Origin of the sequence: Novosphingobium sp. (assembly GCF_040079535.1) — a bacterium.
GTDB lineage: Bacteria > Pseudomonadota > Alphaproteobacteria > Sphingomonadales > Sphingomonadaceae > Novosphingobium.
On sequence record NZ_JBEBKB010000001.1, the window covers coordinates 55,760 to 113,430 of the forward strand.

Below are 57,671 nucleotides of genomic sequence, written 5' to 3' on the forward strand. Positions count from 1 at the left end.
TATTGGGTTGCGCAAGATTGAGCGGGGAAATTGCCGGCATGCCACCCGAAGGCACTAAGGGTGCGACTGTATTCCTGAGTTATTCACGCGAAGACCAGAAGCGCGCGCTTCCGGTGATCAAGGCGCTTGAGGCTGGCGGACTGCAGGTTTGGTGGGACGGTCTGCTGGAAGGCGGGGATTCGTTTCTGCCCACCACTGAAGCCGCGCTTGAAAGCGCCGATGCCGTGGTGGTCTTGTGGTCGAACACATCAGTCAATTCGCACTGGGTGCGTGATGAAGCCCAGCGCGGGCGCGAGCGTGGGTGTCTTGTTCCGCTCAGGATCGATGATGCCAAACCGCCGCTGGGTTTTCGCCAATTTCAGGTCATCGATATTTCCCATTGGAACGGAAAGCCCAGCGCCCCCCAATTTGAACGGGTGATCCGCGCGATCAATGGCTTTGCAGGCCAAGCTCCGACCGAACCGATGCCGCAGCCGCACCAACCGCCGGTTTCACGCCGGGCCATCCTTGGCGGCGGGGTGGCTGTGCTGGCTGGCGGATCGGCGCTGGCGTTGTGGCAATTCTGGCCCGGCCGGGCAGAAGCTGCACCGGGTAACAGCGTGGCGGTACTTCCGTTCGGCAACCTCAGCGGTGATGCCGATCAGGACTATTTCGCCGAAGGGATCGCCGAACAGATCCGTCTTACCTTGTCGCGCAATTCGAATTTGCTGGTGCTGGCCCCGGCTTCGATTTCAGCGGTGACCAAGGACGGCATAGCCGATCTCAAATCGATCGCAGCCAAATTGGGTGTAGCCTATGTGCTTGATGGCAAGGTGCGGCGGTCGGGTGACTTGCTGCGGATTTCGGCCACGCTAACCAACGGCAAAAGCGGCTTCCCGGATTGGACCAACGAGTTCGACGAACAGCTCAAGGATGTGTTTACCGTCCAGGACGGCATTGCCCAGGAAGTGGCCAAAGTGATGGCGGCGCAGACGGTCAGCGCTGGTACAGTCGCAACCAAGGGTCCGGGCGGCACCACCGATATCAAGGCCTACGATGCCTATTTGCGCGGCAATGCCTATTATGAATTGCGCTCTGGAGAGGCGGCCTATCGCTCGGCCCTGGCGCAATACGATATCGCGATTGCCCAGGATTCGAAATTCGGTTCGGCCCACGCTGCGCGCGCCAGGCTGATCGTTGTCATCACCAATGCTGGCAGCAAAGCGAACGAATTCAAGGCGGCCTATGAAGATGCCCTGGCATCAGCGCGCAAGGCGGTTGAACTGGCGCCAGAGCTGGCCTCTGCGCATGCCACGCTGGGCTTTGTTCTGGCGCAAGGTAAGCTTGATTTGCGCGCGGCGGTTGAACCGTATGAACAGGCCCGCAAACTGGGCGACGGCGATGCCGGGGTGCTTTCACTCTACAGCGCATTTTCTGCCCAGACCGGCCGCAAGGCCGCGGCAGAGAGCGCTGCGACCCGCGCCATCAGGCTGGATCCGCTAAACCCGGGAGTTCAGCGCCTGGCGGCCTTTGTGGCCTATTGTGCGCGTGATTGGGCCACAACGATCGAACGCAGCCGCAAAGCCCTGGCGCTTAATCCGAAGGTTGAGCATGCGCACGCCTTTATCGGCGATGCGCTGTACCAAAAAGGCCAGGTAGCAGAGGCAAAAGCTGAATTTACGCTGGAACCAGATGGCCTCGCCCGGCCGACCGGTCTCGCAATCGTGGCCTACCGGCTGGGCGATACTGGTGCGGCCAAACAGGCGGTTGATGGCTTGACGGCGAAGTTTGGTGATGCCGCAAGTTACCAATTTGCCCAGATATATTCGCAAGCAGGTGAGATCGACCAGGCATTGTCGACCTTGCGCCACGCGCGCGAGATTGGCGATGTCGGGCTGGCGCAGGCCTATACCGATCCGATGCTCGATCCGCTTCGCAGCAGGCCCGAATTTTCCCGGTTGCTTATGGAGCTTGGATTCGGTTAGCTTGCAGGTCTTGCAACGAAGGGGAATGACATGAAGAAAATCGCATTGATCGCGCTTGCTGGCTCAGCCTTGATGCTTGCTGGCTGCGGGCAAAAAGAAGAAGCCGCCACTGCCGAAGCGACCCCGGTAGCTGAAACCAGCGCCGAAGCAGTCAGCAGCGATGCGGCTACTGCAACCGATGCAGCGCAGGTCAACGAAACCACCAATGGCGGGACTGTCAAACCTTGATTCAGCCTAGCCCGCCTGAGGAGCTGGCGTAAGCTAGTTCCTCAGGTAGGTAACAGCCCTGGCTCTGGCGCTGGCGCTTGCTTCGGTCGCCATGGCGTTTCTGATCCACCGGGTGAAAGCTCCGATCCGGGTGTAAACCCCTGGATAAGTTGGCTGCCCGCAGCTGTCCTTTCTGGTCCACGATACGATCGCCAGCAGCATTGGCTTGCCGTTGGTCAGCACCACTGGCCCGCCGCTATCGCCTACGCAGGCCTTGCTCAGGCTGTCCCCGCCGCAGATTACGCTGCTATCGATGGGATCAACTTCCATCCCCAGTTCGGGAACAAGCTGCCGCCCATAGCCAGGACGCTGGCTGCACTTGATTTGCCCGATAAGGTTCACATCGGCGCGGTAGAGTTCTGACGATACATTACTGCCCTGGGTCTTGCCCCAACCAAGGGTGGAAATCGCCGTACCTGCTGCGGGGGCCGTACCAGTGAAAAGTTCTATCGGCTTGTACCGGCTGGCGGAACCAAGCCGGGAATCCGGCGCAAGATGCAAAAGTGCAATATCGTTTCGGTAGATATTGTCCTTGTTGTAATCACCGTGGATGATGATCCGATCAATCTTGAACGCCGCTCCCCCGGTGCCCGTGATATCATCGGCACCAAGCAGAACCTCAAGTTTGCGATTGAAGTGCCGTTCGGTCGCACAGTGCGCCGCTGTGATAACCCAATCGGCATCAATCAGCGCGCCGCCACAAATGTGCCGCCGTTCCCACGATGGCAAGTTTCCGGAAATTCTGGCGCGTCCGCTGGAAAGCCAGTCGGGCCATTCGCTTGGATCGCTGCGATAGCGAACCTGCGCCTGAAAGCTGACCTGTCCGTCGCGGACCTGAAAGGCTGTGGGCCGACGTCTGACCAGCGTTCCAGCCAATATTCCGCCAAAGCTGATACTTCCGGGTGTCTCACGCGCTGAGCTGCCAACTTCGCTCTCGCCGCCGCCGCCGCTTAGCCGAACCTTTGCCAAGCGGTCCTGAAACAGCCAATTATCGTTCTCATCGTCACCTGCGCCGTCGAACTCTCCGTCTTCGCCGGTTTCGTCGAACGAAACTTCCCAATCGTCATCGACAAATTCGATTCCATCGCCTTTGCCATCATCGCCAAAATCGACATCGATTGCATCGTCTTCCACGTTGCCATCAACAAGTTCGAATTCCTCAAACTCCTCCTCGGACACTACAGTGCCGGCGTCATCTTCATCTTCATCTTGCGCAATCAAGGGGGTTTGCGATGCCAGGGCGATTGCCGCCGCAGCAGCGAGAGCCAGTCGAACACGGTTCATGGATTATTCTCCCACCCGCGACCGGGGGTTACTAAACGCTCGCAACCCGGGCCTGTCAATCGCGCTGTTCACGCGGATGTGCATTGCGATAAACATCAAGCAACACGGCGGCATCGACCTTGGTATAGATCTGGGTTGAGCCCAGGCTGGCATGGCCCAGCAGCTCCTGAAGGCTGCGCAGATCAGCGCCCGCGCCCAGCAAGTGCGTGGCGAAGGAATGGCGTAGCGCATGCGGGGTGGCGCTGGTTGGCAATCCCAATGTAATGCGCGCGCGGGCCATCGCCTTTTGCACCATGCCCTGGCTAAGCGGTCCACCTTTTGCGCCGCGAAACAATGGCCCTGCTTTTTCAATCGGCCACGGGCATTTCACGGCATAATCCGCCACAGCCTGCGCCACGATAGGGAGAATTGGCACCACGCGTTGCTTGTTGCCCTTGCCGGTAACAACCAATGTCTCGGCCAGCGGCAAGGCGGCGCCGCTTAGGGATAGCGCCTCGGCAATTCGCATTCCGGCGCCATACAGCAGCAGCAGCACCGCCCGGTCCCGCGCGCCGATCCATGCTTGGTGGGCGTCATCGTTTACAGTGGCAGCCAGATTGACAGCTTCATCAGGCGTAACCGGACGCGGCAGACCTTTCTTGATCCTCGGTCCGCGCATCCGGGGCGGGGCGGGATCGGCGTAACCCGCCTGATCGCGGGCGAACGCTATGAACGCCTTCAGGGCCGATAGTTCGCGCGCGGCGCTGGCGTTGCCCAGCCCTTCAGCCCTCCGCCGGGCGAGCTGCGCCCGCAAAGCCGCGCTATCGATCCGGGCGAGATCGAGCCAGGTGCCCGGTTCCATCGCATCCAGCAACCTGGCTGCCGTAGCCAGATAGGCCCGAACAGTATGTGCGCTGCGCCGCCGCCCGTGTATCAGATAAGCCTGCCAAGCTTCGAGAAAATCGGCACGGGTCATGCCTTGATCAGGCTTTCTGGAACCAGTTCAGCCAACAGCGCATCAAGCAGCGGCATGCCGTTTTCGCTCACTCCGATCCGCCGTGCCGATTGCCAGGTAAGGCCTTGCCCGATGTAAAACGCCAGTTTGGCGGGATTGCACAGAGCATCCCGGCCAAGAGCAAACCTTGCGGACAGCGCCGCCAGATCCACCCCTTCACGCAGGCGCAGCCCCATCAGCATCGCTTCACTGGCTTGCTCGCGCTGATCCAGCGCACGTTCCTCGGCAATACCATTGGCTTTGCCTGCCACCGCTGCCAGCCAATTTTCGGGCTTTCTGTGGCGCACTGTGGCGACACCGCCGCGCCGCCCATGCGCGCCGGGGCCAATTCCGGAATAGTCCTGATAGCGCCAATAGGTCAGATTGTGGCGGCTCTCTTCACCAGCGCGCGCGTGATTGCTGATCTCGTATGCAGGAAGCCCGGCTGCGGCTGTGATCTCGCGGGTCAAGGCATACAGATCCGCCGCTGCATCATCATCAAGCGGGGCAAATTCGCCCTGCCTGACCATGGTGGCAAATTTCGTGCCGGGCTCGATAGTCAGTTGGTAAAGTGACAGATGCCCTGTGCCAAAGCCCAGCGCGCGGGTCAGCTCAGCCTGCCAATCAGCCGCAGATTGGCCGGGCCGGGCATAGATCAGATCAAAGGAAACTCGCCCAAAATGCTGCTGGGCAATCTCCAGCGCTTTCAGTCCTTCATCTGCATCATGCAATCGGCCCAGGAACTGAAGGGTTGAATTATCGAGCGCCTGCAGCCCCAGCGAGGCCCGGTTGATCCCGGCCTTGGCCAGATCGGAATAACTGGTCGCCTCGACCGAACTGGGATTGCCTTCAAGGGTAATTTCGATACCCGGCGCAAAACCCCACAGCTTCTCCGCCTCATCCAGCAGCGCGGCAACCAGTGCAGGGGGCATCAGGCTGGGCGTGCCGCCGCCAAAGAACACGCTATCCAGCGGTTCACCGCCAGCAGCTTGCGCTTCGTGGCGCATGTCGGCCAGCAGGGCTTGCTGCCAGACAGAAAAGTCCACACTATCGCGGACATGGCTGTTGAAATCGCAATAGGGACACTTTGCGAGGCAGAACGGCCAATGGATATAGAGCGCGCGGGCCATTGCCGTTTCAGGCTCGTTAATCGCCGCGCTGTCAAGGAGGCGGAATGAAGAAGATTGTTGCCATTGCATTGCTTGCCGGTTTGCTGGCCGCGCCGATTGCGGCGTTGGTGCCGTTTAACGGGGTTGATGGGCCAAGCTCTGATCTGACCCGCAAAAAGAAAAAGCGCGCTGCGCCTTTGGCCAAGCCGAGCCCGACACCTGCGCCAACGGTAGCCGTGCCAGTGGTGGATCCGCAATCGTTCAATGGCCGGGTGCTGGGCAGCCACAATTCTGAGCGCAAACGAATGGGCATCGCGCCGCTGATCTGGAATGCTGCGCTTGCGTCCCAGGCGGGCAGCTGGGCTCAGAGCCTGGCCGCAAAAGGGATTTTCGAACACTCGAGAGGCCGCGGTAATGTTGGCGAGAATCTGTGGATGGGAACCAGCGGCTACTATGCGCCCGAAGCAATGATTGGCGCGTTCGTCGATGAAAAACAGTATTTCCGTCCCGGCAAGTTTCCTGATGTCTCAAGCACCGGAAAATGGGCGGATGTCGGCCACTATACCCAGCTGATCTGGCCTGGCACCCGCGAGGTTGGTTGCGCCAAGGCGACCGGGAATGGCCGGGATGTGCTGGTTTGCCGTTATGCCCCGGCCGGAAATGTCATCGGGCAGCAGGTGCCTTAAGCGCCGAACTGTTCGGCCACCAGCCTGGCAAAGGCGGCGGCGCGGTGGCTGATCCGATGCTTCTCTTCTGGGTCATGCTCGGCAAAAGTACGGGTATCGCCATTGGGAACGAACACCGGATCATAGCCAAAGCCCATCTTGCCATGCGGCGGCCAGGTTAGCGAACCCAGAACGCGGCCTTCGTAAACGGCACTATCCCCATCGGGCCAAGCAATCGCCAGAACGCAGGCGAAATGGCAACCGCGATCGGCTTCGGCGCCCAGTTCTGCCAGAAAGCCTTCCACCTTGCCCATGGCCATAAACCAATCACGTCCGGGCGGACCTTCAAACCATTGCCGCTGGGCCCAATCTGCGGTGTAAACCCCGGGTCGCCCACCCAACGCATCGACGCACAGGCCTGAATCATCGGCCAGCGACGGCAGGCCCGAGCTTTCCGCTGCGGCCCGTGCCTTGATCAGGGCGTTTTCAGCGAAGGTCTTGCCGGTCTCAGCCGGTTCCGGCAGCCCCAGCGATCCGGCCGAAATGCAGTTCATCCCATAGGGGGCGAGCAAGGCCCCGATTTCCTTGAGCTTGCCCGCGTTGTGCGTGGCAATCACCAAAGTTTCGGAGCCGAGTTTGCGCATGGCTTTCCTCTTTTCTCAATCCCGTCGTCATCCCCGCGAAGGCGGGGACCTAGTGCTGGCCAACTCTGGGTCCCCGCCTACGCGGGGATGACGAAGAGTGGTGGGCGCATTTTAGCTCGCGACCGCATCACCTTGCGCCGTGAAGATCCTGTCACACCCGATCCGGGCGAGCCGCAGCAAGCGCAACAGCGCTTCCTCGTCATAGGTCGCCCCTTCGGCGGTGGCCTGGACTTCGGCAATCTGTCCGCCCTCGATCAGCACGAAGTTGGCATCGGCATCGGCAGAGCTATCTTCATCGTAATCAAGATCGAGCACCGGGTTGCCCTTGAAGATGCCGCAGCTGACTGCCGCAACCTTGCGGGTCAACGGATCCTCGGTGATCGCGCCCGAAGCCATCAATTTGTCCACCGCGATCCGCAGCGCCACCCAGGCACCTGAAATTGCTGCGGTGCGGGTTCCGCCATCGGCCTGGATAACATCGCAATCGAGCGTGATCTGGCGTTCACCCAGCTTCTTGAGGTCAGTCACGGCGCGCAAGCTGCGCCCGATCAGGCGCTGGATTTCCTGCGTCCGGCCAGATTGCTTGCCCTTCGCTGCTTCGCGCTGGCCCCGGGTATGCGTGGCACGGGGAAGCATTGAATATTCTGCCGTCACCCAGCCTTCACCTTTGCCGCGCAGCCATGGCGGCAGGCGTTCTTCGACGCTGGCTGTGCAGATAACCTTGGTATGGCCAAATGAAATCAGCACCGATCCCTCAGCATGTTTGGTAAAGTGCGGTTCAAAAGCGATAACGCGCATCTCGTCGGGCGCGCGGCCGGAAGGTCGCATGGGGTTTCCTTTGATAAGTTATGCCAAGGGCTTTGGCGCAACGGGCTTGAGCCTGCAAGAGCGAGCACTACATTGTCACCCCGATGACCTCGCTTCCGATCTCTGAACTGAACGCCCGAACCCGCGAAATCTTTCGCCTGGTGGTGGAAGGCTATCTTGGCAACGGTCAGCCTGTCGGCTCCAAAACGTTGGCCGGGGCAGGGGGGTTAAGCCTTTCGTCCGCATCGATCCGTTCGGTCCTGCATGAGCTTGAGGGGCTGGGCCTGCTGGCCGCGCCGCATACCAGCGCGGGAAGATTGCCGACTGAACAGGGTCTGCGGTTGTTCGTCGACGGAATGATGCAGGTGGCTGAGCCAACGTTGGAAGAACGCACGGCGATTGAAAGCCGCCTTGGCCAGCCCGGTCCGATCGAGGCGGCGCTGACCGCAACCAGCGCGCTGCTTTCCGAGCTTAGCGCCGCCGCCGGGGTGGTAATGGTTCCCCAGCGCGAACCGCGCCTGGCACAGATGCAGTTGGTGTCGCTGGGAGATGGGCAGGCGCTGGCCGTGCTGGTGGGCGCAGACGGATCGATCGAGAACCGGGTGGTCGCGGTCCCGCAAGGTTTGCCGTCTGGCACTCTGGAACAAGCCTCGAATTTCCTCTCAGCGCACCTGGGCGGGCGCACACTTACCGAAGCAGTTCGGGCTATTCGAATTGAAATTGCCTCTGGCCATTCAGCACTGGACGGCGCCAGCCGCGATCTGGTTGAACGGGGCCTGGCGGTGTGGAGTGAAGACGCATTGCGCCGCCCGGTGCTGATCGTGCGCGGCGCATCAAACCTGCTCGATGAAGCAGCGCTGAGTGATCTTGAGCGGATCCGGATGCTGTTGGATGATCTGGAAAACAAGCAATCGGTTGCCGAGCTGCTCGACGCGGCCCGCGCGGCTGAAGCAACGCGGATATTCATCGGTGCGGAAAATCGCCTGTTCGCGCTCTCAGGCTCGTCGGTCATTGCCTCACCCTATCGTGATCGTGATGGCCGGGTGGTTGGCGTCGTTGGCGTTATCGGCCCGACACGGTTGAATTATGCCCGGCTAGTCCCCATGGTTGATTTCACGGCCCAATCGTTGGGCAAGTTGATCGGTTAGAACAGGTTTTTGAACACAATGAGCGATGAAAAGAAGCCGCAGGGCGATCCGGCGGTGGATGCCGAACTGGCGGGCGTACCCGAAGATTTGATCGACCTTGAACAGGCGGACCATGCGCTTAGCGATGCCTTGGCGCACCTCAAGAACGATCTGGAAGCCGCGCGGCAGGAAATCCTGTATGCCAAGGCTGAAACGCAGAATGTGCGTCGCCGCCTGGAAAAGGACGTGGCCGATGCCAAGGCCTATGCCGCAACCGGCTTTGCCCGCGATATGCTGAGCGTGGCTGACAATCTCTCCCGCGCATTGGATGCCATTCCGCAAGAGCTGCGTGAAGATGAACGGTTGAATGCGCTCGTCGCCGGGATTGAGGCAACCTCGCGCGAGCTTGACAAGGTATTCGGTCTGAACGGCATCACCCGCATCGCGGCGACCGGAATGCCGCTTGATCCCAACCAGCATCAGGCCATGCTTGAAGTGCCCAGCAATGATGCGGCGCCGGGCACGATCGTGCAAGAATTGCAGGCTGGCTACATGATCAAGGACCGCCTGTTGCGGCCCGCCATGGTAGCGGTGGCGAAGAAGCCGGATTGAGCGGATGAAAGCGGCTTTCACTTTGCTGATTGCGGCCGGCGTCTCGGGCCTGCTTGGCTCGGCTCCGGCTGATAGTCGGCGTGCCGCTGGGCCGCCCATTCCGGCAGGCTGGAAAATCGATGCATCAGCTGACGGTGATCTGAACGGTGATGGGGTAACCGATGCCGCCGTGGTGATCCGGCAGGTGAATGCCGGGCTGATTGTGCAGAATGCGGGATTGGGCGCGCAAGAGCTTGATACAAATCCGCGCCATCTGCTGGTTTTCGCAAAGACCGCGCAGGGCTTCAGGCAGATTGCCGCCGCAGCAAAGCTGATCCCGCCGGCAGGCAGCGATGGCAATCCATGCCTTGCCGATCCATTGGAAGAGGGCGGAATTTCGATTGCCAAACAAGTCTTGTCGGTAAAACTGCATTACTGGCAATCTTGCGGCAGCTGGGGCGTCACATCCAACACCTATCGCTTCAAACTTCAGACCGGCCGCTTTCGGCTGATCGGATACGATCGCATGGAATTCATGCGCAATTCGGGTGAGGGCGAAGAGCTTAGCGTAAACTTTTTGACCCGCAAAAAGAGCACCGCACCCTTCGCAATCGACGATTCAGTTCCCAAGCGTCCGCGCTGGACCCGGATCAAGCCGCAGCGGTTCTATCTGGATACGTTGGATCTTGATGCTTGCCCCAAAATCGATGCCAGCACCTATTTGTGCTGATCCGCAGTCTTGAAGGGCAGCAGCGCTTCAAGTTCCAACAGTGAAGCGGTGCGTTTGGTCATTTTCCAGCCGCGACGCAGTATAAATGCATGCGCCACAATCTCGGCCTGTTGCTCAATATTATAGGCCCGGAACGGCTTCCCGGGCTTGAGCTTGTAGGAATATTTGCGCTGGAACGGGCCGACCAGCAGCAGATACCACCAACCGCGCGTCTGGGCCTGCCAGACGTGGGTCATTTCGTGGATAAAATGGCCCTGAAGCGCCGGCGTGGCGGCAGAAAAATCGTCGCAATAGCTGGTTGAGCCAGGGTGAAAATGCAGGTGGCCGCATGGAGCCATCGTAATCTTGCGCGGCTGAAACCACCACCAGCGGCGGCGGCGCAGCAAAACCTTCGAGCAATCAATGGCCGGGCCGAAGACAGATTCAACCAAGGCGATTTCGCCAACACCAAGCGGCCGCTCGCCGCCGGCCGGGCAGGTGAACGGCGCTGCGGTCAGTGATCGTGCCCTTCGCTCATCCCGCCCATCGCCGCTTCACCGGCGGCCTGAACCTTGGCCTGAACCGACAGCTTGTCGCCATCGGCGAAAGTTACCGTCAATTCCACCTCATCACCGGCACTCATATCGCCCGAAAAATCAAACAGCATGACGTGAAGCTTGCCTGGCGCAAAATCGAGATGCGTGCGGGCACTGGCATCGGCGCGATCAACCTTTTTCATCGCGTCGCCTTCGGTAACGTGCATTTCGGTGCGGCCAACCCCGGCAACAGCGACTGCCGCGATCGAGACGTTATCCTTGCTTTGATTGTCGAGGCTGAAATAGGCTGCGCCGGGATTGCCCGGAACGCCCGGTAACACGACCCGCGCGCCATTAATCTTGATATCCGGCTTGGCTTCCGGCGCGGCGCTGGCCGCAGCTTCGGTTTGATCGCCTTCCCCCTTGCAGGCAGACAGCGAGAGCACGGCCAACGACGCAATCAACGGCAAGGCAATACGGCTAGCAAAGGTCACGTTGGAAAGTCCTTTCCGGGTTGGCCAAAATTCGCGCTCTTGCTAGTCGGCTGCGGCCCTTGTGCCAAGCAAAACCGCACCTATATGCCCCTTTGATAGAGCTGCCCGGCCACCTTGCTGCAGATGCGGGAGGTGCATTGGCGGTGTCGTGCAAAACCAAGGATGGGGTTCAAATGGCTAAAGTAATCGGTATCGATCTGGGCACTACAAACTCTTGCGTCGCTGTGATGGACGGTGGCAAGCCCAAGGTTATCGAGAATTCGGAAGGCGCGCGTACCACGCCTTCGATCGTTGCATTCACCAAAGAAGGTGAGCGCTTGATCGGTCAGCCGGCCAAGCGCCAGGCAGTGACCAACGGTGACAACACGATTTTCGCGGTAAAGCGCCTGATCGGCCGCCGCTTTGATGATCCGGTGACCAAGAAGGACACCGAATTGGTCCCCTATACCATCGTTAAGGGCAAGAATGGCGATGCCTGGGTTGGGGCCGGCGGCGAAGACTATTCGCCCAGCCAAATCAGTGCCTTTATCCTCCAGAAGATGAAGGAAACCGCCGAGGCCTATCTTGGTGAAACCGTTACGCAGGCGGTAATTACCGTGCCGGCATATTTCAATGACGCACAGCGCCAGGCGACCAAGGACGCCGGCCAGATCGCAGGCCTTGAAGTGCTACGGATCATCAACGAGCCGACTGCTGCTGCGTTGGCCTATGGCCTTGAAAAGAACGACGGCAAGACCATCGCGGTTTACGACCTTGGCGGCGGCACGTTTGACGTCTCGATCCTTGAGATCGGTGACGGTGTGTTCGAAGTGAAAAGCACCAACGGCGATACTTTCCTGGGCGGCGAAGATTTCGACACCCAGGTGGTCGAATGGCTGGCTGAGCAGTTCAAGAAGAAGGAAGGCATGGACCTTCGCACCGACAAGCTTGCGCTCCAGCGGCTAAAGGAAGCGTCCGAAAAGGCAAAGATCGAACTTTCCAGCACCGCTTCAACCGAAATCAACCTGCCGTTTATTACGGCCCGGATGGAGGGCGGCACCACCACACCGCTCCATCTGGTCGAAACGATCACCCGCGCCGATCTGGAAAAGATGGTCGCGAACCTGATCGAGCGCACCAAGGAGCCGATGAAAAAGGCGCTGGCCGATGCCGGGCTTAAGGCCTCTGACATCGATGACGTTGTGATGGTTGGCGGGATGACCCGCATGCCGCGCGTACGCGAGGTTGTGAAGGAATTCTTCGGCAAGGAACCGCACATCGGGGTTAACCCTGATGAAGTCGTCGCCATGGGCGCAGCAATCCAGGCTGGCGTTTTGCAGGGTGATGTCAAGGACGTGCTGCTGCTTGACGTGACCCCGCTTTCGCTGGGGATCGAAACGCTGGGCGGCGTGTTCACCCGGATGATTGACCGCAACACCACAATCCCGACCAAGAAAAGCCAGGTCTATTCGACTGCTGAAGACAACCAGCAGGCGGTGACGATCCGCGTGTTCCAGGGTGAGCGTGAGATGGCCGCCGATAACAAGATGCTGGGCCAGTTTGATCTGGTTGGCATTCCGGCTGCGCGCCGCGGGGTTCCTCAGATCGAGGTTACTTTCGATATCGACGCCAACGGCATCGTCAATGTCCACGCCAAGGACAAGGGCACCGGCAAAGAGCAACAGATCAAGATCCAGGCATCGGGCGGTCTTTCCGATACGGACATCGATGCGATGGTAAAGGACGCGGAGAAATTCGCTGAGGAAGACAAGAAGCGGCGCGGCGCGGCCGAGGCCAAGAACAATGCCGATAGCCTGGTCCACGCGACCGAGCAGCAGTTGGCCGAACATGGTGACAAGCTTGATGCCGATCTCAAATCGGAGATTGAAGCGGCCATCGCCGAAGCCAAGACCGCGATCGAAAGCGGCGATGCCGATGAAATGACCGCCAAGACCCAGACCCTGACCGACAAGGCCATGAAGATGGGTCAGGTGATCTATGAGAAGGAGCAAGCCGCAGCTGCTTCGCCGGGCGCAGAAGGCCCGGCCGAAGGCAGCGAAGAAGTGGTCGATGCGGAATTCTCCGAAGTCGACGAAGACAACAAGGGCTGATGCAGGCTGTCAAACAGGCCGTCGCCGCGCCAGAAAGTGCGGTGGCGGTCTTGTTTTTGAGGTGGGGCGATGGCCGTAGAAGCTGACTACTACGAATTGCTGGAAATTCAGCGCAGCGCAGATGATGCGGTGATCAAATCATCTTACCGAAAGCTGGCGATGCGCTGGCACCCGGACAAAAACCCTGGTGATGGGGATGCTGAGGCCCGCTTCAAGGCGATCAGCGAAGCTTATGACTGCCTGAAAGACCCGCAAAAACGCGCAGCCTATGACCGGTTTGGGCATGAAGCCTTCAAACAGGGAATGTCTGGCGGCGGCGGCGGCGGGCAAGGCGGCGCGGGATTTTCTGATCTGGGTGATATTTTCGAAACGATTTTCGGCAGCGCCTTTGGCGGCGGTGGGCGCGGGCAGGCCAGGCGCGGGGCGGATTTGCGCTACGATATGGAAGTTAGCCTTGAAGAGGCGTTCCACGGCAAACAGGCCGAAATCGAGATCGAGGTTTCAGCCCAGTGCGAGCCATGCGAGGGCAAGGGGTCCGAACCGGGAACCGGCACACGTCGCTGCAATCTGTGCGGTGGGCATGGCAAGGTCCGCGCGCAGCAGGGCTTCTTCATGGTCGAGCGGGCCTGTCCGACGTGCCACGGCCGCGGCGAAGTTATTGAGAAACCGTGCCGCAAATGCCGCGGCGAAGGCCGGATCGATCAACCCCAGAAGCTTGAAGTCAACGTTCCGCCCGGCGTTGATACCGGCACCCGGATCAGGCTTGGCGGCAAGGGTGAGGCCGGGCCGTTCGGATCACCCCCGGGCGATCTCTACATCTTCATCCACACCCGCCGCCACGGCGTTTTCGAACGCGAAGGCACCAATCTTGTAACCCGCGTACCAATCCCCTTCACGCGGGCGGCTTTGGGCGGTGAAATCGAAATTCCGGGCCTTGATGGCGAACGCATCAGCATCGATATTCCTGCCGGAATACAATCGGGCAAACAGCTGCGCAAACGCGGTGCTGGCATGCCGGTATTGCAGGGGCGGGGCCGCGGCGATCTGGTGATCGAGATCATGGTTGAAACCCCGACCAAGCTCAGCGCCCGCCAAAAGGAACTCTTGCGTGAGTTGCAGGAAACCGAAACCGGGGATGAAACGCCGCAATCAAAGGGCTTCTTTGACCGCATCAAGGATGCTCTGGGGGGATAACGGTGCACTCGGCCGCGGGGCACTGGCTACTTTATTTCGGCCCGCACCCGTTCGACTAACCCGGGATCCGCCTTCAATCGCCCATCTTCTTCGGCCAGTACCGCCAGGAACGCCGCGCGCTTGAACCGGACCAGTTCGGCCGGCTCAACCACCATGCCTTTGGGCATTGCCGATGCAACCAGATCGATCATCCGCTCGGCCCCGTGGAGCCGCCCCCACAGGTAGTCGTTCTCGCGGTAGGCCCGGCTGAAGAACGCGCCGAAATTGTAGAATTCGGTCCCACGCAGCACCTTTTCGGCTGCGCCATGGCGGATCGCATTGCAATCTACCGGGCTGATCCGGTCAACCTTGGCCGGCTCGAATTCAGTACTACCTTCGCCGCGCAGCAAGGGCAAGGTGACGGTGTCATAGAACGGAAAGCCCAGATAGGTCAGCAAAACCTGGCGCTTCAACTCTTTGGGCATACCCTGCAGCGCTTCGACCAGCACGGCATCGACCACCAGATCGGTTGCGGGCAATTGGCGGCGCTTGGCCATTTCAGCCAGAACAGTGCCGGGATCGGCATCCAATTGGCACGCCACCGCGCCGAAATCAGGCCCCAAAGCGCCATGCGCCTCGCGATCAAAATACAGCGACAGGGCATAGTAGACTGCTGCCCGCGCCCGTTCGCGGGCTTCGGGATTGGCGGCATCGATATCCGCCCAGTCTTCGGACAGGCGCCGGGCCAGCAGGCGCAAACGCCGGATCCGAAAGCCCAGATCGTGTTCGCGAAAAAAGGCAATCGCTTGATCGCTTGCCCCGCCGCGCATTGCCGCCAGATGATCGAGGCCATGCTGCGAAAGCCAGCCAGCCAGCCGGTCTGCCACGCTATCATCGCGGGCGCGATTCAGATCGGGAGCGGCGGCTTCAATCTTGCCTGCCAGTTCGGCCAGGACTTGCGCGAATTTGACGTGCCCATAGGATTGAAACGCATAGCCAGCCTGCACCGCAGCAGCCTGTTGCGCCTTCGCCCGCCATCCCACCAGCCGGCGCACCGATGGCCGATCAAGGAACAGCGTGCGCCCGAACAGCTTCTCAACCTGCTCTTCAACCTCTGGTCGAAGCGCATCTACGATCCCTTTGAGTTCAGCTGATTGGCGCGATGCGGCGGCGATGGCATCAAGGTTATCGCGGATCGGTTGCTCGCGCGGGATCGACGATAGCGAACCGAAGATAACCGAAAAGAACCCCGGTGCGCGCGGATCGCTGTGGCGAATCCCGCCAACCTCATCCGGATGCGGATCGATATAGACGAAGCGCCGGTCAACTTCGCGCTGGGCAGGGCGGTCACGCAGCACGGCCATGGCTTCGGAAAATGGCGCGTTGACCAGCACCGACCCATCAATCAGCGCGACACTATCGACGTCGCCAGAGTGGGAATGTTCAGGCATCACCCGTTCGACAAAGGCCGCGCGGCTGTTCCAACGCTCGCCGCGTTCCGCAGCCAATGCATCAATTTCGGCCAATTGGAGCGGCGGGAAGGCACCGGGGAAGCTGGCTGTTGAACGCGCTGCCAGCACCAGTTCAAGTTCGGCAGCCAGGTTCGCGCCGCTTTCAGCGGGCGTAACCCCGCGAAATCCGATCGAAAGCCGGTGTTCGCTCTCCTCAATCTGTGCCGGGCTGTTCAGAGTGATCCGTTCGGGATGGCCGCGAAAATCGGTAGCGGTTACGAACAGGTCGATCGGATGGTCCTTGGGGAGCAATGGGGCTTCGGGCGGGCTTGCCTTCATCGCGCCAAAAGCTTCGGCCAGCAGCCGTGAAAAGCCCAGGCCGCCAAACGGCGGTTCGAACCAGCGAGAGCGGATCAGCCGCGATAGTTTGGTGCGCACTTCGGCCCGCGTCTCAGGCGCAACGCTATCCGAAATGACATTGCCGGGCCGGCGCAGCAGCCACCAGACGATCGGCAGTGCCCAGAATTTGGCGATCCGCGACCACGGCCGGGCATCTGGATCCAGCAGCACATCAACATCCGCGCGTTCAAGCCACAGCTCGGTCAGCGGCTCAAGGCTTTGCCCCGAATGGATCGCCTGGGCCAAAAACACCCCGTTTATCCCGCCCGCACTGGCACCGGCGACAATATCGGTCATCACCCGCAGCCGCAGCTCAAACCGCTTTTCGATGTGTTCCAGCAGTGCAAGATAGACTGCATCGCTGCCGGTCTCTGCCCCGCCGCCTCCATGATGTGCGCGGCTGGCGCGGGCCAGCTTCCACAGCTCCTTTGTGACGCCGTGCATATAGACCGCCAAGCTTACCCCGCCATAGCAGACCAGCGCGATCCGAAGTTCCTTTTGCCGCATAATGCCAGGCAGCATGGCAGATTATGCTGAACAGGGCCAATAGCTTGAGCGCGGAAAAATACGCATCGCAACACTTGCGTTCCGCTTTCGTTCCAGTTATCGGATCAATATGGCCAAACCAAAACGCCGTTACATCTGCCAGGCCTGCGGCAGCGTCAGCCATCGCTGGCAGGGGCAATGTGCCGATTGCAGTGAATGGAATACCCTGGCGGAAGAAGCCCCGGCAACCGTATTTTCAGCCAAGCATGATCTTTCATCCGGCGGCCGCCCCATTTCATTCGAAGCGCTGGATACACCCGGCGAAGTGCTGGTGCGGCGCAGCACCGGGCTGGCCGAATTCGATCGTGCGTTGGGCGGCGGACTGGTCCCGGGTAGCGCGGTGTTGATGGGCGGTGATCCGGGGATCGGGAAAAGCACCCTACTGCTTCAGGCAGCGGCGGCAATTGCCCGCACGGGTGCCAGCGCGGTTTACATCAGCGGAGAGGAAGCCGCCGCGCAGGTGCGGATGCGGGGCAGCCGGCTTGGCCTTGGCGATGCTCCGATCCTGTTGGCGGCAGCAACTTCGGTGCGCGATATTCTGACGACCCTGGCGGGCATGGCACCGCCGGCCCTGGTGGTGATAGATTCCATCCAAACCATGCATTCCGATCAGATTGAGGGTGCACCCGGAACGGTCAGCCAGGTTCGTGCCGCCGCGTTTGAACTGATCCGCTACGCCAAGGAAAACGGTGTTGCGCTGGTACTGGTTGGGCACGTCACCAAGGATGGCAGCATCGCCGGGCCGCGGGTGCTTGAACACATGGTCGATGTGGTGATGAGTTTTGAGGGAGAGCGCAGCCACCAATACCGGATTCTTCGCGGCATCAAGAACCGCTTTGGCCCGGTTGACGAGATCGGGGTTTTTGCAATGGAAGGGGCCGGGCTGACCGAAGTGGGCAACCCATCGCTGCTGTTCCTTTCCGGACGCGAACAATCGGTGACCGGCAGCGCAGTGTTCCCCGCGATAGAAGGCACCCGTCCGGTGCTGGTCGAAGTACAGGCGCTGATTGTCAGGCTGGCCAGTGGTGCGACACCGCGCCGGGCCGTTGTGGGTTGGGATAGCGGCCGGATGGCCATGCTGCTCGCCGTGCTAGAAGCGCGCTGTGGGCTGAGTTTTTCGTCAGCAGAGGTCTATCTCAATGTCGCGGGTGGTTATCGGTTGACCGATCCGGCGGCCGATCTTGCGGTGGCTGCTGCGCTGGTATCGGCGCTGGCCGATAAGCCACTGGCCAGCGATGCGGTGTGGTTTGGCGAGGTTTCGCTTGCCGGAGAGATCCGCCCGGTCGCCCACGCCGGGGTGCGGCTGCGCGAAGCCACCAAATTGGGGTTTTCGCGCGCGTTTGGTCCCGCCGATTGTACCGGGTCTGGGGAAGCAACCAGGTTCACCGGGTTGTCGCTGTTACCAAACCTTGTTGACCGCGTGATGGGCGGGGCATAAACCCCGCTTATTATGACCGGATTTGATATCGCAGTTCTGATCCTGATCGCACTTGGCGCGATTACTGGATTCATGCGCGGGTTTGTGCAGGAAGTGTTTGCACTGGCTGCGTGGGTATTGGCCATGGTGGCCATCCGGATGCTCCACACACCGCTCAGCGATGGGCTTGCGCCCTATATCAAGAATACCAGCGGGGCTTCGGTGCTGGCTTTTGCGCTGCTGCTGCTGGTGCCCTATGCGATTGTCAAACTGTTATCGGACCGGCTCGGTTCGGCCAGCCGCAATTCGGTGATCGGCCCGATTGACCGGGTGATCGGCTTTGGGTTTGGCGGGATCAAGGGCGCAGTGATCGTGGTAATGGGCTTTTCAGTTCTGGCGCTGGGCTATGATACTCTTTGGGGCGCGGGTGGGCGGCCGCAGTGGATCACCCAGGCCCGAACCTATCCCTTCGTCAACGCCGGCAGCGAAGCACTGGTCAAGTTGATCGGTGAACGCCGGAAAGAAGCAGCAGAAGCAGCAACGCGGGATGCCGCCGCTGACGCTGTATCCGAAAAGTTGAAGCGCCAGCCCAAGTGAGCGCTGCCACAGCGCTTTACACGCGTGAGGTTCTTGCCCTGGCAACTTCGCTGGCCCGCTGGCCGTATGACGATGCCTTGCCCTTGCAAGGAAGCGCGCGCGCGCCAACCTGCGGCAGCACTGTCGATTTAAACATTGCGATCGATGAAGCGGGCCGGATAACTCAGCTGGGCCTGCGTGCGCGGGCCTGCGCGATCGGTCAGGCTGCTACTGCAATTTTTGCTGAAAACGCGCCGGGAATGGATGCGGCGCAGCTGGAAGCCGCCTACACCGAGATCGCGCAGTGGCTGGCCGAAGGAAACCTGCCTGGCTGGCCAGGCTTTGCCGCAATTGCCAGGGCTCGTGAATATCCAGCCCGCCACGGCGCGATCCTGTTGCCGTGGCGCGCTGCGCTTGTCGCCATGGATCAGCCCCGCTAGGGAAGCGCCACGACCAACGGGGAGAGTACCAAATGACCGAGCCGATCCGGCATCCCGGGATTGCACCCAAGCCATCCGATATTCGCCTGGTGATCGGCGCATCATCGGCTGGAACGGTGTTCGAATGGTACGATTTCTTCATCTACGGCACGCTGGCTTCGATCATCGGCAAGGCTTTTGTCCCCAGCGATAATGAACTGGTCCGCCAGTTGGTGGTCTGGGCCGGTTTTGCTGTCGGCTTTGGCTTTCGCCCGCTTGGGGCCATCCTGTTCGGCTATCTGGGTGACAAGCTGGGCCGCAAATACACCTTCCTGGTCACAGTTACCTTGATGGGGATTGCCACAGCCGGGGTCGGGATGGTTCCATCGGTCGAATCGATTGGCATGGCCGCCCCTGCGATCATCATTTTCCTGCGTGTGCTGCAAGGCTTGGCGCTGGGCGGTGAATACGGCGGCGCGGCAATCTATGTTTCGGAACACAGCCCGCCCAACAAGCGCGGCTTCTACACCGGCTTCATCCAGGCCAGCGTGGTTGGCGGGTTTATCCTCAGCCTTGCCGTGGTGCTCTGCTGCAAGATGATGTTCGATGCTCAGACCTGGGCTGAATGGGGCTGGCGTGTGCCATTCCTGCTTTCAATCGCGCTGCTTGCGGTTTCCTTGTGGATGCGGGTCAAGCTTTCCGAAAGCCCGGTTTATCGGGCGATGAAGGAGGAAGGCGAAATATCTGGCAATCCATTTGTTGAGAGCTTCACATATCCCGGCAACAAGCGCCGGATCTTTGTGGCGCTATTCGGTGTAGCGGTTGGCCTGACGGTGATCTGGTACACCGCAACCTTTTCCAGTCTCGCGTTTCTAACCGGCCCCATGCAGGTTGAGGAAGGCGTGGCCCAGTTGATCGTCGCCGGTTCGGCGCTGGTGGGGCTGGTATTTTTCGTCGGATCGGGCGCCTTGTCTGATCGGGTTGGCCGCAAGGCGCCGATTGTCTGGGGCTATGTCGCCACGCTGATTTTGCTGTTCCCCAGTTTCTGGGCGCTTGAATGGGCGCTTCAATCGGCGCGCGCTGCTACCCCGGAAGGCGTGAAGGTGGTTCCCGATGCCTTGGCCATTGCCAAAATTGTGCTCGCACTGACTGTTCTCAATGCCTTGTCAGGCTTCACCTATGGCCCGGTTGCCGCCCTGCTTTCAGAAATGTTCCCGGCCCGGATCCGGTATTCATCGATGTCGATCCCCTATCACTTTGGAACCGGCTGGTTTGGCGGGGTTGTGCCGTTGATCGGTACGTGGGTCGTCGCCAAGACCGGCGATATCTATGCCGGGCTATGGTATCCATGGTCGATGGTCTTGCTCGCCCTGGTGGTTGCCGCCTGGGGATTGCCCGGCGGACCGCCCCGCGATTTTGGTGACGATGCCACCTGAGGCCCCACTTAGGATCACCCTGGATTGCGCAGCGCTGGCCGCCAATTGGTCCGCGTTGGATGCGCTGTCTGGGTCAGCCAGCGCCGGGGCCGCGCTAAAGGCCGACGCCTATGGCCTTGGCGCGCGGCGGATTGCGCCGGTGTTGCTGGATGCCGGATGCCGCGATTTCTTCGTTGCGCACTGGGCTGAGGCTGCGGAGCTGATCGGCTTGATCGCACCACAGCAAATCGCCGTGCTGCACGGTCCGCAAAGCCCTGCCGATGCGGGCTTTGCCCGTGATGCAGGGCTGCGTCCGGTGATCAATTCGCTGCACCAGGCACGGATCTGGCAAGAAGCTGATGGCGGCCTGTGCGATTTGATGATCGATACCGGAATAAACCGGCTGGGCCTGCCGATGGCAGATATGGGCGATCCGATCATCGCCGGGCTGCAAATCGAAGTGCTGATGTCACACCTTGCCTCGGCCGATGAAAATTCACCCCAGAACGAACTACAGCGGCAGCGCTGGCAGCAGGCCCGCGTGCATCTGCCGCATCGCCGGGCCAGCCTGGCCAACAGCGCCGGGATTGCCCTCGGTGCTGCGTATCACGGTGATCTGACCCGGCCCGGCCTGGCGCTGTATGGCGGGGTGCCGCGCGACGATCTTGGCGCGAAGATCCGCCAGGTCGCCTATCCAGAGGCACAGATAATCCAGGTTCGCGAACTGCAAGCCGGTGACAGCGTTGGCTATAACGCGACCTTCACGGCGAGCGGCCCGATGCGGATAGGCGTTGTCAATCTGGGCTATGCCGATGGCTACCTTCGCTGTTGGTCAGGCAAGGGCGCGATGCAAGGCGAAGGCCAGACCTTGCCGGTTCTGGGCCGGGTTTCGATGGACATGACCGTAATCGATCTGACCGCTGCACCTGCGCTGGGGGAGGGTGAATGGGTGGAGCTGGCCTATGCCCTGCCAGAGGCTTCACGGATCAGCGGACTGTCCCAATATGAGCTGCTTACCGCGCTGGGCCGCCGTTTTCCTAGGTAATGCTGCAGCTATGCTGCGCAGCATCGATATGTTGCGCTGCACCTACTGCAAGTGCTAACATTCGCACTTGGGATGCAACCCGCACGGGAATACGAACATGAGTGATGCCAAGGGCGAAACCGTCGTCATCAAGAAATACGCTAACCGGCGGCTCTATAATACAAAAAGCTCCAGCTACATCACGCTCGATCATCTGGCCAAGATGACCCGCGAAGGAGTCGATTTCAAAGTTCTTGATGCCAAGACCGGGGTCGATATCACGCACCAGATCCTGACCCAGATCATCATGGAGGAAGAAACTGTCGGCGGCGAACAGATGCTGCCGGTGAATTTTCTGCGCCAGCTGATCGGGATGTACGGCAATTCCATGCAAAGCCTGGTGCCGCATTACCTTGAGGCCAGCATGGATCAGTTCCGCGCCAACCAAAGCAAATTGCGCGAAGCATTTGAAGTGAGCATCGGGGCCAACCCACTGGCCAAACTGGCCCAGCAAAATCTGGCCATGTTCAAAGCCGCCGCATCAGCTTTTGTGCCAAGTCTGACCGATGAAAAGCCCGCAAAGAGCAAAGACGAAAGCGGTGAACTGGCAGCGCTGCGCGCACAGATGGCTGAAATGCAGGCCAAGCTTGATAAATTGGGTAAGGGCTGAAGCTAGCCAGCGGTTTTCGCTGCGAGCAATCGCACGCCCGGCTTTTCAAACTTGCGGCCTTTGCCCACTTGCCATTCAACCGGATCAAGCCCGCTTGGGAAGGTCAGCTGACCGAATTTCAGCACGGCGGCAAGCCGGCACAGACCGCCGCCGATCTGCACGACATAACCCTTTTCCATCCCCACTTCGACCGCTTCAAATTCAGCCTTCAGCGTAAGCGTGAACTGGATTGGTGAGGCGCTGATCCCAAAGCCGGAAATGCCCAGGATCGGATAGAGATCGAGATCCTGCTCCAGTTTCCCCAGACGGATAAAGCGCGGCTCGCCAGTGGTTTCGCTGGCTTGTGCTTCCGCTTCAATTTCAGGCGATTTGCCCCAGCCCTGGATGAACAGCGGCATCAGATCCAGTTGGCCAAGTTTGGCCTGCATCGCTGCCGCAATCCGCGGACCGGCAACGCTGGTCATCGCTCGCTGAAGACGGCCTCCACCGGCCTGTGCCACTTCATCGCGGGCCTGGGCTGAAGCTTCGTCAAACGCTTCTGGCGGGATGAGTGCGGCCAGTTCGATCTGCCCTGGCTCAATCATGCGTCATCTCCTTGCACCAGGATCGGCCGGCCGATCGGGGCGCTTGCCTCGCCAAACTCTATGCGAATATCAAAACTGGCATCGGGCCTGCCCAGTGCCGGGCTGGATACTGCGGTAAGGCTGCTAGGCCCGGCAGCAATTTCACAGCTAACCGCAGCCTTGGGCCAAAACCAGCGCCTGGCGGTTTCACCCAGACCAAGGGCAGCCAAAGCCGCCGCGATCCAAGGCCAAACCGGATTTTCCCGCTCTGGCGCGGGCGGCAACGGCTCTGGCGCAGCCGATGCCACTGCCACTTCGCTTGGTGGTGGATCGGCGGCTTCGGGTAGGGCTGGTGGCGGCTCTGCTGGCACCGGCGCAGCAACTGTAGCGGGTGCCTGCGTGGACGAGGATACAGGCTGCGGCCGCGGCGATGGTGTTGCCACCGGACTGGCCGTTGGCCGGGGATAGGGCGCAGCAGTAGCGATCGCTGTGGGAGTTGGGGCAGGTGGCGGGACAGGAGTAGGAGTAGGGGTGGGGGATGGTTGCGGCTTGGGTTTGAGCAGCCCTCTGACAACCCCGATAACCTGTTCGGGTGTGATCGTGGTTGCAGGCTTGGGTTCCGTTGTACGCGGAGGCAATCCATTGGTAGTCGTGGGGGCGCCAGTCTGGGCCGCCAGCGGCGCGGCTAGCAGCAAACCGGCCGCAACGACTGATCCGGCAAGGCGTGACGTCATTCCAGTTTCCCCCCTTGGTTTCAATACTACCATGAAGCCGCGCAGGCACAACCTTGCCCCGCCAGCGTCAAGCGGCTATCGCGCCGCACCATGAAACACGCACTTTCCGTAACCCGCCAACAAGACTTCGCCGCCTGGTACCAGGAGGTAATCGCCGAGGCCGAAATGGCTGAGGAAAGCGGGGTGCGCGGCTGCATGGTAATCAAGCCGTGGGGCTATGGCATCTGGGAGCGCATTCAAAAACTGATGGACGCGCGGATCAAGGCCGCTGGGGTCGATAACTGCTATTTCCCGCTGTTCATTCCGCTGAGCTATTTCGCCAAGGAAGCCGAGCACGTTGATGGCTTTGCAAAGGAAATGGCAGTCGTCACCCACCATCGCCTGATCCAGGATGGCAAGGGCGGGCTGGTGCCCGATCCAGAGGCCAAGCTGGAAGAACCACTGATCGTGCGGCCTACATCCGAAACCGTAATCGGCCAGGCCATGGCGCGCTGGATCCAATCGTGGCGCGATTTGCCGCTGCTGACCAACCAGTGGGCCAATGTGGTGCGCTGGGAAATGCGGACCCGGATGTTCCTGCGGACCAGCGAATTCCTATGGCAGGAAGGCCACACCGCCCATGCCGACAAGGCTGACGCGATGGCTGAGACATTGCGCGCGCTTGAAATGTACCGGGCCTGCGCGGAAGACGAATTGGCCATGCCGGTGGTGACTGGGGAGAAGCCCGAAAATGAGCGTTTCCCCGGCGCGGTCGCAACCTATTCAATCGAAGCCATGATGCAGGATGGCAAGGCACTGCAGGCCGGAACCAGCCACTATCTGGGCACCGGCTTCGCCGAATCCGCTGGAATTCGCTATCAGGACAAGGAAGGCCAGCAGGCGCTGTGCCACACCACCAGTTGGGGTGTGTCCACCCGGCTGATCGGCGGGGTGATCATGACCCACGGCGATGACGATGGCCTGCGCGTGCCGCCCGCGATTGCCCCGCACCAGATCGTGATCCTGCCGATGTTGCGTGATGATGATGGTGATGCAGCATTGCTGGCCTATTGCGAAGATCTGCGCAAAGCGCTGGCCGGGCAGATCGCTCTGGGCGAGCCAATCCGCGTTCTGCTCGACAAGCGATCAGGCAAGGCTACCCAAAAGCGGTGGGGCTGGGTCAAAAAGGGCGTGCCCTTGATCCTCGAGATTGGCGGGCGTGATGCCGCTGGCGGCCAGGTATCGGTTGTCCGGCGTGATCGGCTCTACCATGAAGGCGGCAAAGTGGGCTTTGTCGGGCAAGCCCGGGAGGCGTTTCTGGCCCAGGCCGCGGTTGAACTCGAAGATATCCAGCGCTCACTTTATGCTGAAGCACGTGCCCGCCATGATGCCAATCTGCGCCGCGACATCACGGATATGGCTGGGTTGGAGGCGCATTTTGCTGATGGCAATCGCTATCCCGGCTGGGTCGAGCTTGGCTGGTCGCGCCCCACCGGCGATGCACTGGATGTGGTCGTGCAAAAGCTCAAGGCGCTCAAGCTGACAATCCGCAACACCCCGATGGACGCAGCGCCGGTTTCAGGCCTATGTCTGCTTACCGGGCAGCCTGCGGTTGAACGGATTTACGTCGCCCGAGCCTATTGACCGGGCCGCAATTTTGGGAGCGCGCTATGCTGGGAGCTATCAAACACGCCTTGGCCAATCTGGCCAATGGCAATGGCCGCGATGCGCGCCAGGCCTTCTGGTTCTGGGTGTTGTTTGTGGTGATCCTGCGGTTCCTGGGCGGATTGGCAATTTCAATCCCGTTGACCGCAAAAATTGCTTCGGCGGCAATTGATGCGGCAAACAGCGGCGCAGGCAAGGATCCCGCCCTCATCCAAGCCATGATGACCGAACTGGTTACGCAAGATCTGCCGCGGATGGTCTGGCTTGGCATGGGTATCGCCATCGTTTCCATGCTGTTGCTGTGCACCAGCCTGATCCGCCGCCTGCATGATAGCGATCTCAGCGGCTGGCTGGTTCTGATCCCCGGCGCAATATCCGCTTTTGTAATCGCCCGGATGCCGGCCCAAATCGAAGTGGCCACCACATTGATGAAAGGGCTGAAACCTGGAGCCCAGCTTGATCCCGGAGCGATCATGCAGGCGCAAAGCAGCATGGCCTTGTTGGCCTGGGTACCTGTGGTCCTTGTAATCTGGTTTGGCCTGCGCAAATCGAGCGAGGGTCCCAATCGCTTTGGGGATGCGCCGGTCAGGTTCTGATGTCTGCCCGCCAGCCCAAACCGCAGCCGGGCCTTCCTTCGCGCCAGCAAATCCTCGATTTCATCGCCCAGAGTGTCGACCCGGCCGGCAAGCGCGAAATTTCGCGCGCGTTCGGGCTCAAAGGGCAAGAAAAGATCGCACTTAAAGCCTTGCTCAAGGACATGGCTGAGGAAGGCCTGATCGACGGAAACCGAAGCGCATTCCACCGGATGGGCGGGGTGCCCAAGGTTACAGTGCTGCGCGTTGTAGAGATTGACGAGGGTGAGGCTATCGCCGTGCCCGATGCCTGGTCACCCGATGATGCCGTGCCGCCGCCGCGGATCCGGATGCGTGAGAAGAAGGGTAAAGGTTCGGCCCTGCGCAAAGGCGATCGGGTTCTGGCGCGTACCGAAGAGACCGGCGGCAGTTGGATCGGCCACCCGATGAAGGTCCTGCCTGCCAGCGCCGATCAGATTATGGGCGTGGTTGAGATTGACAAGAGCGGGAAGGGTTGGCTCGCCCCCATCGATAAGCGTGAGCGCCACAGCGCGATGATCGCCGATCTGGGCGGAGCAGAAGAGGGCCAACTTGTGCTGGCCGAACCGGTAGGCCGCAGTCCGCGTTCAGGCGTCAAGGTAACAACCATACTTGGCGATCCTTTGGCCCCCAGGGCATTCAGCCTGATTGCGATCCACAAACACGGAATCCCGTTTGCATTTGCACCCGAAGCCATTGCTGAAGCGGAGTTATCGGCAAAGCTGCCGGTCAACGCTGAAACCCGCGAGGATTTGCGGGCGCTGCCGATTGTGGCGATCGATCCGGCGGATGCCCGCGATCACGATGATGCGATCTGGGCAGAACCCGATGGGGCAGGCGGCTTTCGGGCACTGGTGGCGATTGCTGATGTCAGCTTTTACGTCCGTCCCGGCGGCGCAATTGATAGCGATGCCAGAAGGCGCGGAAACTCGGTCTATTTCCCCGACCGGGTGGTGCCGATGCTGCCCGAAGTGCTCAGCGCAGATGTCTGCTCACTTAGGGCGGGTGAGACTCGCGCGGCGATGGCCTGTCATCTCGAAATAAGCGCCGAGGGCAAAGTGACGTCATGGCGCTTTAGCCGAGCAATCGTGAAAATTCATGAAGTTATCGCCTATGAGGAAGCGCAGCGGCGGATCGATAGCGGTGAAGACCACGCCCATTTGACGCACCTTTGGGCCTGTTGGCGGTTGCTTGAGCAAGCACGCAAGGCCCGCGAACCTCTGGAGTTGGAACTGCCTGAGCGCAGGGTGGTGCTTGGCGATGATGGCAAGATTGCAGAAATCGCCCTGCGCGAGCGGCTTGATGCCCACCGCGTGGTAGAGGATTTCATGATTGCCGCCAATGTCGCGGCGGCAAAGGCGCTTGAAGCCAAGGTTGCGCCGGTGGTTTATCGCCTGCACGAGCCACCCAGCCGAGAAAAGCTGGTCGCGCTCAAGGACTATCTGGCCACTTTCGACAAGAAGCTTGTCCTGGGCCAGGTCGTTACTCCTGGGCTATTCAACCGGATGCTTAAGGATGTCGCGGATGAGTCTGAAAAGGCCTTGATTATGGAAGCCGTTCTGCGCAGCCAGACCCAGGCCTATTATGGACCCGGCAATATGGGCCATTTTGGGCTCTCGTTGGCCAGCTATGCGCATTTCACGTCACCGATCCGGCGCTATTCGGATCTGTTGGTCCACCGTGCGCTGGTCGATGCCTATGGGCTTGAACAGCCCAAGCCGAAAGCCGATCTGCCCGCGCTATCGGGCCTTGCAGACCGCGACCGGGCCGATCTGGGCCGGATCTCCGAAGCAATCAGCGGGGCTGAACGGCGCGCCATGGCGGCCGAACGCGAAACGACGGACCGCTATGTCGCGGCCTGGCTTTCGGCCCGGGTTGGCGAGGTTTTCGAATGTCGAGTGACCGGCGTGCAGCGCTTTGGCCTGTTCGCCACAATCATCGGCCTGGGCGGCGATGGATTGGTGCCGATTTCGATCCTGGGGGACGAGCGCTTCTTCCACGATGAAAAGGCACAGGTTCTTGAAGGTGAACGCAGCGGAATCCGGTATGGCTTGGGCCACCGGATGCGGCTGCGTCTGGCCGAGGCAAATCCGCTTATCGGCGCGCTGAAATTTGAGCCTGAAGATAGCTCTGGCGGAAAAATAGAACCGCGCGGCAAGCCACTGTCATTGAACAAAAAAGGTAAGCATTTCGCTGGCCAACGCGGGCGTCCCGGCAATATCCGGCATCAAGGCCGCAAGCGCTAGCTCAGCCGCTCAATCTCAACCGCGCTCAGCGCGCCGGGGATCACATAGAGCGGGCAGGGGAGCTGGCCTGCCACCGAAGCGAAGTGCGAAACCAGCGGCCCTGGGGCACCGCTGCTTGCCGCGCCCAACACCAATGCAGAGGTTTCGGGGTGCTGCAAAAGATACTCGCGGATTACCGCGACACCTTCCCCCTGCTTGACCGCAATAACCGGAGCCAAGCCGCCTTCGCCCATCAGACTGCCGGCGGCAGAGGTAACCAGCGCTTCGGCGCGGGCCCGTGCCTCCTCTTCAATTGTTGCCTGAATTCCGCCAAAAGCAACGAATTGCTGGCGCGGAACCAGCGCCAGCAAGTGCACCTGGCCCTTTGTTCGCAGTGCCCGACTGGCCGCAAACCGCAGCGCGGTCGCAGCTTCCTCGGTCTCGTCCATGATCACCAGATAGACGCGCATTGCGGCTTTCCCCCTGCCAGCAAATATCTGCTACAAACCTATTCAGCGCAAGCGTCTTGCCCAATCGCGACATTTTGGCCAGAGACGTAGCGTCAGTTCGCCTTTCAGCAGGGACCAGCCGCCAATCATGCCGATCGCCATCAAGATGCCCGCTCTTTCGCCAACCATGGAGGAAGGCACCCTGGCCAAGTGGCTGGTAAAAGTGGGCGACAAGGTTTCATCGGGCGACATCATGGCCGAGATTGAGACCGACAAGGCGACGATGGAATTCGAAGCGGTTGATGAAGGCGTAATCACCGCGATTGAAGTGGCCGAAGGCAGCGAAGGCGTGAAAGTTGGCACAGTCATCGCGCTGATTTCCGGCGAAGATGATGAAGGTGGCCCTGCACCAACTCCAAAACCGGTTGCTGCGCCCACACCAAAGGCTGAAGCTCCCCCCGTAGTTTCGGCACCTGCTGCGGCTCCGGTTGCAGCGCAAGCTCCTGCACTGGCCGCCAAAGGCGAGCGCCTCGTGGCGTCACCGCTGGCCAAGCGGATTGCCGGACTGAACGGCGTTGATCTGAAAGCGATTCAAGGAACCGGGCCCGGTGGGCGGATTGTCAAAGCCGATGTTGAGGCAGTGAAAGTCGGTGTTGCAGCGCCCATCGCTGCGGCCACTCCCGTCGCGGCGCCGGCGCTGCCTGATTTCGGGATCCCCTTTCAGGCAGAAAAGCTCAATAATGTTCGCAAGACTATTGCCCGCCGCCTGACCGAGGCAAAGCAAACCATTCCGCACATCTACCTGACGCTGGACATCAGGCTTGATGCGCTGCTCAAGCTGCGCGGAGAGCTTAACAAGGCGCTTGAAGCTGATGGCGTAAAGCTCTCAGTAAATGATCTTTTGATCAAGGCCTTGGCCAAGGCCCTGATCCGCGTTCCCAAATGCAACGTGTCTTTCGCTGGGGAAGAACTGCGCAAGTATGCCCGTGCCGATATCTCGGTTGCAGTCGCTGCACCTTCTGGCCTGATTACACCGATCATAGCCGATGCGGCGGCAAAGGGCGTGGCCCAGATCAGCACCGAGATGAAAGTGCTGGCCGACAAGGCCCGTGAAGGCAAGCTGATGCCGCATGAGTATCAAGGGGGCACTGCCAGCCTTTCAAACCTTGGGATGTTCGGGATCAAGCAGTTTGATGCCGTGATTAACCCGCCCCAGGCGATGATCATGGCAGTAGGGGCCGGCGAAGCCCGGCCCTATGTGGTCGATGGGGCACTTAGTGTTGCCAGTGTGATGAGCGCCACCGGCAGCTTTGATCACCGCGCGATCGATGGTGCTGATGGTGCGCAACTGATGCAGGCGTTTAAAGATCTTATTGAAAACCCGCTTGGCTTGCTGGCCTGATTCAGATGCCCATGGCGTTGCTCAAAAACAACACCAGGCGGCGTTTTTGTGTTTATGGTCAGAGAGATGGCCCGATAAATTGTTGTCAAAATCGATTTTGCGAATAGGCTGCCCGCATCGCCAAGGATGGCGTTATTTTGGAGGGATCATGCGTAAAATTCTTTTTGCAGCGCTCGTTCTGGGTGCAGCGCCGGCCTATGCACAGGATAGCGAAGCAGCTGATGGCAAAATCGGCGGCGCACGGATCGAAGTGCGCGCCGGGATGGAGCGGCCAAACCTTAGCGATACGCAAAGCGGCACGACCTATGTCGCCAGCCTTGGCACTGGCCTCGTCTATGGCGGTGAAATTGGCTATGATATCCCGGTTGGCAACAACCTAACCGTTGGGCCCTATGTCGGAATTGACGGCGGCGGCGCTGACAAGTGCGAAACCTACACCGATCCGGGGGTTAACGGGACGGCCTGCTTCAAGGGCAATTCCAATATCTCGGGCGGCGTTCGCCTCGCATTTGCCAGCCCGAAGACCGAACTTTACGTCGGATTGGGCTATAGCAGCTACAACCTTGATTTCACCCTTCGCGAAACCGCTGTTGTCGGCGGGGCCACGGTGTTCAGCTATGACAGCCTTGGATCACGCGGCGGTCTGGATGTAGCGCTGGGCGCCAATTTCAATGTCGGTCGCCACACCTATGTGGGCGTCGGCATGAAAGTCGGCGAATATGGCGATTTTGAGGGTTCGGGCTTTAGCCTGCAGCGTTTCCAGGGCCATGTCGCCTTGGGCCTGCGCTTCTGATATCTTGGCCCCTCGCGGCGCAATTGCGCGGCGAGGGGCCCTTTAACACCTGAGAGCACCATGGCTGAGTACGATGTGATTGTCCTTGGATCGGGGCCCGGCGGCTATGTCTCAGCAATCCGCTGTGCGCAACTTGGCCTTAAGACCGCGATTGTTGAGCGGGAGAACCTGGGCGGAATTTGCCTCAACTGGGGCTGTATCCCAACCAAGGCGCTACTGCGATCGGCAGAGGTGCTGCACAATATGAAGCATGCCGCCGATTATGGGCTGGCTGCGGACAATATCCGTGCCGATCTGGATGCCGTGGTAAAGCGCAGCCGCGGGGTGGCAAAGCAGCTCAATCAGGGCGTCACGCACCTGATGAAAAAGAACAAGATCACCGTTCACATGGGCCAGGGCACGCTGAAAGGCGGCGGCAAAATCGAAGTGAAAGGTGAGAAAACCACCGAAACCCTCAGCGCCAAGCATATCATCGTCGCAACCGGCGCCCGCGCGCGCGACCTTCCGTTTGCTCCGGCCGACGGCAAGCGCGTTTGGACTTATCGCCATGCAATGGTTCCGGCAGAACTGCCCAGCAAGCTGCTGGTCATCGGATCTGGCGCGATTGGCATAGAATTCGCTAGCTTTTATAACGATATGGGCAGCGAAGTTACCGTTGTTGAAATGATGGACCGGATGGTTCCGGTTGAAGATGCCGACGTTTCGGCCTTCCTTGAAAAAGCGCTCAAAAAACAAGGGATGACGATCCTGACCGGGGCCGGGGTAGAGGCTATCGAAGTATCGGCCACGGGCATCACAGCGAAGATCAAAAGCAAGGACGGCAAGGTCAGCGAGGGCCAGTTCAGCCATGTAATCGTGGCAATCGGAATTGTTCCAAACACTGAGAATATCGGCCTTGAAGCGATTGGAGTTAAATCGGAAAAAGGAATCATTGCAATCGATGCGCTAGGCCATACCAATGTGGCGGGAATCTGGGCAATCGGTGATGTGACCGCCGGGCCATGGCTGGCCCACAAAGCCAGCCACGAAGGCGTAATTGCCGCCGAAGCCATTGCCCAGGCATTAGGCAACAAGGACGTTCATCCCCATGGTATGGATAAGGCCAACATTCCAGGCTGCACCTATTGCCACCCCCAGATCGCCTCTGTCGGATTGACCGAAGCCAAGGCCAGGGAAGCGGGCTACACGATCAAGGTCGGCACATTTCCGTTCATTGGAAACGGCAAGGCGATTGCGCTGGGCGAGCCGGAAGGGTTCATCAAGACCGTGTTCGATGCCAAGACCGGTGAGCTCCTGGGTGCCCATATGGTCGGTGCCGAGGTTACCGAGCTGATCCAGGGCTATGTTATTGGCAAGACGCTGGAAACCACCGAAGCCGAGCTGATGGCAACGGTATTTCCGCACCCAACGCTTTCGGAAATGATGCACGAAAGCGTGCTGGCCGCCTACGGCCGAGCGGTGCATGTCTAGAGATTTGTGAAATTCTCGATATGGTCCCTAGTCTTAATGGCCAGTTTACCATTCCGTCCTAGTGCAAACCCGTATGGGATCGCACACCGAATCGAAACCAGGGCAGATCGGCCCGATGCTGCTGCGGCTTGTCTGGCTGGCGCTGGCCGTGGTGCTTGTAGTTTTCAGTGGCCAGGCTGCACAGGCACAGACCGTCACGCAATATTCCAATTCCAGCGATAGCGCGAACGGCGGGATCAACGATACTTCGGCCCCTTGCACAGCACGTTTCACACGGACATTCTCGGTTGGCTCCAGTTTTACCGTCAGCGATGTCAACATTGCGGTTTTGATGAGCCATACTTGGCGTAGCGACATCAGGATGTATCTGGTTTCGCCGGCTGGTACACGGATCCAGTTGACCAACGAGCAGGGCGCCGATGCTGACAATTTCAACCTTACGTTCGATGACGAGGCTTCGAACGCCATTGCGAACTATGTAACCAATTCGGTCGCCACATCGACGACTACGGTCCCGCCATACGCCACAAGTTATCGTCCAAGCAGCCCACTTTCGGGTTTCGATGGCCAGAATTCATCGGGAACCTGGATCCTTGAGATCTGCGATGCGGTGGCTCAGGATTTTGGCACGTTCTATCAAGCAGATCTATATCTGACATCGGCCCCAGCCAACTATGCCGATCTTTCGTTGACCAAGACCGTCAATAACAGCGCCCCCGCTTTCAATGGCAGCATTACCTATACCCTCACTGTCACCAATTCGGCAGCATCCAATTTGACGTCGATCGGGGTTACAGTACGCGACCTGCTGCCTTCAGGTATCAATTTCTCAAGCTATTTGGGCACCGGAACATATAACAGCACGACCGGCGACTGGTCGGTTGGAACGCTCGCCCCTGGGCAAAGCAGCAGTCTGACAATCACGGCAACTGTCGCTGCTGGAGGGGGCGCAACTGTGGTCAACGGCGCCGAAATCACCACATCCTCGGTCTTGGATCTTGATTCCGCGCCGGGCAACGGCCTGAGCGGAGAAGACGACTATGCCAGCGCATCGATCACCGTTTCGGGCACGAACACCGCCGGAACACCGCCAGCCTTGACCTGCGCGGCGGGAAGCAGCCTGGTTAACTGGGATGTCAACACCTGGTCCGCTGGCTTGCGCAGCAATAGCTATGCAATCTCGGGGCTGGGCACAGTTGCATTCGCGGTTACAACCTCAGGCAGCGGCGATCCGACGCTTGCTGGTGTGCCGGTAACTTCAACCTCGCTGACCGGCGGCGCTGCCACGCCACAAAACAACCTTTATCTGGGTTATGACTTCTTCACCCAATCGCAGGAAGCGACCGTAAAGATCACGCTTCCATCGGCGGTGCCTGGTGCCCAGTTCCGGATTTTCGATGTCGATTATGGCGCAAATAGCTGGGCCGACCATATTACAATCACTGGTACGATCAACGGGGCCAGCGTTTTGCCGACACTTACCAATGGTATTTCCAATTGGATCTCGGGCAATGAAGCCTTCGGCATATCGGGATCGAGCAACACACAGTCTAACGGCAACCTGACGGTGACCTTCAACTCACCCGTTGACACGATCTACGTCAGCTATGGCAATCATTCAGCCGCCCCGTCTAACCCACAGGGGCAGGTAATAGGTATCGACGACATCACGCTGTGCAAACCTGTTGCCAGCATAAGCGTGACGAAGGTCAGCTTGATTATCAGCGATCCTGTAAACGGCACCAGCTTTCCCAAGGCAATTCCCGGTGCGTTAGTAGAATACTGCATTCTGGTTTCAAATACTGGCACAGCTACGCTGGCCAATATCGCGGCGAATGATACCTTGCCGGCCAATTTCAATTACGCAGCCGGAACAATGTCCTCTGGTAATACCTGTGCCACGGCCAACACTCCCGAGGATGATGACGGCTCTGGCGTTGACGAGACTGACCCATTTGGCGCGGCCATCGTAAGCAGCTCGCTCAGCGCGACCGCTTCCTCGCTCTCTGCCTCAACATCCTTTGCGCTGAAGTTCCGCGGGACTCTCAATTAGAGTCGACCACAAGTATTTTGCGTATCCTCATGATATTTGGATATTTATCAGATAGGATAGCTTTGCTGCTCTGAGCGTCCACCGGACCTGACGAAACGCAATCTATGAATAAGCTCTTATTGATAAGTAAGCCCTTTTTCATCCAATATTTTGCCGTTTGTTAACCCAGAAGCGTTACCACGCGGGTATGAAAAACCAACTCGCCATGCGCGCCGCTATCGGCAGCTTCGCCTTTGTCTCGATCTGCACTGCGGTGTTGCCCGGCACCGCCCATGCTGGCGGCGTTGCCGCAGGGACGATGATCCAGAACACCGCTTCGGCCACCTACACCTCTGGCACCGCCAGTGGCACCGTCAGTTCAAACACGGTCAGCGTCCGGGTCGATGAGCTGCTCGATGTGGCAGTATCCGGCCTAACCAGCACGCCCGCCGTTGCTGGGGCAACCGATGTCGTTCTGGAATGGTCGGTAACCAATACCGGAAACGGGCCCGAAGCCTTCAACATCGCGGTAAACCCGGCGGTTGCCGGCAATGGTTTTGACGCAACGGTTCAGCAGATCGTGGTCGATGACGGCGATGGGGTTTATGAACCCGGGATCGATCAGGTTATCGCAAACGGCGCGGCCACCCCCGCGATTGCGGCCGACGGTTCAGTCAAGATCTTCGTGATCGTCACGCTGCCCGGAACGGCTACCGATGGCCAGACTAGCCAGGTTGATCTGACAGCCACAGCGGCAACCGGTTCGGGCACCCCGGGCACCGTCTTCGCCACACAAGGCGATGGCGGCGGTGATGCGGTGGTCGGTTCGTCCACGGCAACCCAGACAGACAACGATTCGCTGATTGCCAGCCTGGCCAGTGTCGCACTGACCAAGGATGGCAATACAATCGTGGATCCATTTGGCGGCAACCAGGCGGTCCCCGGTGCGGTCATCACCTATACGTTGACCGCCACTGTAAGTGGCACCGGCCAGGCTGATAGCCTCCATATCACCGATGCGATCCCCGCAGGCACTACTTACCAGCCAGGCACCCTCACGCTTGATGCCGCACCGCTTAGCGATGCCGCCGATGCCGATGTCGGCCAGGCCTCGGCCAGCGGGATCGACGTGAACCTTGGCACGGTAGCCGGGGGTACCACCAAAATCGTCAAATTCGACGTCAAGATCAATTGAGGAGCATTGCTATGAACCGCTTCATGATCGCCGCCCTGGGTGCCGCACTGGCCAGCCTGGCCCCGGCTGCCGCACTGGCCCAAGTATCGCCTATCGAGCTTAAAGGCGATGTCAAAGTCGATACAGTAGTTGTTGAAAATGGGAAAGAAACCCACGTTTTGGTTGAACCGAAACTGGTTGTTCCCGGTGATGATCTGGTCTTTTCGACCAGCTATCGCAACAACGGCGCCACCCCGGTCAAGGACTTTGTGGTCACCAATCCGCTGCCCACGGCCGTAATGCTGGCCCCGGAAGGTGCCGACAAGCTGGTGGTCTCGGTTGACGGCGGCAAGACGTTCGGAGCGCTTTCGGCGCTAAGCGTGGCAGGCACCGAAGGCAAAGCCCGCCCGGCTGTTGCCGCTGACGTAACCCATATTCGCTGGATCCTGCCAGTGCTTGCCCCTGGCAGCACCGGCAAGCTCACATATCACGCCATTGTCCGCTGATACCCGCTGACATTTGGATTGAACCGCCAAGACACGCAGGCGGACTTTTTTGCGGGTCGCACAAGAAGACAGGAACTTGCAATGAACAGGATTAGCAGACTGCTTGGGACGGTCGGTGCTGCTGCACTGACCGTTGTCAGCGCCAGTCCCGCTTTTGCTAGCGGGACGGCGTCGGGGACATCGATCACCAATACAGTGACGGTGCAATATCAGGTTGGCGGCGTTTCGCAGACCGCAACCGGCGCTTCGGATACCTTCAAGGTTGATCGCAAGATCAACGTTACGGTTGCCGAAGTCGGCAGCACGGCGACAGACGTTTCGCCCGGCGCAACGGCCCAGGTGACGACTTTCACGGTTACCAACAATTCCAACGCAGCGCTCGATTTTGCGTTGGTTGCGGCGCAGCAGACCGGCGGGGCGGCTGCCTTTGCAGGTACGGACAGCTTCGATGCCACCAACGTCAAGATCTATGTCGATACCAATACGAACGGCGTTTACGATCCGGGCACCGATCTGGAAGTTGCCTACCTTGATGAGCTTGCTGCTGATGCCAGCAAGACCGTTTTCGTGGTCGCTGACATCCCGCTTAGCCTTGGTTCAACCGATGTGGCTACTGTTTCGCTTCAGGCCACTGGCCGCGAAGGCGGAACCGCCGCTTCGATGGGCGGCGCGCTTAGCCAGACCAACACCAGCGCGGCCAACGAAGTTGATCCGATGTTCGTTGACACCGTGTTTGCCGACGTTGCAGGCGCAGTCGATGGGGCACGCGATGGGGCCCATTCGGCCAAGGACGATTTCAAGGTCCTGGCCGCAGCGCTATCGATCAGCAAGCTGAGCCGGGTCGTTTCCGATCCGTTCAACGGCACCAGCAATCCCAAGGCCATTCCGGGCGCAACGATCGAATATTGCATTGTTGTAGAGAATGCCACGGGCAGCGCGACTGCCAGCAGCGTGGCCATCTCTGATCCGCTGCCGGGCACAGTCACTTATGACGGCGGCGGCGTGTTCCTTGATGGCACCGTCACCTCTGGTGCCTGCAACGCTGATGGCACCAACACAGGTGCTCATGCCGCAGGTGTCGTCACGGGGACGCTTTCAAGTGTTGCCGCCGGCGAAACCAAAACGCTGCGCTTCCGCGCGACGATAAACTAACCAGGCAGGGGACGGCGCGCTTGGTGGCGCGCCGTCCCCAGTCGCAGCTCCCAAGGGTCGATGGGCGTTTTCCGGCAAATAGCAGCACTGATGGCAGCGCTTACCGCGCTGCTTTTGTGCGTGCCAGTTGCCCAGGCGCAGACCATCACCAATACCGCCGGGGCCCAATGGACCCAGGGCGGACAGGCGTTTTCAACCAATTCGAATACGGTTTCGATCACGCTGTCCACACCGCAGACGGTGCTGGTCACTTACAAGAATTCGGCCGGCGGCCAGAACTATGGATATACCGCAGCAACTTGCGGCGGCAGCGCAATCGTGCTGCCCGGCGGAAGTGCCAGCGGGACTTCGATCGCCACATTGGCCCAAACCAACACGATCCGCGTAGGCGAAGCGCTCTATTTCAGCCTTTCTGCTCCCAGCGCCAATCTGAATCCAAATGGCCTGGACAGCCTGGTCGCCACAATCACCAATCAGAGCGGTGATCGCGAAGTCCTTACCGTGCATGAAACCGCAGTTAACAGCGGCGTGTTCATGGGCGCGATCACAACCAAGCCGATCCCGCCACAGCCAGTTCAGGGCGATTGCCGTCTGAGTCTGCGCCAGGGTGATGAAATCACCATTGGCGTAGCTGAGGCCAGCGGCGGAACGGCCATTGCCACGGCGCAGGTTGATGTACTGGCCGATCCATACGGTATCGTTTTCGATAGCGAAGATGGCCGCCCGGTAAACGGCGCGCGCGTAATGCTGGTCGATGCAATTACCGGGGCACCAGCCAGGGTCTATGCCGATGACGGCGTGACACCATGGCCCTCCAGCGTCATTTCGGGCCAACCAATTACCGATGGGGCCGGCAATATCTATCCGATGGCGCCGGGCGAGTATCGCTTTCCGCTGGTCGCACTGGGCCGATATCGCCTGGTGATTGTGCCGCCGGCGCCATACACCGCGCCATCAGCTGCTACCCCGGCGCAGATTGCCCCGCTGCTGCGTCCTGATGGCAATCCTTTCGCGATCATCGATGCTTCTTATGGCGGGGTTCTGCAGCTTTCTGATGTGACTGCGGTGCGGGTTGATATCCCGCTGGATCATCCACCGCTGGGCGTAGCCGTAACCAAAACGGCCTCGCGCGCTTCCGCATTGCCGGGTGATGTAGTGTTCTACACCCTGTCAATCTCCAATCCCGATAGCATCAGCGCCAAACGCGCGGTTACGCTGGTAGATCGGCCAAGCGCGAATTTGCGGCTGCGGCCGGATTCTGTGCGGATCGATGGTGTCGCTGCGCCGGGCGCGGTTTCTGCATCGGCTGATGGCCGGACACTCACCCTGTTGCTGGGCGATGTTGCCCCAGGCGATAAACGCACCATCACCTATGCCATGACAATCCGCCCCGATGCCTCGGCTGGAACCGCGATCAACCAGGCCACGGTTACCGATCTGGCCGGACGTAGCGCTTCAGCCGGCGCTACGGTTCGGATTGAGCGCCAGGATCTGGCAGCGCGGGTTACGATTATCGGGCGCATTACCGATGGCGGTTGCTCGGTCGATGGCCGCCATAACCCGGTAGCGGGCGTGCGGGTGGTGCTGGAAGACGGCAGCTTTGCGATTACCGATGCCGATGGGCGCTATCACTTTGAAGGCGTCGTTCCTGGAACCCACGTTGTTCAGGCCCAGGTTTCTACCCTGCCTGAAGGCGGCGAATTTGCCGATTGCACCCGATCCACCCGCAGCGCCGGTAGCGCCAGCTCGCGGTTTGTAATGGCTCGCGGCGGGATGTTGGTGGTTGCTGATTTTTCTGCGAATATACCTGATAATAACGGTGTAACATATTCTAATTCATCACCAAAAATAGCCTACGAATCATTTGATGGCTTGCCGATGGCTCGCCCGGCAACTGCAGCTCCGGCTGCTGCATCTGCGCCGGCCAAAGGCAAGCCGGATGCACCCGATGCGGAACGCCAGCAGCGCCTTGCCGCTGGCGCTGAAACCGATTGGTTCGGCAAGGGTGATGGACCTACGGAATTTCTGTTCCCAGCGATCGATCATAACCCCCGCGCACCAGCCATCCGGATTGTCATCCGCCACCGGGCTGGGCAAAAGGTTGATCTGACCATCAATGGCACCCCGGTAGACAAGCTGGCCTTCGAAGGCGCGCGCATTGCACCGGGCGGCGGCTATGCCATCAGCGTATGGCGCGGCATTCCGCTGGGCGGCGAGCAGACCCGGCTGGTGGCCGTGGTGCGCGATCCCAGTGGCACCGAAGTGTCGCGCCTGACCCGCACTGTGCATTATGCCGCAACCCCGGCCCGGATCGAGCTGCTTCCCAGCCAGACCCATCTGGTTGCCGATGGCAAGACCCGTCCGGTGCTGGCTCTGCGCATTCTCGATCACACCGGCCGCCCGGTTCATGCCGGCCTGTCGGGGGAATTCTCGCTTTCAGCACCCTATGAGAGCGCCGAGGCAATTGATCTGTTGCAACAGCGTCAATTGGCTGGGGCAGGCCGGCAATCGCCGCGCTGGACCGTCAAAGGTGATGACGGGATTGCTTATGTCGAACTTGCGCCCACTATGGCCAGCGGCAAATTGCGGATGGAATTCAATTTTTCAGACGGCCAGCAAAAGCGCCGGCAAGAGCTGGAAGCCTGGATCGCACCGGGCGATCAGCCCTGGACCGTGGTTGGCCTGATCGAAGGCACGGTTGGCCAACAGACCATTGCCGGTCAGATGGAGCATACCGGCAATTTTGACAGCGATTTGGGTGAACGCGCCCGCACCGCCTTCTACCTGAAGGGCCCGGTAGGCGAGGGCTTTGTGGTGACCGGAAGCTATGACAGCGCCAAGCAACGCGAAGATCAAGTCTTGCTCGGCACGATCGATCCCAGGGCTTACTACACCGTTTTTGCCGATGGTTCGGACCGCCGCTTTGATGCTGCGAGCCGCGACAAGGTTTATCTGCGGGTCGAAAACCGCGGTTTCTATGCACTGTATGGCGATACCACGAGCGGGCTCGACCAGACCCAGCTGGGCCGATATCTGCGCACCGCAACTGGCATCAAGACCGAATTTGAAAGCGGCGGGATCCACCTTCAGGGATTTGCGGCCAAGCTTGCCACCACGCACCGCCGGGACGAATTTCAAGGCGGCGGGATATCCGGACCCTATCGCTTGTCGAGCCGCGCAATCATGCCCGGCAGCGAAGTGGTGACCATCGAAGTACGCGACCGTTTCCGCAGCGAAGTGATCGTATCACGCCGCACGCTGGTTCGGTTCGTGGACTATGATCTGGATCTGCTTTCAGGAACGATCACCTTCAAGGAACCGATCCTCAGCCGCGACGATGGGCTCAATCCGCAATTCATCGTGATCGACTATGAAATCGACGGAAACAGCCCCGGCGGTGCATGGAATGGCGGCGTGCGGGCTGATGTCACCATGATCGGCGGAGCGCTGCGAATCGGGGCAACCGCAATCAGCGATACCGGCGCCAATGGCGATACTGGCGAACGCACCAATCTGATCGCACTCGATCTGCGTGCCCGCCTGGGCCAGAACACCGAACTGCGCGGCGAAGCAGCCCGCAGCTTCAATCAAGGCCAGCAGGCCGATGCCTGGTTAGTCGAAGTAGAACATCATTCTGGCCGGGTTGATGTGCTGGCCTATATGCGCCAGGCTTCGCGTGAATTTGGCCTGGGCCAGACGGCCGGAGCTGAACTTGGCCGCCGCAAGATTGGCGCCGATGCCCGGATCCGGATTACACCTGATCTTTCGGTCGTTACCAGCGGTTGGGTGGATGACAGCCTGACCGACGGATCGCGCCGGGTTGCGGTACAAACCGGACTTTCGTGGCACACCAAAGAAGGGGATGCCCGGATCGGATACGCCCATTTTGACGATCGCCTGGCTGATGGCACCACCGGCAGCTCTGATGTGATCGAAGCTTCGGTTTCGCGCCGCTTTTTCGATAACAAGCTTGAACTGAGCGCAGCCACCAGCTTTGCCATTGGCGGCAGCGACGGCGATTCCATTGATCAGCCGGAACGCCACCGTTTTTCGGCTCGCTATGCGATCACGCCCACTATCAAGCTGGCCGGCACTTATGAAATCGCGTTTGGCGATAATATCGATGCCCGGACCGGCCGGATCGGGATCGAAGCGACCCCGTGGGATGGCGGGCGTGTGGTTACGATGGTGGGCCAGCAGGATATCACCGAACTGGGCAAGCGCAGCTTCGCCAACTTTGGCCTGGCGCAATCAATCCCGGTCACGGCCAACCTCACGCTTGATGCGACGCTTGATGCCAGCCGGACAATCGGCGGGTTTGATCCAGCCTATCTTGTCAATCCAGATCACCCAGCATCCAGCGGCGGCAATATCGGCGAAAACGGCACCATCGCGGAAGATTTTACCGCAGTTACGCTGGGCGGCTCGTGGCGCTCTGGCTTGTGGAATGCCTCGGCTCGCGGTGAATGGCGCGAGGGCGATCTGGCTACTCGCAAGGGCGCATCGGTGGGCGCGCTTCGCCAGTTGGGCGAAGGCTCAATGCTGGGCGGCGGTTTTACCTGGACCCGCGCCGATGCCAGCGCCGGGCTTTCAAGCCAGGTCATGGAAGGCACGCTGGCTATCGCACACCGCCCGGCCGATGCTGAATTCGCGTTCCTGACCAAGTTGCAGTATCGCTCGGATATCCTTCACGGCGCGATTGCCGGTGAAGCAGGCCCGGCCGGACGTGGTGCGCTGACGGTTGATGGTGATGCGCGCTCAGACCGGGTCCTGGTCAGCTTCTCTGGCGATTGGACCCCGCGCAGCAAGGTTGACGGGCAATGGGTCCAGCGTGACCATCTGGGTTTCTTCATCGCTGCTCGGCACAATTTCGACAGTTTCCAGCAATACGACATATCCGGCACCACGGTGCTGGGCGGGCTTGATGCACGCTGGGGGATTGGCGATCACTTCGAATTGGGCGCTGGCGGCACGGTCCGTTATAGCCTGACCGACAAGACCGCGAGCTACTCTTATGGCCCGCAGATCGGCCTATCGCCAACCAAGGACGTGCTGCTGCTGATCGGCTACAATGTCTCTGGCTTCCGTGATCCCGATTTCGCCGGCGCTCGGCTGACCGATCAAGGGCTCTACGCCACTATCAAGATCAAATTTGACGCTGATACCTTTGGCTTCCTGGGCCTGGGCCGATAAGGGCTGGCGTCGCACAGCAGACTGCGCTTTAACCCTGCCACACCGATTGGAAGGGACTGCGTGAATGACCGAGGCTACATCCGTCGTTGAAGGACAAGCGCCCGGGCCGCTGGCCGGCGTTGCAATCACCGCAATTGTGCTTGTCGTCATCGCGGCATGGGTCGTGGTCGGGATGCAGTTCTTCAGCGATGACAAGACCTTGTTCGGCGGCTTCCTGCTGCTGTGGCATTGGGCTAATAACGAAGCGATGGAGATAAAGCGCCTGCCATCGGCGATCACTGGCGCATTGATCGGGATCTTTCTGGCCTGGTTTGTGGTTTTCGCCACGGGCAGCTGGGGCGGGGCAGGCATCGCCGCCGGGCTGCTCTTGATTGTGGCCGCGCTCTATCTCGATGTGATCAAGACGCTGCCATTTGCGGTCAATTCTTCAACCACACTGTTCCTGACTATCGCGGCAGCCCCGCTGGTCCAGCTTAGCGTCAACTGGACCGAACTGGTTCTTAGCGTGGTGATCGGAGGGCTGTTCTTCGGCGTGCTGATCGAGGGTATCAAGCAGCTTGCGGCCAAATTCGGCGGGAATTGAATATAAAGGAGCCACTCTGATGGAAATGACCAAGCCGTTCATAATGCTTGCCATTCTTGCCGGGCAGATTGCTCTGGCCCAGCCTTCCATGGCTGCCGGCCCCAAGTGGAAGCGGGTTAGCGAAAGCGAGGACGGATCCAGCAAGCACTGCGTTGATACCAGCTCGATCAAGCGCAGCGGCGATACAGTCGATTTTACCGAACGCACCGAGATGAACGGCGATCCGGATGGATGGAAGGAGGTTGTGTCCGAATCCCGGGTCAACTGCAAAACCCTGATGAGCCTGCCGATCCGGATGACCATCACCTATGGCGGCGGGCGGTCCGAACAGTTCGAAAACGTGGATCCCGAATCCTGGACAGCAATCGAACCGGATTCGGTTGGTTCCGAAGTGCAGCAATTTGTCTGCAGCAAATAGAAATTGGCGGACAGGGTGGGATTCGAACCCACGGTGAGCTTTCACCCACGGCGGTTTTCAAGACCGCTGCCTTAAACCACTCGGCCACCTGTCCGCACAACGAGCGCCGCTAGACGGTTTGATTGCTCTCGGCAATTCCCGAATCGCACCCATTATGCGACAAGGCAATATGAGCACGCTTCATTCGATCCGCCTTGCTGCCCCGCTGGGCCTGGCCGCTGCGCTGTTTTCAGCGCCGCAGGGCAATGCGCAGGTGGGAGTGCCGGTGGTCCAGCCGGCGCCGGCAGCATCGCCGCAGCCTGATGCCGGTTTTGCCGATTATCTGCAGCTGGTGGGAGCGCGGGCGCGCGGCGAAGGAGTTCGGCAGGTCACGATTGATGCGATGACTTCCGGGTTGACCTATAATCCCAAAGTGGTTTCGCTTGATCGGGCACAGCCGGGCAGCAATCCCAATTCGCCGCCAGCGTTCTGGGCCTATTACCGCAGCCACGTTGATGCCGCGCGGATCAATGGCGGGCGAAATGCGCTGGCCAGCAATACCGCGATAATACCGGGGATCGAAGCCAAGTACGGTGTTCCAGCCAAGGTTTTGGTCGCAATCTGGGGACATGAAACGTTTTACGGCAAGGTCAAAGGTAACTTTGATCTGGCCCGGTCTTTGGCAACGCTGGCCTATGACGGGCGCCGCCGCGCGCTGTTTGAAGGCGAATTCATTGCCCTTTTGAAGATGGCAGATCGCGGGGTGCCGCGCAGCAAGATGATCGGCAGCTGGGCCGGGGCGTTTGGCAATCCGCAGTTTCTGCCCAGTATGTACCTGCGCCTGGCCCGCGATGGTGATGGCGATGGATTTGCAGATATCTGGCACAGCAATGCCGATACGCTGGCCTCTATCGCCAACTATTTCGACGACGCCGGGTGGCGCACTGGGGAACCATGGGGCGTGCGGGTCAGCGCTCCGGCCGGGCTTGACCGCAGCCTGCTGACCGAGCGGCTCGAAGCGCCCAGCTGCCCGCGGGTCCACGCCCGCCATTCGGTCTGGAAAACGGTTGGGGAATGGAAAGCGCTGGGTATTTCCCCGCGTGCAGCGATTGCCGATTCAACCATGGCCGTGCTGTTTGAACCCGATGGCCCTGAAAATGGTTCATTCCTGTTAACCGGGAATTATCGGGTGATCCTGCATTATAACTGCTCGAACTACTACGCACTGTCCGTGGGGTTGCTTGCAGATGAAATTTCGCGTTGAAAAAATCCTGCCGCTTGCGGCGCTGACTGTTTTGGCCGCCTGCGGGGGTGTTGGATCCGGCGTGAATTCCGCGCCGCAAGCTCCGATGTCCACCACCGGGCCTGCTGGTGATTATCCGGTTGTGATTGGCCCGGCCTATTCTGTCGGCGGTGTAACCTACAGCCCCAGCGATATGATGAACTACGATGTGGTTGGCCGTGCCGTGCTTGGTGATGAAGGCGGGGCCAGCGTGACCGCTGCCCATCACACCTTGCCGCTACCCAGCTATATCGAAGTAACCGAACTTTCGACCGGCAAGACAATCCTTGTCCGGGTTGAGCGCCGTGGGCCGATGAACAGCAATTCGGTGATCGAGCTTTCCCCAGGTGCCGCAGCGCAATTGGGGCTTGTCGGCCGGCCGCAAGCCGCGGTGCGGGTTCGCCGGGTCAATCCGGTTGAGCCCGATCGCGCCATCCTGCGCGCTGGCCAGGCGGCGCCGGCCCGGATGGACACGCCCAAATCCTTGCTGACGGTTTTGCAGCGCAAGCTGGATCTGCAGGAAGGGGTCACGCGTCCTTCGCCCGAAGCAACACCGGCACCATCGCCAAGCCCAGCGCCGGTCATATCGACCAAACCCAAACCCAAGCCGGTTCCGGTTGCTCCGCCAAAGCCAAAGCCAGCCCCCGCGCCGGCCCCGGTTGTCAAGCCCCGTCCAACGCCTGCACCAGCACCGGCACCGGCTGCGGCACGGGGTAACTTCTTCGTCCAGGTTGGGGCTTTCTCAAGCCAGGCCAATGCTAAATCGGCAGCAGCAAAGATTGGCGGATCGCTGATCCAGTCAGGAAACCTCTGGCGGGTTCGGATGGGGCCGTATGCCACCGAAGCCCAAGCCAAGGCCGCCTTGGCCAAAGCCCGCGCGGCTGGTTATAAAGACGCCCGAATCCAAAGCGCAAAGTAGCCCGGTTGGCTCCCTTGCGCCGGCGGCGTGGGGGGCAAGGCGTGAAAACCAGACTGTTGGCTTTGCTGTGCCTGCTGGTTCTGCCAGGTCTGGCTGCGGCGATGGCATTGGCGATTGACCTCCCGCACAATGCCGCCAATCTTCCATCGGCATCGCAGGCTCCTGTTGCGCTGCTGGCAGATCTCAGCGCCGGACAGGTCCTTTTCGCGCGCGAAGCCGACAAGCGATTTCTGCCCGCATCCATGACCAAGGCGATGACTGCGCTGGTCGCGTTTGATCTGATAAAGGCGAAAAAGCTGCACGAAGATACCGTGGTTATGGTCCGGCCTGAAACGGCAAATCGCTGGGCAGGGAAGGGCACATCGCTGAACTTGCGGCCGGGCGAACGGGTCAAGATCGGCGATCTGTTGATGGGCACTACCACGGTTTCGGCCAACGATGCAGCGGTTGCCCTGGCCGAAGCCGCCAGCGGATCGGTTGAGGCATTCGCTGCACACATGAATACCCGTGCCGCCGCATTGGGAATGAAGGGCAGCCATTTCAGCAATCCCAGCGGCTTTCCCGATCGCGGGCAAACCTATGTTACTGCCAACGATATGGTTCGGCTGGCGACCGCTCTCATCACACAGCACCCCGCGCTTTATGCGAAGTATTTTGGCAAAAGATCGATGCAGTGGCGCGGCGGGCAATACAACAGCCACGATCCCTTTGCAGGTGTGCTTCTCGGCGCTGACGGGATAAAGACCGGCCATACATTTGAAGCAGGCTTCAACTTCCTTGGCGCGGTGGAGCGCGATGGGCGCAGGCTGGTGCTGGTGATAGGTGGATCACCAACTGAACCTGGCCGCGCAGCTGCCGCCAAGGCCCTGGCCGAATGGGGCTATTCGGCATGGCAAAGCTATGCGTTCCTTCCGGCTGGAACGGTGATCGGCGAAGCGAAAGTGCAAGGCGGGAACCAACGCCGCGTCCCGCTGATTGTGCCGCGCGCCTTCGCACTGTCGGTGCCCAAAGGCCAACAACCCAAAGTGACCGGACGGATTGTCTATTCCGGACCACTGAAGGCACCCTTTGAAGGCGGGACCCCGCTGGCCACGCTCGAACTGACAATACCCGGGCAACCCGTTCATAGCCTGCCGCTGGTCAGTCTCAACGCCGTCAGCCCCGCAGGACCAATCGACAGGATCGTCAATGCCCTGCTAGGGCTGTTTGAATGACGCGAGGAAAATTCATAGCATTCGAAGGTGGGGAGGGGGCTGGCAAGAGCACCCAGGCCAGGCTTCTGGCGCAGGCGCTTGAAGCGCGCGGAATAGCTTGTGAAATCACCCGTGAACCTGGTGGTACACCCGGGGCCGAGGCTATCCGTGCGCTGCTTCTGGGCACCGCGGGGGATGGCTGGCATCCGCGCGCGGAAGCCTTGCTGTTCGCTGCCGCGCGGTCTGATCATGTCGAACGAAGGATCTTGCCTGCGCTTGAAGCGGGAAAGTGGGTTATCTGCGATCGGTTTGTTGATTCAAGCCGGGCCTATCAGGGCGGAGCAGGGGGGCTGGGCGATGCAGATATTATGGCGCTGCACCAGGTTGGCAGCTGCGGGCTGCTGCCGGATATGGCAATCCTGATCGAGGTATCTCCTGCAATCGCCGCTGCGCGGGCGGCAGCAAGAGACGGTGATGCGGCTGACCGGATTGGAGGGCGAGGCGAAGCTTACCACGCCCGGGTTGCTGCTGCGTTCGCCCGGTTGGCAGAACAGCAACCCATGCGGTTTGCGCGGATCGATGGCAACGCATCCCAGGAACTCGTTTCGCAGGCTGTACTGGCTGCGATTGGCTCGCTGCGGTGACTCAGCTTTACGGCCACGACGAAGCCTGGCGCCAATGGCGCGCGGCGCTGGGATCGGCGCGGATGCACCACGCCTGGCTGCTGGTTGGCCCCAAGGGTCAGGGCAAAGGGCTGTTCGCGCGGGCCGCCGCGGCAGAACTTGTGGCCGAACCGGGCGTTTCCCAACCCCCATTGGCAATGCACCCCGATGTGCTGATCCCCGAGCATCCACCCGAAAACAAGGAAGAGGCCAAAAAGCGGGAAGATGGCGGGGACTATCGCCGCAAACGATCAATCCCGATCGACGAGATTCGCTTGGTCCAGCACCGCCTGACAACGCGCCCAACATTGGGCAGCCGCCGCGCGGTGATCCTTGATCCGGCCGATGATCTGGAAAAAGCTGCGGCCAACGCGCTGCTTAAAAGCTTGGAAGAACCGCCGATCGGCACGTTCTTCCTGCTTGTTACGCACCGTCCGGGCAGGCTTTTGGCGACAATTCGATCGCGCTGCCGGATGCTTCGATTTGCTCCGCTTAGCGACACCAATGTGGATCAGGTGCTTTGCCGCGATGCCCCCCAAGCTGATGCCGCCGCCCGCGCCGCTGCCGTTGCCGCGGCCAAGGGTTCACCCGGCGCGGCGCTGGGCTTCGTCGAACAGAAACTGGGCAAACTGCACGCACTGATGCTGCAACTGGTGAGCCATGGCGATGAGCATTTCGCGCTGCGCGGTGCTTTTGCCGAGGAACTGGGCGCGCGGCCCGATCGCGAACGGCAACTGGCCGCGATCGATCTGGCCTGCAGCGTCGTGTCTGCCGGGCTTGGTCATAACCGCCACCGCGATGCCGTGGCGATCGCCGCACATGGTGAACTGGTCAAGCTGGCCGGTCAGCTCCCCACCTACAACTTTGATCCCGGCCTGGTCGCCATGGAAATCGGAGCCTTGCTGGCTTCGCTCGCCATGCCTAGAGAGGCGGCTTGATCCCGTTTTTTGAAAGTCAGTGCCCGGCCATGGCCGAACCATTCTATATCACCACCGCAATTTCCTATCCCAATGGGAAGCCCCACATAGGCCACGCCTATGAGGCGATCGCCGCTGATGTAATCGCGCGCCATCAACGCATGCAGGGCCGCGATGTTCGGTTTCAGACCGGAACCGATGAGCACGGCCTGAAAATGGCGCAAAAAGCCCGTGAGCGGAACCAGACGCCAAAGGAACTGGCTGATGAAATGGCGCAGTATTTCATTGATATGTGCGATGGATTGAACATCTCGTATGATGTTTTTATGCGCACCACCGAAGCACGCCACCATGCTGCCAGTCAGGAACTGTGGCGCAGGATGGAAGCCAAAGGCGATCTCTATCTTGATCGCTATGAAGGTTGGTATTCGGTCCGCGACGAGGCCTATTATGATGAAAGTGAGCTGGTAGCAGGGGAAGGGGGTGAGAAGCTTTCTCCTCAAGGCACCCCGGTTGAATGGACTGTTGAGGAATCCTGGTTCTTCCGCCTGTCAAACTACGCCGAGCCGCTGCTCAAGCTGTACAATGATCAGCCCGATTTCATTCGTCCCGAAAGCCGCCGCAACGAAATCATGCGCTTTGTTGAAGGCGGCCTGCGCGATCTTTCTGTTTCGCGAACCAGTTTCGATTGGGGCGTCAAAGTGCCGGGCAGCGAAAAGCACGTGATGTATGTGTGGGTAGATGCGCTCACCAACTATCTCACCGGGCTGGGTTTTCCGGCTGAGGATGGTGATTTTGCGAGATACTGGCCGGCCGACCTGCACCTGATCGGCAAGGATATCACCCGGTTCCACGCGATCTATTGGCCGGCCTTTTTGTGGAGCGCCGGGATCGCTGTTCCAAACCACGTATTCAGCCACGGCTTCCTGCTCAACCGCGGGCTGAAGGAATCCAAATCGCTGGGTAACGTTACCGATCCGATGGATCTGTCGGGTACATTTGGCGTAGACGTTCTGCGCTATTTCCTGATGCGCGAAGTGGCATTCGGGCAAGACGGTAGCTATTCCCCTGAAGCAATTGTGATGCGCGGGAATACAGAGCTTGGGAATGCATTCGGCAATCTCGCCCAACGAACGCTAAGCTTTATCGCCAAGAACCTTGAATGGCTGCCGCAGATCCGTGGACACGATACAGCTGATAGCGCATTGTTCGATGCTGTTGGAACGGCTGTCCAGCGAACAATTCCTGCGGCGTTTGATGATCTGGCGTTGCAGCAGGGGATTGATGCCTGGCTGCAGGCCGTGTTCGCCTGTAATGCTTATATCGATGAGCAAGCCCCGTGGACCCTGCGCAAGACAGACCCAGAGCGAATGGAAACCGTGCTCGCCACGCTGTACATCTGCATCGCCCAGCTTGCCGTGGGAATCCGGGCGGTGGTGCCGGCCAAAGCCGATGCTCTGCTTGATCTGATGGGGATCGCGGCAGAATACCGCAGCTATGCAGGCATCGGCCAGCATTGGTATTCGCCGCTGGCCGAAGGTGATTTCAAACTTGCTGCGCCCAGCCCGCTGTTCCCGCGGCTGGAACTGGCAGACGCAGGCGCCGCCTGATGCTGATCGATTCACACTGCCACCTTGAATACAAGGGACTGGTAGAGGATCAGCAAGGCGTGCTGGCGCGGGCACGCGAAGCCGGGGTGGGGGGCTTCCTCTCAATCTCAACCCGCCAGCGCGAATGGGCTCAGGTGATAGCCACCGCATCGCGCGAATCCGATGTCTGGGCCTCGGTCGGGATCCACCCGCATGAGGCCGATGGCCACGCCGATCTGGGCGAAGGTGCCCTGCTGGCGGCCGCGGCGCATCCCCGCGTGATCGCGATTGGAGAGACAGGGCTGGATTACTATTACGATCAATCAGACCGCGAGACGCAGCGAGCCTTGTTTCGGCGTCATATATCCGTTGCGCGCGAAACCGGATTGCCGTTGATAATCCATACCCGCGATGCCGAAGACGATACTGCCAGGATCCTGGCCGAAGAGATTGAGAAGGGCGCATTCCCGGCACTGATTCACTGTTTTACCGCTTCGGCTGATTTCGCCAGAAAAGTGCTGGATCTAGGCCTGACAGTTTCACTCTCTGGAATTGTAACTTTCAAAAATGCCAAAGACTTGCAGGCCATAGCGGGGCAATTGCCAGAAGATCGGATACTGGTTGAAACCGATGCTCCATTTCTGGCACCAATCCCGCATCGCGGCCGGGTTTGTGAGCCCGCCTTTACCGTCGATACTGCACGGTTCGTGGCCGGATTGCGTGGTGTTTCACCAGAACAATTGGCCGAAACCACAACCCGCAATTTTACGCGGCTATTTACCAAGGCCGCGCTGTGAAGCTGCTCGTGTTGGGCAGCGGTACATCAACCGGCGTTCCGCGGGTTGGCCGCGATTGGGGATCATGCGATCCCGACGAGCCGAGAAATCGTCGCTCACGGGTGTCCATCATGGTTGAAAATGCGGCTGGAGCCCGGCTACTGGTAGATACTTCAACCGACCTCAGGATGCAGCTTCTCGATAACGATATTGATCGGATCGATGCGGTCTTCTGGACTCATGAACACGCCGACCATGTCCATGGGATCGATGATCTTCGGGTTATGCGATATGGCCGCAGTGGCGGAATTCCGGGGTTTGCCCATAGCGAGATTGCCCGAATTCTGCGTGGCCGCTTCGGCTATGTCTTTGCCGGCCAGCATGGATATCCGACACTTGTTGAACTCGATACGCTCGATCGGATGCGAATGTGCGCCGGAATTGGCGTCCGGCACTGCCAGATGCCGCATGGCCCAAGTGAGACGACTGCTTACCGGTTCGATTGTGACGATAAATCAATCGGCTATGCGACAGATTTCAGCCAGATTACCCGCGCAATGATCGATCTGTTTTATGGCGTTGATGTGCTGGTTGTCGATTGCCTGCGCCGCGATCCGCATCCAACCCATGCGCATCTGGCGATGTCGCTTGAATTGATCGAGGCCACGCGGGCCAGGCAAGGCGTGCTGAGCCATCTCGACAAATCGATGGATTATGCCACGCTGTCCGGCGAAGTGCCGGCGCATGTGCTGGTTGGCTATGATGGGCTGGAGGTTGCGGCATGACGTCGGCGGCCGGAGTTGTAATGCTGATTGCATCGCTGGGCTGGCTTGCGATTAATTGGCGATCGCACCGATCCAGCGCGGCGCAAGCAGGTTGGTCTGGTCAGACGCAATTGCAGATGGCCTTTGTGTGGTTGATTGTAATTGCCGGCTTGACTGTTCTGGTTCAGCGTTTTGGCTCGTAAGTGTGACCTGTGTGCAATCTGATTTAACATAATATATATTATCATTCCAATATGACTGGTCCGGCTATACCCCCGCTTGAACGTCTCCTCACGATAATGGCACGGCTGCGCGATCCGCTACACGGCTGTGAATGGGATCGTGCACAAAACTTTTCCACGATCGCACCCTATACGATTGAGGAAGCTTACGAAGTAGCAGATGCAATTGAGCGCGATGACATGCCGGCGCTGAAGGACGAGCTTGGCGATCTGTTGCTGCAGGTCGTGTTCCATGCCCGGATCGCAGAAGAAGCCGGCCTGTTCAATTTTGACGATATTGCCGAAGCGATCTCAGCGAAAATGGAATCGCGCCATCCGCACATCTTTGGTGACCAGACTGGCCATGATCAAAGCCGCGAGGATCGCTGGGAAAGGCTAAAGGCCGATGAGCGCCTGGCCAAAGGCGCCACCAGCGGGCTGGACGGTGTCGCTTTGGCTCTTCCCGCACTAATGCGCGCTGAAAAACTCCAAAAGCGTGCTGCCAGGCAAGGGTTCGATTGGCCCGATACCAAGGGCCCGGCGGCAAAGCTGGCTGAGGAGATCGAAGAACTGGCCGAGGCGAAAACGCAGGCCCATCGCACCGAAGAAGCTGGCGACCTGCTTTTCGCTGCGGTCAATGTTGCACGCAGTTACGCAGTTTCCCCTGAAGAAGCGCTGCGGCTGGCCAACCTGAAATTCGAACGCCGTTACAGGGCGATGGAAGCACTGGCGGCGCAGCGTGGCCAGGATTTTGCCGCCCTGTCACTCGATCAGCAAGAAGCGCTGTGGCAAGCGGTGAAGCAATCAGAGCCGCGAAAAGCGTCCTAATTCACGCGGATCAAGCCGCACTTCCAGGCGGCGGAGCGGACCGCGTTCATCCTCTCCGGCATCGGCCTCGTCCATTACCTCACCGTGGGCATGCAGCCAGGCAAGCCGCTGCCCGTCACCAAGCGGCAAGACGAAGCTGTGAAGCCGCGCACCTTGAGTAAGCAGTTTGCTAACCGCCTCCAGCAATCTGTCGCAGCCCTCCCCGGTCAAAGCCGAAACCGGAATGATCGGCTCACCGGGCCGCGCGGCCACCTGTTCGGCAAGTTCGCCTGCACGCTCTGCATCAAGCAGATCCCACTTGTTCCATGCCTCAACTATCGGAACCGTGGGCACACCGCCTTCATCTTCAATCAGGCCCAGCTCGCCCAGGATTTCCAGCACCATGCTTTTCTGGGCGGCACTATCACCGCTGGCGATATCGCGGACATGAACAATCACGTCGGCAGCGGTTACTTCCTCAAGCGTCGCCCGGAATGCCGCAACAAGCTGCGTCGGCAAATCGGAAATAAAGCCAACCGTGTCTGAAAGAATTGCCTTGTCCAGCCCGGGCAAACGGATTCGCCGCATCGTGGGGTCAAGCGTAGCGAACAGCAAATCTTCCGCCATCACATCGGCGCCGGTCAACCGATTGAACAATGTGCTTTTGCCCGCGTTGGTATAGCCAACCAGCGCAATCACCGGCCACGGCGCTTTCTCTCGGCGGCTGCGATGCAGGCCGCGAGTGCGCCGGACCTGATCAAGCTCGCGCCGTAATTTGGCCATCCGGTCACGGATCAGGCGACGATCGGCCTCAATCTGGGTTTCGCCGGGGCCACCAAGAAACCCAAAGCCGCCGCGCTGGCGCTCAAGGTGGGTCCAGCTGCGAACAAGGCGGCCGGCCTGATAATCAAGGTGGGCCAATTCCACCTGCAATCGGCCTTCGGCCGTCGCTGCGCGTTCTCCGAAAATTTCAAGGATCAACCCGGTTCGGTCGATCACCTTGCGCTTAAGTTTCTCTTCAAGGTTGCGCTGCTGGATCGCGGTTAGCGCGCCATCGACGATGACCAACCCGGCGTCTTCCATGTTGCAGGCCACATCGATATTCTGGATCTGGCCTTCGCCAAACAGAGTGGCTGCGCGGGCCTCGCGGATCGGGATCGCGATGGCATCTACCACGACCAGACCAATAGCCAGCGCCAGCCCCTTCGCCTCCTCAAGCCGCGCGGCCTGATCGATGCCCGGTCCCCCGCGAGAGCGGAACTCTGGGTAAACGATCACAACCCGCGCACCGCGGGTTACTTCGCCATCGGTTTGTTCACCAAAGATCAGGCGTCGTCGCCTTCTTCGGCTTCGCCGGTCAGATCGACCGGGGTGAGCGGTTGAATGGTCGAAACTGCATGCTTGTAGGCAAGCTGAACATAGCCATCACGCTCAAGCAGCATGCAGAACAGGTCATAGGCAGCAACGCGGCCCTGCAGCATCACGCCATTGACCAGAAACATGGTGACCTGGACCCCGGCCTGGCGAACGCTGGAAAGAAACACTTCCTGCAGCAGCCTAACCTTCTTGCCCCCTTCCCCGCTGGTACCGAACAGATCGGCATCAATCGGCTGGCTGGGCATGATTGTAGAGATAGCATGCTTGTAAACCAGCTGGCTTTGGCCATCGCGGCGCAGCAGGATCGAGAAATTGTCAAACCAGGTAACAATTCCCTGCAACTTGACGCCCTTGACCAGGAACATGGTCACCGGGGTCTTGTTCTTGCGCAGAAGATTGAGAAACTGATCCTGAAGGTTCTGGCCCTTGGCGCTGCCAGTGATCGGGGTGACAGCTGCGATTTCAGCTGGCTCAGCGGCTTCGTCCTTTTCCGGGCGGGCGCGCGCAGTCAGGGTTTTCGAGGACATCATTGGCTCCTTCTTGTTGGCGAAGACTTGTTGTCTCCGCTTGCTGGCCGATCCTGTTGCGCAGAAAGGCCGGTAGTAAGTTTTGCAATTCTAGCGAACGTTGGCCTCTTGTGTAAACGCAAAATGCGCCTTTTTTGTTACACGTCGATATCGTCATCCATTTCGTCGTCGCGGCGCTCGGCCATTCCCAGCAGCTTGAGCTTGCGATGAAGCGCTGATCGTTCCATCCCGATAAAGCTGGCCGTGCGCGAAATATTGCCCGAAAACCGCCGAATCTGGACCCGCAGATACTCACGTTCAAAATTCTCGCGGGCTTCGCGCAGTGGAACCCCCATCAAGGATGGCAAGCCATTGCCATTGCCAACCCGGCCTGAAAGAATTTCGGCCGGCAGCATATCAGCCTCGATCATCGCGATCCGCTCACGCGGGGTCAGGATGATTGTCCGTTCAACCACATTGCGCAGTTGCCGCACATTTCCGGGCCATTCATAGCTTTGCAGCGCGGCCAGCGCCTCTGCGCTGATTTCGGGCGGTGGAATACCCTGATCGGCTGCGAAGCGGGCAAAGAAGTGATCGACCAGCATTGGAATATCATCGCGGCGCTCTGCCAGTGAAGGGATTGCCAGCGGCACTACGTTGAGCCGATAAAACAGATCCTCGCGGAACCGGCGTTCGGCAATCTCACGTTCCAGATCCCGCGATGTTGAAGATACAACGCGGACATCAACCCGGATCTGGCGGCTGCCGCCAACCCGGACAATCGATTGCTCGGTCAGGACCCGCAAGATCCGCGCCTGGGTGGACAGCGGCATGTCAGCCACTTCATCGAAGAACAGCGTACCGCCATCCGCCATTTCAAGCAGTCCTGCCCGGATCAGCTTGCCTCCCGATTCCTCGCCAAACAATTCCTGTTCAAACCGCTCTGGCGTGATCCTGGCCGAATTGACGATAATGAACGCGGCATGCGCGCGTGCGCTCCAGCTGTGGAGCAACCTGGCCGCCACTTCCTTGCCCGATCCCGCCGGGCCGCTGATCAGCAAACGGCTGCCGGTGCTGGCAACACGCTTGATTGTCGCGCGGACCTGATTGACCGCGTTTGAATTGCCGGTGAATTCGTCGGCCGTGACAAAGCCTTCACGCAACCGGGCATTCTCACGTCGCAATCGCTCGGTCTCGGTCGCGCGGGCGACCAGCAGCAACAATCGTTCCGCTTCAAACGGCTTTTCGATGAAGTCCAGCGCGCCACGCCCGATTGCCGAAACCGCGGTATCGATATTGCCGTGGCCTGAGAAGATGATCACCGGCAGCTCTGGTTCGCGGCTTTTGATCGCGTCTAGCACCTCAAGCCCATCCATCGGACTGCCGTGAAGCCATACGTCCAGCAGGACCAGGCTTGGGCGGCGCTCATCGATCATTTCGAGCGCGGTCGTGCTGTCACCCGCTGTCCGGCAATCGTAGCCTTCGTCGGACAACACGCCCGCGACCAGGTCACGAATGTCGCGTTCATCGTCAACAATCAGGATCTCAAGCGCCATTTCCAACTTCCTCAATCACAGCCTATTCCGCTGCTTCTGATCCGCGCTGCCCATCCAGGGGATCTCGGGCAAAACGCAGGGACACTATGGTTCCATCTGGATCACCGCTGGCGAAATTCATCTCGCCGCCGTGTTCCTCGACAATCTTATTTACGATCGCCAGCCCCAGCCCCGTGCCCTTTTCGCGGGTGGTGACATAAGGCTCGACTATTCGCTCGCGGTCTTGCGGAAGCCCAGTTCCGTTGTCGGAGATCGCCACTGTTACATCTTCCGAGCCACCTTTGATCGACAGGGTAATCCGTCCGCGGAAACCGGCTTGTTCCTGCTTTTGCCGCGCTTCAACAGCTTCGACCGCGTTCTTGAGCACGTTGGTCATCGCCTGGCCAAATTGATGGCGATCGCAGGCTATGATCCCAAGATCGGCATCTGCGGAAAACGCAAAATTGATGTCAGGATGCGCCACTTCTTGCAAAAACAGCGCCTGGCGGGCCAGATCGACTGGATCCTCGCCCCGGAACAACGGCTTTGGCAACCGCGCGAAGGATGAGAACTCATCGACCATTCGCCGTAACTCGCCAACCTGGCGGATGATCGTCCCGGTCAATTCCTCAAACAGTTCCCCGTCTGCAGTAACCTGCTTGCGATATCGCCGCTTGAGCCGCTCGGTTGCCAGCTGAATCGGGGTTAGTGGGTTTTTGATTTCGTGCGCAATCCGCCGAGCCACATCCGACCAGGCGGCCTGCCGCTGATCCAGCAATTGGCGGGTGATATCCTCAAACGTTACCACCCGGCCCGCTGCCGCAGAGGTGGCGCGCACGGCCAGGGTCAGCAAATCGTTGCCCTTGGCATACTGAACGATCCCGCCGTCCTCCCCGCTTTCGGCCAGGGCCGCGATCTGCGGGGCCAGTTCGGACAGGTTCATCCCGATCGGCGGATTTGCGCCGCGTTCCAGCAGCAGCTTCTGGGCTGATCCGTTCATCAGGCGAATTTCGCCTTTGGCATTGGTGCTGATCACCCCGGCGGTCACCGATTCAAGCACCGCCTCCATAAATGCGCGGCGCTCATCAAGCTGCTGGTTGGCACCTAGCAAAGCCTGGTTTTGCCGTTCCAATTGCTGGGTCATTCGGTTGAAGGCGCGGTTGAGCTCGCCCACCTCATCGGTCCCGGTCCGGCCCGCCACCCGCATCGAAAAATTGCCAGCGCCAACTGCCCGCGCGGCATCAACCAGATCATACAACGGCTTCACCTGCCGATCGGCAAGCCGCAAGGCAAACCAAACGGCCAAGCCGACCAACGCCAGACTGGCGGCAAACAGATAGACATTGAAGCGCAGCTGCTGGATCCGCGTTTTCTGCTTCACCTCGTCATAGGCAGTCACGATGTTCTGGGCATAGCCGCCTGAAAGCAGATCGCCCTTGCGCACGGTGTATAGATAAATTCCCGCCCTGCGATCAATCGGGGTAACCGCCCTGATCATGTTGTCGCTTGATGAAACCGAAATGTTATCGCCCTTGTCCAGTTGGCGCAGCACATCGCCCGATATTTCGGAAAGCGGCGCATCTCCGCGCGTGAAAGCTGCCTTGTCCAACCCGCCATCGGCGCGCTTTTGCAGAATCGTGCTTTCATCAATCTTGCGGTGGAGCACCTGGTAGAGATAGTAATCCTGGAATTCCGGGCCACCAAACGGCACCACCGTCAGCTCTTCACGCAGATCGGCGGCCATTGCCAGGGACTCATATTCCATGTCGCGCTTGGTCTGATCGTAATAGCCGCGCGCCAATTGATTGGCGTTTTCAAGCAGCCCGCGTGACTTGTCCGAAAACC

The 57,671-nt window shown here is 59.8% G+C and carries 51 protein-coding genes and 1 tRNA gene (1 of these 52 cut by a window edge); 37 read left to right on the top strand and 15 right to left on the bottom strand.

Annotated elements, in window-relative coordinates:
* The first annotated feature begins 38 nt into the window (after positions 1-38).
* On the top strand, positions 39-1,964 hold the full coding sequence (locus ABL914_RS00280) for a TIR domain-containing protein (RefSeq protein WP_391561138.1): 1,926 nt from the start codon (positions 39-41) through the stop codon (positions 1,962-1,964).
* Between the two features lie 30 nt (positions 1,965-1,994).
* The gene (locus tag ABL914_RS00285) at positions 1,995-2,192 is read left to right on the top strand and encodes a lipoprotein (protein WP_391561139.1); all 198 of its coding nucleotides are present in this window, start codon (positions 1,995-1,997) and stop codon (positions 2,190-2,192) included.
* 33 nt (positions 2,193-2,225) lie between these two features.
* Here the strand turns inward: ABL914_RS00285 and ABL914_RS00290 are convergent, their stop codons facing one another.
* Genes ABL914_RS00290 through hemW form a run of 3 tightly spaced genes read right to left on the bottom strand, consistent with a single transcriptional unit; the run spans position 2,226 to position 5,618 of the window.
* Entirely contained in the window at positions 2,226-3,515 is a 1,290-nt protein-coding gene (locus tag ABL914_RS00290) for a S1 family serine peptidase (protein WP_391561140.1), read from the bottom strand.
* 55 nt (positions 3,516-3,570) lie between these two features.
* Positions 3,571-4,470, bottom strand: coding sequence for a tyrosine recombinase XerC (locus ABL914_RS00295; protein ID WP_391561141.1), 900 nt, complete (start codon positions 4,468-4,470; stop codon positions 3,571-3,573).
* On the bottom strand, positions 4,467-5,618 hold the full coding sequence (gene hemW, locus ABL914_RS00300; RefSeq protein ID WP_391561142.1) for a radical SAM family heme chaperone HemW: 1,152 nt from the start codon (positions 5,616-5,618) through the stop codon (positions 4,467-4,469). The genes ABL914_RS00295 and hemW overlap by 4 nt, the downstream gene beginning before the upstream one ends.
* 44 nt (positions 5,619-5,662) lie before the next feature.
* Between hemW and ABL914_RS00305 the strand changes: the two genes are divergently transcribed.
* Complete coding sequence (locus ABL914_RS00305; protein ID WP_391561143.1) at positions 5,663-6,283, top strand: CAP domain-containing protein; 621 nt, start codon at positions 5,663-5,665, stop codon at positions 6,281-6,283.
* Here ABL914_RS00305 and rdgB read toward each other — a convergent pair.
* Together rdgB and rph are read right to left on the bottom strand one after the other, a co-directional pair.
* On the bottom strand, positions 6,280-6,906 hold the full coding sequence (gene rdgB / locus ABL914_RS00310; protein ID WP_391561144.1) for an RdgB/HAM1 family non-canonical purine NTP pyrophosphatase: 627 nt from the start codon (positions 6,904-6,906) through the stop codon (positions 6,280-6,282). The two genes, ABL914_RS00305 and rdgB, sit on opposite strands and share 4 nt — an antisense overlap.
* A 111-nt stretch (positions 6,907-7,017) precedes the next feature.
* Positions 7,018-7,734, bottom strand: a complete 717-nt coding sequence (rph, locus tag ABL914_RS00315) for a ribonuclease PH (protein WP_391561145.1) — start codon at positions 7,732-7,734, stop codon at positions 7,018-7,020.
* Between the two features lie 83 nt (positions 7,735-7,817).
* Between rph and hrcA the strand changes: the two genes are divergently transcribed.
* From hrcA to ABL914_RS00330, 3 genes are read left to right on the top strand one after another with little or no spacing between them, the layout of a single operon-like run.
* Positions 7,818-8,861 carry a heat-inducible transcriptional repressor HrcA gene (gene hrcA, locus ABL914_RS00320; RefSeq protein WP_391561146.1) on the top strand — a complete coding sequence of 348 codons (1,044 nt, stop codon included), beginning with the start codon at positions 7,818-7,820 and terminating at the stop codon, positions 8,859-8,861.
* 18 nt (positions 8,862-8,879) lie between these two features.
* Positions 8,880-9,452, top strand: coding sequence for a nucleotide exchange factor GrpE (gene grpE / locus ABL914_RS00325; RefSeq protein ID WP_391561147.1), 573 nt, complete (start codon positions 8,880-8,882; stop codon positions 9,450-9,452).
* A gap of 4 nt (positions 9,453-9,456) precedes the next feature.
* Entirely contained in the window at positions 9,457-10,161 is a 705-nt protein-coding gene (locus ABL914_RS00330; RefSeq protein WP_391561148.1) for a hypothetical protein, read from the top strand.
* Here the strand turns inward: ABL914_RS00330 and ABL914_RS00335 are convergent.
* Positions 10,149-10,598, bottom strand: a complete 450-nt coding sequence (locus ABL914_RS00335) for a vgr related protein (RefSeq protein ID WP_391561279.1) — start codon at positions 10,596-10,598, stop codon at positions 10,149-10,151. The genes ABL914_RS00330 and ABL914_RS00335 overlap by 13 nt on opposite strands.
* 56 nt (positions 10,599-10,654) lie before the next feature.
* A complete protein-coding gene (locus ABL914_RS00340) occupies positions 10,655-11,170 on the bottom strand; it encodes a copper chaperone PCu(A)C (RefSeq protein ID WP_391561149.1) in 516 nt (171 codons plus the stop codon).
* 173 nt (positions 11,171-11,343) lie between these two features.
* Between ABL914_RS00340 and dnaK the strand changes: the two genes are divergently transcribed.
* Together dnaK and dnaJ are read left to right on the top strand one after the other, a co-directional pair.
* Entirely contained in the window at positions 11,344-13,260 is a 1,917-nt protein-coding gene (dnaK, locus tag ABL914_RS00345) for a molecular chaperone DnaK (protein WP_391561150.1), read from the top strand.
* 69 nt (positions 13,261-13,329) lie between these two features.
* Positions 13,330-14,454: a molecular chaperone DnaJ gene (gene dnaJ, locus ABL914_RS00350; protein ID WP_391561151.1), complete on the top strand. Its 1,125-nt coding sequence runs from the start codon at positions 13,330-13,332 to the stop codon at positions 14,452-14,454.
* Positions 14,455-14,480: 26 nt separating this feature from the next.
* Here the strand turns inward: dnaJ and ABL914_RS00355 are convergent, their stop codons facing one another.
* On the bottom strand, positions 14,481-16,790 hold the full coding sequence (locus tag ABL914_RS00355; RefSeq protein WP_391561280.1) for a patatin-like protein: 2,310 nt from the start codon (positions 16,788-16,790) through the stop codon (positions 14,481-14,483).
* A gap of 109 nt (positions 16,791-16,899) precedes the next feature.
* On the opposite strand from ABL914_RS00355, the gene radA reads away from it, so the two are divergent.
* From radA to phaR, 6 genes are all read left to right on the top strand, one after another.
* On the top strand, positions 16,900-18,267 hold the full coding sequence (gene radA, locus ABL914_RS00360) for a DNA repair protein RadA (protein ID WP_391561152.1): 1,368 nt from the start codon (positions 16,900-16,902) through the stop codon (positions 18,265-18,267).
* Positions 18,268-18,279: 12 nt separating this feature from the next.
* Positions 18,280-18,843: a CvpA family protein gene (locus tag ABL914_RS00365; RefSeq protein WP_391561153.1), complete on the top strand. Its 564-nt coding sequence runs from the start codon at positions 18,280-18,282 to the stop codon at positions 18,841-18,843.
* The gene (locus ABL914_RS00370) at positions 18,840-19,262 is read left to right on the top strand and encodes an iron-sulfur cluster assembly scaffold protein (RefSeq protein ID WP_391561154.1); all 423 of its coding nucleotides are present in this window, start codon (positions 18,840-18,842) and stop codon (positions 19,260-19,262) included. Before ABL914_RS00365 ends, ABL914_RS00370 begins: the two co-directional genes overlap by 4 nt.
* 32 nt (positions 19,263-19,294) lie before the next feature.
* A complete protein-coding gene (locus ABL914_RS00375) occupies positions 19,295-20,677 on the top strand; it encodes an MFS transporter (RefSeq protein WP_391561155.1) in 1,383 nt (460 codons plus the stop codon).
* The gene (gene alr, locus ABL914_RS00380; RefSeq protein WP_391561156.1) at positions 20,667-21,701 is read left to right on the top strand and encodes an alanine racemase; all 1,035 of its coding nucleotides are present in this window, start codon (positions 20,667-20,669) and stop codon (positions 21,699-21,701) included. Before ABL914_RS00375 ends, alr begins: the two co-directional genes overlap by 11 nt.
* Before the next feature lie 97 nt (positions 21,702-21,798).
* On the top strand, positions 21,799-22,350 hold the full coding sequence (gene phaR / locus ABL914_RS00385) for a polyhydroxyalkanoate synthesis repressor PhaR (protein ID WP_391561157.1): 552 nt from the start codon (positions 21,799-21,801) through the stop codon (positions 22,348-22,350).
* 2 nt (positions 22,351-22,352) lie between these two features.
* Here the strand turns inward: phaR and ABL914_RS00390 are convergent, their stop codons facing one another.
* Positions 22,353-22,934, bottom strand: coding sequence for a hypothetical protein (locus ABL914_RS00390; RefSeq protein ID WP_391561158.1), 582 nt, complete (start codon positions 22,932-22,934; stop codon positions 22,353-22,355).
* Positions 22,935-22,994: 60 nt separating this feature from the next.
* Between ABL914_RS00390 and ABL914_RS00395 the strand changes: the two genes are divergently transcribed.
* The 4 genes from ABL914_RS00395 (at position 22,995) to ABL914_RS00410 (ending at position 28,148) form a co-directional block, all read left to right on the top strand.
* Positions 22,995-23,381 (top strand): hypothetical protein, encoded by a 387-nt coding sequence (locus ABL914_RS00395; RefSeq protein WP_391561159.1) that lies wholly within the window; start codon positions 22,995-22,997, stop codon positions 23,379-23,381.
* Positions 23,382-23,737: 356 nt separating this feature from the next.
* Positions 23,738-25,270 carry an aminoacyl--tRNA ligase-related protein gene (locus tag ABL914_RS00400; protein WP_391561160.1) on the top strand — a complete coding sequence of 511 codons (1,533 nt, stop codon included), beginning with the start codon at positions 23,738-23,740 and terminating at the stop codon, positions 25,268-25,270.
* Positions 25,271-25,296: 26 nt separating this feature from the next.
* Positions 25,297-25,887, top strand: a complete 591-nt coding sequence (locus ABL914_RS00405) for a DUF805 domain-containing protein (RefSeq protein WP_391561161.1) — start codon at positions 25,297-25,299, stop codon at positions 25,885-25,887.
* Positions 25,887-28,148 carry a ribonuclease R family protein gene (locus ABL914_RS00410; RefSeq protein ID WP_391561162.1) on the top strand — a complete coding sequence of 754 codons (2,262 nt, stop codon included), beginning with the start codon at positions 25,887-25,889 and terminating at the stop codon, positions 28,146-28,148. Before ABL914_RS00405 ends, ABL914_RS00410 begins: the two co-directional genes overlap by 1 nt.
* On the opposite strand, the gene ABL914_RS00415 is transcribed toward ABL914_RS00410, so the two are convergent.
* Positions 28,145-28,597 (bottom strand): universal stress protein, encoded by a 453-nt coding sequence (locus ABL914_RS00415; protein ID WP_391561163.1) that lies wholly within the window; start codon positions 28,595-28,597, stop codon positions 28,145-28,147. The two genes, ABL914_RS00410 and ABL914_RS00415, sit on opposite strands and share 4 nt — an antisense overlap.
* Before the next feature lie 127 nt (positions 28,598-28,724).
* Here ABL914_RS00415 and ABL914_RS00420 point away from each other — a divergent pair, with 127 nt between their 5' ends.
* The 10 genes from ABL914_RS00420 to ABL914_RS00465 all read left to right on the top strand — a co-directional run bounded on the left by ABL914_RS00420 (position 28,725) and on the right by ABL914_RS00465 (position 43,299).
* A complete protein-coding gene (locus tag ABL914_RS00420; protein ID WP_391561164.1) occupies positions 28,725-29,978 on the top strand; it encodes a pyruvate dehydrogenase complex dihydrolipoamide acetyltransferase in 1,254 nt (417 codons plus the stop codon).
* A gap of 148 nt (positions 29,979-30,126) precedes the next feature.
* Positions 30,127-30,771: an outer membrane beta-barrel protein gene (locus tag ABL914_RS00425; protein ID WP_391561165.1), complete on the top strand. Its 645-nt coding sequence runs from the start codon at positions 30,127-30,129 to the stop codon at positions 30,769-30,771.
* Positions 30,772-30,831: 60 nt separating this feature from the next.
* A complete protein-coding gene (gene lpdA / locus ABL914_RS00430) occupies positions 30,832-32,241 on the top strand; it encodes a dihydrolipoyl dehydrogenase (RefSeq protein ID WP_391561166.1) in 1,410 nt (469 codons plus the stop codon).
* A gap of 73 nt (positions 32,242-32,314) precedes the next feature.
* Positions 32,315-34,294, top strand: coding sequence for a proprotein convertase P-domain-containing protein (locus ABL914_RS00435; protein WP_391561167.1), 1,980 nt, complete (start codon positions 32,315-32,317; stop codon positions 34,292-34,294).
* 187 nt (positions 34,295-34,481) lie between these two features.
* Positions 34,482-35,468: a hypothetical protein gene (locus ABL914_RS00440; protein ID WP_391561168.1), complete on the top strand. Its 987-nt coding sequence runs from the start codon at positions 34,482-34,484 to the stop codon at positions 35,466-35,468.
* A gap of 11 nt (positions 35,469-35,479) precedes the next feature.
* Entirely contained in the window at positions 35,480-35,953 is a 474-nt protein-coding gene (locus ABL914_RS00445) for a hypothetical protein (protein ID WP_391561169.1), read from the top strand.
* Positions 35,954-36,034: 81 nt separating this feature from the next.
* Positions 36,035-37,105: a hypothetical protein gene (locus tag ABL914_RS00450; protein WP_391561170.1), complete on the top strand. Its 1,071-nt coding sequence runs from the start codon at positions 36,035-36,037 to the stop codon at positions 37,103-37,105.
* A 90-nt stretch (positions 37,106-37,195) separates the two neighbouring features.
* Positions 37,196-42,298: a hypothetical protein gene (locus tag ABL914_RS00455; protein ID WP_391561171.1), complete on the top strand. Its 5,103-nt coding sequence runs from the start codon at positions 37,196-37,198 to the stop codon at positions 42,296-42,298.
* Positions 42,299-42,362: 64 nt separating this feature from the next.
* Complete coding sequence (locus ABL914_RS00460; protein WP_391561172.1) at positions 42,363-42,881, top strand: hypothetical protein; 519 nt, start codon at positions 42,363-42,365, stop codon at positions 42,879-42,881.
* 19 nt (positions 42,882-42,900) lie between these two features.
* Positions 42,901-43,299, top strand: coding sequence for a surface-adhesin E family protein (locus ABL914_RS00465; RefSeq protein WP_391561173.1), 399 nt, complete (start codon positions 42,901-42,903; stop codon positions 43,297-43,299).
* A 4-nt stretch (positions 43,300-43,303) separates the two neighbouring features.
* Here ABL914_RS00465 and ABL914_RS00470 read toward each other — a convergent pair.
* A tRNA-Ser gene (locus ABL914_RS00470) sits at positions 43,304-43,393 on the bottom strand.
* 75 nt (positions 43,394-43,468) lie between these two features.
* Here ABL914_RS00470 and ABL914_RS00475 point away from each other — a divergent pair.
* The 9 genes from ABL914_RS00475 to mazG all read left to right on the top strand — a co-directional run bounded on the left by ABL914_RS00475 (position 43,469) and on the right by mazG (position 52,429).
* Positions 43,469-44,542, top strand: a complete 1,074-nt coding sequence (locus ABL914_RS00475; RefSeq protein ID WP_391561174.1) for a lytic transglycosylase domain-containing protein — start codon at positions 43,469-43,471, stop codon at positions 44,540-44,542.
* Entirely contained in the window at positions 44,526-45,479 is a 954-nt protein-coding gene (locus ABL914_RS00480) for an SPOR domain-containing protein (protein ID WP_391561175.1), read from the top strand. Before ABL914_RS00475 ends, ABL914_RS00480 begins: the two co-directional genes overlap by 17 nt.
* A 41-nt stretch (positions 45,480-45,520) precedes the next feature.
* Positions 45,521-46,693 carry a D-alanyl-D-alanine carboxypeptidase family protein gene (locus ABL914_RS00485; RefSeq protein ID WP_391561176.1) on the top strand — a complete coding sequence of 391 codons (1,173 nt, stop codon included), beginning with the start codon at positions 45,521-45,523 and terminating at the stop codon, positions 46,691-46,693.
* Positions 46,690-47,316, top strand: a complete 627-nt coding sequence (tmk, locus tag ABL914_RS00490) for a dTMP kinase (protein WP_391561177.1) — start codon at positions 46,690-46,692, stop codon at positions 47,314-47,316. Before ABL914_RS00485 ends, tmk begins: the two co-directional genes overlap by 4 nt.
* On the top strand, positions 47,313-48,272 hold the full coding sequence (locus ABL914_RS00495; RefSeq protein ID WP_391561178.1) for an AAA family ATPase: 960 nt from the start codon (positions 47,313-47,315) through the stop codon (positions 48,270-48,272). Before tmk ends, ABL914_RS00495 begins: the two co-directional genes overlap by 4 nt.
* A gap of 29 nt (positions 48,273-48,301) precedes the next feature.
* A complete protein-coding gene (gene metG, locus ABL914_RS00500) occupies positions 48,302-49,861 on the top strand; it encodes a methionine--tRNA ligase (protein WP_391561179.1) in 1,560 nt (519 codons plus the stop codon).
* Positions 49,861-50,637 carry a TatD family hydrolase gene (locus ABL914_RS00505; RefSeq protein WP_391561180.1) on the top strand — a complete coding sequence of 259 codons (777 nt, stop codon included), beginning with the start codon at positions 49,861-49,863 and terminating at the stop codon, positions 50,635-50,637. The genes metG and ABL914_RS00505 overlap by 1 nt, the downstream gene beginning before the upstream one ends.
* Complete coding sequence (locus ABL914_RS00510) at positions 50,634-51,401, top strand: MBL fold metallo-hydrolase (RefSeq protein WP_391561181.1); 768 nt, start codon at positions 50,634-50,636, stop codon at positions 51,399-51,401. Before ABL914_RS00505 ends, ABL914_RS00510 begins: the two co-directional genes overlap by 4 nt.
* Positions 51,402-51,634: 233 nt before the next feature.
* Positions 51,635-52,429 (top strand): nucleoside triphosphate pyrophosphohydrolase, encoded by a 795-nt coding sequence (gene mazG / locus ABL914_RS00515; protein WP_391561182.1) that lies wholly within the window; start codon positions 51,635-51,637, stop codon positions 52,427-52,429.
* On the opposite strand, the gene hflX is transcribed toward mazG, so the two are convergent.
* The 4 genes from hflX to ABL914_RS00535 form a co-directional block, all read right to left on the bottom strand.
* Positions 52,406-53,686: a GTPase HflX gene (hflX, locus tag ABL914_RS00520; RefSeq protein WP_391561183.1), complete on the bottom strand. Its 1,281-nt coding sequence runs from the start codon at positions 53,684-53,686 to the stop codon at positions 52,406-52,408. The two genes, mazG and hflX, sit on opposite strands and share 24 nt — an antisense overlap.
* Positions 53,687-53,733: 47 nt before the next feature.
* The gene (gene hfq / locus ABL914_RS00525) at positions 53,734-54,312 is read right to left on the bottom strand and encodes an RNA chaperone Hfq (RefSeq protein WP_391561184.1); all 579 of its coding nucleotides are present in this window, start codon (positions 54,310-54,312) and stop codon (positions 53,734-53,736) included.
* Between the two features lie 137 nt (positions 54,313-54,449).
* Entirely contained in the window at positions 54,450-55,847 is a 1,398-nt protein-coding gene (locus tag ABL914_RS00530) for a sigma-54-dependent transcriptional regulator (protein ID WP_391561185.1), read from the bottom strand.
* A 22-nt stretch (positions 55,848-55,869) separates the two neighbouring features.
* A protein-coding gene (locus ABL914_RS00535; protein ID WP_391561186.1) for an ATP-binding protein crosses the window boundary here: on the bottom strand, positions 55,870-57,671 show its 3' portion. 412 nt of this gene lie beyond the right edge of the window; the window shows 1,802 of its 2,214 coding nt (coding positions 413-2,214); its start codon lies beyond the right edge, outside the window; its stop codon occupies positions 55,870-55,872.

Bases quoted from the DNA above. Each gene is read 5' to 3' on its own strand.
- hfq (WP_391561184.1), bottom strand. From the start codon at position 54,312: ATGTCCTCGAAAACCCTGACTGCGCGCGCCCGCCCGGAAAAGGACGAA.
- ABL914_RS00375 (WP_391561155.1), top strand. From the start codon at position 19,295: ATGACCGAGCCGATCCGGCATCCCGGGATTGCACCCAAGCCATCCGAT.
- radA (WP_391561152.1), top strand. From the start codon at position 16,900: ATGGCCAAACCAAAACGCCGTTACATCTGCCAGGCCTGCGGCAGCGTC.
- ABL914_RS00465 (WP_391561173.1), top strand. From the start codon at position 42,901: ATGGAAATGACCAAGCCGTTCATAATGCTTGCCATTCTTGCCGGGCAG.
- ABL914_RS00420 (WP_391561164.1), top strand. From the start codon at position 28,725: ATGCCGATCGCCATCAAGATGCCCGCTCTTTCGCCAACCATGGAGGAA.
- dnaJ (WP_391561151.1), top strand. From the start codon at position 13,330: ATGGCCGTAGAAGCTGACTACTACGAATTGCTGGAAATTCAGCGCAGC.
- metG (WP_391561179.1), top strand. From the start codon at position 48,302: ATGGCCGAACCATTCTATATCACCACCGCAATTTCCTATCCCAATGGG.
- ABL914_RS00280 (WP_391561138.1), top strand. From the start codon at position 39: ATGCCACCCGAAGGCACTAAGGGTGCGACTGTATTCCTGAGTTATTCA.
- ABL914_RS00295 (WP_391561141.1), bottom strand. From the start codon at position 4,470: ATGACCCGTGCCGATTTTCTCGAAGCTTGGCAGGCTTATCTGATACAC.
- ABL914_RS00445 (WP_391561169.1), top strand. From the start codon at position 35,480: ATGAACCGCTTCATGATCGCCGCCCTGGGTGCCGCACTGGCCAGCCTG.
- ABL914_RS00305 (WP_391561143.1), top strand. From the start codon at position 5,663: ATGAAGAAGATTGTTGCCATTGCATTGCTTGCCGGTTTGCTGGCCGCG.
- ABL914_RS00355 (WP_391561280.1), bottom strand. From the start codon at position 16,790: ATGCGGCAAAAGGAACTTCGGATCGCGCTGGTCTGCTATGGCGGGGTA.
- rph (WP_391561145.1), bottom strand. From the start codon at position 7,734: ATGCGACCTTCCGGCCGCGCGCCCGACGAGATGCGCGTTATCGCTTTT.
- ABL914_RS00395 (WP_391561159.1), top strand. From the start codon at position 22,995: ATGCGAATATCAAAACTGGCATCGGGCCTGCCCAGTGCCGGGCTGGAT.
- dnaK (WP_391561150.1), top strand. From the start codon at position 11,344: ATGGCTAAAGTAATCGGTATCGATCTGGGCACTACAAACTCTTGCGTC.
- ABL914_RS00405 (WP_391561161.1), top strand. From the start codon at position 25,297: ATGCTGGGAGCTATCAAACACGCCTTGGCCAATCTGGCCAATGGCAAT.
- ABL914_RS00450 (WP_391561170.1), top strand. From the start codon at position 36,035: ATGAACAGGATTAGCAGACTGCTTGGGACGGTCGGTGCTGCTGCACTG.
- ABL914_RS00365 (WP_391561153.1), top strand. From the start codon at position 18,280: ATGACCGGATTTGATATCGCAGTTCTGATCCTGATCGCACTTGGCGCG.
- ABL914_RS00285 (WP_391561139.1), top strand. From the start codon at position 1,995: ATGAAGAAAATCGCATTGATCGCGCTTGCTGGCTCAGCCTTGATGCTT.
- ABL914_RS00455 (WP_391561171.1), top strand. From the start codon at position 37,196: ATGGCAGCGCTTACCGCGCTGCTTTTGTGCGTGCCAGTTGCCCAGGCG.
- grpE (WP_391561147.1), top strand. From the start codon at position 8,880: ATGAGCGATGAAAAGAAGCCGCAGGGCGATCCGGCGGTGGATGCCGAA.
- hemW (WP_391561142.1), bottom strand. From the start codon at position 5,618: ATGGCCCGCGCGCTCTATATCCATTGGCCGTTCTGCCTCGCAAAGTGT.
- mazG (WP_391561182.1), top strand. From the start codon at position 51,635: ATGACTGGTCCGGCTATACCCCCGCTTGAACGTCTCCTCACGATAATG.
- rdgB (WP_391561144.1), bottom strand. From the start codon at position 6,906: ATGCGCAAACTCGGCTCCGAAACTTTGGTGATTGCCACGCACAACGCG.
- alr (WP_391561156.1), top strand. From the start codon at position 20,667: ATGCCACCTGAGGCCCCACTTAGGATCACCCTGGATTGCGCAGCGCTG.
- ABL914_RS00435 (WP_391561167.1), top strand. From the start codon at position 32,315: ATGGGATCGCACACCGAATCGAAACCAGGGCAGATCGGCCCGATGCTG.
- phaR (WP_391561157.1), top strand. From the start codon at position 21,799: ATGAGTGATGCCAAGGGCGAAACCGTCGTCATCAAGAAATACGCTAAC.
- ABL914_RS00410 (WP_391561162.1), top strand. From the start codon at position 25,887: ATGTCTGCCCGCCAGCCCAAACCGCAGCCGGGCCTTCCTTCGCGCCAG.
- ABL914_RS00330 (WP_391561148.1), top strand. From the start codon at position 9,457: ATGAAAGCGGCTTTCACTTTGCTGATTGCGGCCGGCGTCTCGGGCCTG.
- ABL914_RS00290 (WP_391561140.1), bottom strand. From the start codon at position 3,515: ATGAACCGTGTTCGACTGGCTCTCGCTGCTGCGGCGGCAATCGCCCTG.
- hrcA (WP_391561146.1), top strand. From the start codon at position 7,818: ATGACCTCGCTTCCGATCTCTGAACTGAACGCCCGAACCCGCGAAATC.
- ABL914_RS00480 (WP_391561175.1), top strand. From the start codon at position 44,526: ATGAAATTTCGCGTTGAAAAAATCCTGCCGCTTGCGGCGCTGACTGTT.
- ABL914_RS00400 (WP_391561160.1), top strand. From the start codon at position 23,738: ATGAAACACGCACTTTCCGTAACCCGCCAACAAGACTTCGCCGCCTGG.
- ABL914_RS00475 (WP_391561174.1), top strand. From the start codon at position 43,469: ATGAGCACGCTTCATTCGATCCGCCTTGCTGCCCCGCTGGGCCTGGCC.
- ABL914_RS00415 (WP_391561163.1), bottom strand. From the start codon at position 28,597: ATGCGCGTCTATCTGGTGATCATGGACGAGACCGAGGAAGCTGCGACC.
- ABL914_RS00505 (WP_391561180.1), top strand. From the start codon at position 49,861: ATGCTGATCGATTCACACTGCCACCTTGAATACAAGGGACTGGTAGAG.
- lpdA (WP_391561166.1), top strand. From the start codon at position 30,832: ATGGCTGAGTACGATGTGATTGTCCTTGGATCGGGGCCCGGCGGCTAT.
- ABL914_RS00460 (WP_391561172.1), top strand. From the start codon at position 42,363: ATGACCGAGGCTACATCCGTCGTTGAAGGACAAGCGCCCGGGCCGCTG.
- tmk (WP_391561177.1), top strand. From the start codon at position 46,690: ATGACGCGAGGAAAATTCATAGCATTCGAAGGTGGGGAGGGGGCTGGC.
- ABL914_RS00425 (WP_391561165.1), top strand. From the start codon at position 30,127: ATGCGTAAAATTCTTTTTGCAGCGCTCGTTCTGGGTGCAGCGCCGGCC.
- ABL914_RS00390 (WP_391561158.1), bottom strand. From the start codon at position 22,934: ATGATTGAGCCAGGGCAGATCGAACTGGCCGCACTCATCCCGCCAGAA.
- ABL914_RS00440 (WP_391561168.1), top strand. From the start codon at position 34,482: ATGAAAAACCAACTCGCCATGCGCGCCGCTATCGGCAGCTTCGCCTTT.
- ABL914_RS00530 (WP_391561185.1), bottom strand. From the start codon at position 55,847: ATGGCGCTTGAGATCCTGATTGTTGACGATGAACGCGACATTCGTGAC.